Annotated in this window: 44 protein-coding genes and 1 pseudogene (2 of these 45 cut by a window edge); 9 read left to right on the top strand and 36 right to left on the bottom strand. The window is 43.5% G+C overall.

Going from position 1 to position 57,671, the window contains the following annotated elements; all coding sequences use genetic code 11:
• The 15 genes from HUW48_RS03340 to HUW48_RS03270 form a co-directional block, all read right to left on the bottom strand.
• Window positions 1-581 carry the 5' portion of an esterase gene (locus tag HUW48_RS03340; RefSeq protein ID WP_182414323.1) on the bottom strand. The gene continues 499 nt to the left of window position 1, outside the view, so only the first 581 of its 1,080 coding nucleotides appear in the window; the start codon lies at window positions 579-581; its stop codon lies beyond the left edge, outside the window.
• Between the two features lie 7 nt (window positions 582-588).
• On the bottom strand, window positions 589-1,749 hold the full coding sequence (locus tag HUW48_RS03335; RefSeq protein ID WP_182414322.1) for an esterase: 1,161 nt from the start codon (window positions 1,747-1,749) through the stop codon (window positions 589-591).
• Between the two features lie 88 nt (window positions 1,750-1,837).
• Window positions 1,838-2,923 (bottom strand): esterase, encoded by a 1,086-nt coding sequence (locus tag HUW48_RS03330; RefSeq protein WP_394368469.1) that lies wholly within the window; start codon window positions 2,921-2,923, stop codon window positions 1,838-1,840.
• Between the two features lie 253 nt (window positions 2,924-3,176).
• Complete coding sequence (locus HUW48_RS03325; protein ID WP_182414320.1) at window positions 3,177-4,163, bottom strand: ThuA domain-containing protein; 987 nt, start codon at window positions 4,161-4,163, stop codon at window positions 3,177-3,179.
• Between the two features lie 84 nt (window positions 4,164-4,247).
• Window positions 4,248-5,900, bottom strand: coding sequence for a GH39 family glycosyl hydrolase (locus HUW48_RS03320; RefSeq protein WP_182414319.1), 1,653 nt, complete (start codon window positions 5,898-5,900; stop codon window positions 4,248-4,250).
• 114 nt (window positions 5,901-6,014) lie between these two features.
• A complete protein-coding gene (locus tag HUW48_RS03315) occupies window positions 6,015-6,899 on the bottom strand; it encodes an alpha/beta hydrolase (protein ID WP_246343679.1) in 885 nt (294 codons plus the stop codon).
• 62 nt (window positions 6,900-6,961) lie between these two features.
• Complete coding sequence (locus tag HUW48_RS26920; RefSeq protein ID WP_246343678.1) at window positions 6,962-8,203, bottom strand: alpha/beta hydrolase; 1,242 nt, start codon at window positions 8,201-8,203, stop codon at window positions 6,962-6,964.
• A gap of 32 nt (window positions 8,204-8,235) precedes the next feature.
• Window positions 8,236-9,981: a glycoside hydrolase family 43 protein gene (locus HUW48_RS03305; RefSeq protein WP_182414318.1), complete on the bottom strand. Its 1,746-nt coding sequence runs from the start codon at window positions 9,979-9,981 to the stop codon at window positions 8,236-8,238.
• 139 nt (window positions 9,982-10,120) lie between these two features.
• Entirely contained in the window at window positions 10,121-12,592 is a 2,472-nt protein-coding gene (locus tag HUW48_RS03300; RefSeq protein ID WP_182414317.1) for a glycoside hydrolase family 95 protein, read from the bottom strand.
• A 644-nt stretch (window positions 12,593-13,236) separates the two neighbouring features.
• Window positions 13,237-13,683, bottom strand: a complete 447-nt coding sequence (locus HUW48_RS03295) for a hypothetical protein (protein WP_182414316.1) — start codon at window positions 13,681-13,683, stop codon at window positions 13,237-13,239.
• Between the two features lie 172 nt (window positions 13,684-13,855).
• Window positions 13,856-15,766, bottom strand: a complete 1,911-nt coding sequence (locus HUW48_RS03290) for a glycoside hydrolase family 97 protein (protein ID WP_246343676.1) — start codon at window positions 15,764-15,766, stop codon at window positions 13,856-13,858.
• Between the two features lie 116 nt (window positions 15,767-15,882).
• Entirely contained in the window at window positions 15,883-17,457 is a 1,575-nt protein-coding gene (locus tag HUW48_RS03285; protein ID WP_182414314.1) for a glycoside hydrolase family 43 protein, read from the bottom strand.
• Between the two features lie 87 nt (window positions 17,458-17,544).
• Window positions 17,545-18,066 carry a VOC family protein gene (locus HUW48_RS03280; protein ID WP_182414313.1) on the bottom strand — a complete coding sequence of 174 codons (522 nt, stop codon included), beginning with the start codon at window positions 18,064-18,066 and terminating at the stop codon, window positions 17,545-17,547.
• 108 nt (window positions 18,067-18,174) lie between these two features.
• Window positions 18,175-19,029 (bottom strand): sialate O-acetylesterase, encoded by an 855-nt coding sequence (locus tag HUW48_RS03275; RefSeq protein WP_182414312.1) that lies wholly within the window; start codon window positions 19,027-19,029, stop codon window positions 18,175-18,177.
• An 894-nt stretch (window positions 19,030-19,923) separates the two neighbouring features.
• Window positions 19,924-20,154, bottom strand: coding sequence for a hypothetical protein (locus HUW48_RS03270; protein WP_182414311.1), 231 nt, complete (start codon window positions 20,152-20,154; stop codon window positions 19,924-19,926).
• 388 nt (window positions 20,155-20,542) lie between these two features.
• Between HUW48_RS03270 and HUW48_RS03265 the strand changes: the two genes are divergently transcribed.
• Complete coding sequence (locus HUW48_RS03265; RefSeq protein ID WP_182414310.1) at window positions 20,543-21,487, top strand: M23 family metallopeptidase; 945 nt, start codon at window positions 20,543-20,545, stop codon at window positions 21,485-21,487.
• 279 nt (window positions 21,488-21,766) lie between these two features.
• Window positions 21,767-22,381 (top strand): hypothetical protein, encoded by a 615-nt coding sequence (locus HUW48_RS03260; RefSeq protein WP_182414309.1) that lies wholly within the window; start codon window positions 21,767-21,769, stop codon window positions 22,379-22,381.
• 281 nt (window positions 22,382-22,662) lie between these two features.
• Here HUW48_RS03260 and HUW48_RS03255 read toward each other — a convergent pair whose 3' ends face one another.
• A complete protein-coding gene (locus HUW48_RS03255; RefSeq protein ID WP_182414308.1) occupies window positions 22,663-23,136 on the bottom strand; it encodes a hypothetical protein in 474 nt (157 codons plus the stop codon).
• 331 nt (window positions 23,137-23,467) lie between these two features.
• On the opposite strand from HUW48_RS03255, the gene HUW48_RS03250 reads away from it, so the two are divergent.
• On the top strand, window positions 23,468-24,715 hold the full coding sequence (locus HUW48_RS03250) for a cation:proton antiporter (RefSeq protein ID WP_182414307.1): 1,248 nt from the start codon (window positions 23,468-23,470) through the stop codon (window positions 24,713-24,715).
• Between the two features lie 69 nt (window positions 24,716-24,784).
• Here HUW48_RS03250 and HUW48_RS03245 read toward each other — a convergent pair whose 3' ends face one another.
• Both HUW48_RS03245 and HUW48_RS03240 read right to left on the bottom strand, forming a co-directional pair.
• Window positions 24,785-25,312, bottom strand: a complete 528-nt coding sequence (locus HUW48_RS03245; protein WP_182414306.1) for a hypothetical protein — start codon at window positions 25,310-25,312, stop codon at window positions 24,785-24,787.
• Window positions 25,313-25,426: 114 nt separating this feature from the next.
• Window positions 25,427-27,118, bottom strand: coding sequence for a potassium channel family protein (locus HUW48_RS03240; protein WP_182414305.1), 1,692 nt, complete (start codon window positions 27,116-27,118; stop codon window positions 25,427-25,429).
• Window positions 27,119-27,604: 486 nt separating this feature from the next.
• Here HUW48_RS03240 and HUW48_RS03235 point away from each other — a divergent pair, with 486 nt between their 5' ends.
• Both HUW48_RS03235 and HUW48_RS03230 read left to right on the top strand, forming a co-directional pair.
• Entirely contained in the window at window positions 27,605-29,935 is a 2,331-nt protein-coding gene (locus tag HUW48_RS03235) for an adenylate/guanylate cyclase domain-containing protein (protein WP_182414304.1), read from the top strand.
• A gap of 457 nt (window positions 29,936-30,392) precedes the next feature.
• Window positions 30,393-31,139, top strand: a complete 747-nt coding sequence (locus tag HUW48_RS03230) for a sulfotransferase domain-containing protein (protein ID WP_182414303.1) — start codon at window positions 30,393-30,395, stop codon at window positions 31,137-31,139.
• A 137-nt stretch (window positions 31,140-31,276) separates the two neighbouring features.
• Here HUW48_RS03230 and HUW48_RS03225 read toward each other — a convergent pair whose 3' ends face one another.
• Complete coding sequence (locus tag HUW48_RS03225) at window positions 31,277-31,714, bottom strand: DUF1622 domain-containing protein (protein WP_182414302.1); 438 nt, start codon at window positions 31,712-31,714, stop codon at window positions 31,277-31,279.
• Between the two features lie 220 nt (window positions 31,715-31,934).
• A complete protein-coding gene (locus HUW48_RS03220) occupies window positions 31,935-32,987 on the bottom strand; it encodes an AI-2E family transporter (RefSeq protein WP_182414301.1) in 1,053 nt (350 codons plus the stop codon).
• A gap of 237 nt (window positions 32,988-33,224) precedes the next feature.
• On the opposite strand from HUW48_RS03220, the gene HUW48_RS03215 reads away from it, so the two are divergent.
• Window positions 33,225-34,028 (top strand): potassium channel family protein, encoded by an 804-nt coding sequence (locus HUW48_RS03215; protein ID WP_182414300.1) that lies wholly within the window; start codon window positions 33,225-33,227, stop codon window positions 34,026-34,028.
• Window positions 34,029-34,309: 281 nt separating this feature from the next.
• Window positions 34,310-35,239 carry an HAD hydrolase family protein gene (locus tag HUW48_RS03210; protein ID WP_182414299.1) on the top strand — a complete coding sequence of 310 codons (930 nt, stop codon included), beginning with the start codon at window positions 34,310-34,312 and terminating at the stop codon, window positions 35,237-35,239.
• On the opposite strand, the gene HUW48_RS03205 is transcribed toward HUW48_RS03210, so the two are convergent.
• The 5 genes and pseudogenes from HUW48_RS03205 to HUW48_RS03185 form a co-directional block, all read right to left on the bottom strand.
• On the bottom strand, window positions 35,234-36,025 hold the full coding sequence (locus tag HUW48_RS03205) for a hypothetical protein (protein ID WP_182414298.1): 792 nt from the start codon (window positions 36,023-36,025) through the stop codon (window positions 35,234-35,236). The two genes, HUW48_RS03210 and HUW48_RS03205, sit on opposite strands and share 6 nt — an antisense overlap.
• A 297-nt stretch (window positions 36,026-36,322) precedes the next feature.
• Window positions 36,323-37,196 (bottom strand): annotated as a pseudogene (locus HUW48_RS27670) (IS982 family transposase).
• Window positions 37,197-37,448: 252 nt separating this feature from the next.
• A complete protein-coding gene (locus HUW48_RS03195; protein ID WP_182414297.1) occupies window positions 37,449-39,194 on the bottom strand; it encodes a glycoside hydrolase family 28 protein in 1,746 nt (581 codons plus the stop codon).
• A 130-nt stretch (window positions 39,195-39,324) separates the two neighbouring features.
• A complete protein-coding gene (locus tag HUW48_RS03190; protein WP_182414296.1) occupies window positions 39,325-40,299 on the bottom strand; it encodes a pectinesterase family protein in 975 nt (324 codons plus the stop codon).
• Between the two features lie 24 nt (window positions 40,300-40,323).
• Window positions 40,324-41,082 (bottom strand): rhamnogalacturonan acetylesterase, encoded by a 759-nt coding sequence (locus HUW48_RS03185; protein WP_182414295.1) that lies wholly within the window; start codon window positions 41,080-41,082, stop codon window positions 40,324-40,326.
• Between the two features lie 286 nt (window positions 41,083-41,368).
• Here HUW48_RS03185 and HUW48_RS03180 point away from each other — a divergent pair, with 286 nt between their 5' ends.
• On the top strand, window positions 41,369-42,418 hold the full coding sequence (locus HUW48_RS03180; protein ID WP_182414294.1) for a LacI family DNA-binding transcriptional regulator: 1,050 nt from the start codon (window positions 41,369-41,371) through the stop codon (window positions 42,416-42,418).
• Window positions 42,419-42,531: 113 nt separating this feature from the next.
• Here the strand turns inward: HUW48_RS03180 and fbp are convergent, their stop codons facing one another.
• Entirely contained in the window at window positions 42,532-43,545 is a 1,014-nt protein-coding gene (gene fbp, locus HUW48_RS03175; protein ID WP_182414293.1) for a class 1 fructose-bisphosphatase, read from the bottom strand.
• 131 nt (window positions 43,546-43,676) lie between these two features.
• Here fbp and HUW48_RS03170 point away from each other — a divergent pair, with 131 nt between their 5' ends.
• Entirely contained in the window at window positions 43,677-43,859 is a 183-nt protein-coding gene (locus tag HUW48_RS03170) for a hypothetical protein (RefSeq protein ID WP_182414292.1), read from the top strand.
• 188 nt (window positions 43,860-44,047) lie between these two features.
• Here the strand turns inward: HUW48_RS03170 and HUW48_RS03165 are convergent, their stop codons facing one another.
• The 10 genes from HUW48_RS03165 to HUW48_RS03120 all read right to left on the bottom strand — a co-directional run.
• On the bottom strand, window positions 44,048-45,400 hold the full coding sequence (locus HUW48_RS03165) for an MFS transporter (protein ID WP_182414291.1): 1,353 nt from the start codon (window positions 45,398-45,400) through the stop codon (window positions 44,048-44,050).
• Window positions 45,401-45,705: 305 nt separating this feature from the next.
• Window positions 45,706-47,151: a glucuronate isomerase gene (gene uxaC / locus HUW48_RS03160; protein ID WP_182414290.1), complete on the bottom strand. Its 1,446-nt coding sequence runs from the start codon at window positions 47,149-47,151 to the stop codon at window positions 45,706-45,708.
• A 29-nt stretch (window positions 47,152-47,180) separates the two neighbouring features.
• Window positions 47,181-48,833 (bottom strand): UxaA family hydrolase, encoded by a 1,653-nt coding sequence (locus HUW48_RS03155; protein ID WP_182414289.1) that lies wholly within the window; start codon window positions 48,831-48,833, stop codon window positions 47,181-47,183.
• Window positions 48,834-48,839: 6 nt separating this feature from the next.
• Window positions 48,840-50,339 carry a tagaturonate reductase gene (locus HUW48_RS03150; protein ID WP_246343675.1) on the bottom strand — a complete coding sequence of 500 codons (1,500 nt, stop codon included), beginning with the start codon at window positions 50,337-50,339 and terminating at the stop codon, window positions 48,840-48,842.
• 157 nt (window positions 50,340-50,496) lie between these two features.
• The gene (locus HUW48_RS03145) at window positions 50,497-52,449 is read right to left on the bottom strand and encodes a glycoside hydrolase family 88 protein (protein WP_246343674.1); all 1,953 of its coding nucleotides are present in this window, start codon (window positions 52,447-52,449) and stop codon (window positions 50,497-50,499) included.
• Between the two features lie 109 nt (window positions 52,450-52,558).
• A complete protein-coding gene (gene kduI, locus HUW48_RS03140; RefSeq protein ID WP_182414287.1) occupies window positions 52,559-53,389 on the bottom strand; it encodes a 5-dehydro-4-deoxy-D-glucuronate isomerase in 831 nt (276 codons plus the stop codon).
• A 26-nt stretch (window positions 53,390-53,415) separates the two neighbouring features.
• Complete coding sequence (gene kduD / locus HUW48_RS03135; RefSeq protein WP_182414286.1) at window positions 53,416-54,186, bottom strand: 2-dehydro-3-deoxy-D-gluconate 5-dehydrogenase KduD; 771 nt, start codon at window positions 54,184-54,186, stop codon at window positions 53,416-53,418.
• A 291-nt stretch (window positions 54,187-54,477) separates the two neighbouring features.
• Window positions 54,478-54,879 (bottom strand): VOC family protein, encoded by a 402-nt coding sequence (locus tag HUW48_RS03130; RefSeq protein WP_182414285.1) that lies wholly within the window; start codon window positions 54,877-54,879, stop codon window positions 54,478-54,480.
• A 314-nt stretch (window positions 54,880-55,193) separates the two neighbouring features.
• Window positions 55,194-56,858 (bottom strand): RagB/SusD family nutrient uptake outer membrane protein, encoded by a 1,665-nt coding sequence (locus HUW48_RS03125; RefSeq protein WP_182414284.1) that lies wholly within the window; start codon window positions 56,856-56,858, stop codon window positions 55,194-55,196.
• Between the two features lie 11 nt (window positions 56,859-56,869).
• A protein-coding gene (locus tag HUW48_RS03120) for a SusC/RagA family TonB-linked outer membrane protein (protein ID WP_182414283.1) crosses the window boundary here: on the bottom strand, window positions 56,870-57,671 show its end. Its footprint extends 2,270 nt past the window's final position; 802 of the gene's 3,072 nt are visible here — the last part of the coding sequence; the start codon falls outside the window, past its right edge; the stop codon is at window positions 56,870-56,872.

Here is a 57,671-nt window from a genome sequence, read left to right as displayed (position 1 = left end):
ATTAAATTATCGGCAATCAGGTTGGCCCGACCTACTTTGGTCCAAGTTTCTTCGGTATCGGAACCGCCGTGAATGAGGTACAGAACCGAGTATTTCGTTTTACCATTGGGGTTAAACCCGGGCGGCGTATATACCAGTAATTGCCGGGTGGTTTTTAGGGTGCCCGATTTATAATACCGGTAACTCACTTTGCCATGGGGTACATTTTGTAACGAATGAACCAAAGACGTATTACCAGGAACCTCCACGATGCTGCGTTTAAACCGTTCGTTGGCAAATATATTCGTGTTACTCGGGTCGGCTACCGCAATGCTATCTACCACAAAATTATACGGGTAAATGTCGGGTTTAATGGGGCCTACGGTAACACTCCAAATACCGGCATTATCTTTTGTCAGGGATTGGTTCGATTTTAAAAATTCGCCACTGAGGCTTACTTTTTTAGCATTGGGGCCATAAAACCGGAAAGTTACGGTGTTATCGGCATGCACGTCCGGTGAACTAATGGCCGGTGGTCTTTGCGCCGTAGCGGTAATTACCACCGAAATAAGCAGAAATATTATGCAGAGAGATCTTTTCATGGCAGGCTTATTTAAAAAGTAATTGGGCCGTTTGGGTCAGGTAAACTTTGGTATTCATCCAGGTATGTCCGCCATCCGTCACCAAGCTTTTATAGTTCACGTTTTTAGCTTTCAGGAAATCCATAAATTCCACTGTGGATTTATATAGAAAATCGTCGGTACCCACGCTTATCCAGAATAACTTTAATTGCTGGTTCGTACGGCTGGCATTTTCGTAAATGGGTTTATAACTGCTTTCCATTTCCTTAGGGCTTAAGTAAGCGCTGTAGCAGCACACCCAGGAAAATTTATCCATGTTGCTGAAAGCGGTCCGCAAGGTTTGTCCGCCGCCCCGGGAGAAACCACCAATGGCCCGGTTATCTTTGTTGTTGATGGTGCGGTAACTTTTTTCGATGTAGGGCAGCACGTTCTGCATTAAGTCGGCTTCAAAGGTTTTGGCGCGCGTTACGGCTTCTTCACTTTCCCGGCCCGCTGGGTCGGCGGGTTTGGTACCGCCTTTTTGCGCGGCAATGCGAGCTTCTATGTTACCGTAGGGCATTACCACAATCATGGGTTTAGCTTTGCCTTCGGCAATCAGGTTATCGAGTACTACATTGGTGCGGCCTACCTTAAACCAGGTTTCTTCGGTATCGGTGGTGCCACTAATCAGGTAAAAGACGGGGTATTTTTTGCTGGCATCTTTGTCGTAATCCGGCGGGGTATACACCACTAAAGAACCGGTAGTACCCGAAACCGAAGGATAATATTCGTAATTCACGGAGCCGTGCGGCACATCGCGCATGGTATGAATCAGCGGTGTATCGCCGGGAATATCCACCAAACTGGCTTTAAATCGTTCGTTGGGAAAGAAGGCGACATTAGCCGGGTCCATTACCGATATACCATCCACCACAAAATTATACGGGTAAATATCGGGTTTTACCGGACCAACGGTTACGCTCCAAATACCGGCCGTATCTTTGGTCATAGCTACCGGAGCTTTTTCAAACTGGGCACTGAGCTTTACTTCTTTGGCTGATAAGGCCTGGTAACGAAAGGTCACTTTTTTATCCGGATGAATCTGCGGCGAAATCACCAAAGGACCCCGAGGAGGCTGACCAATGGCATAATTGGAAATACAGAGCATTACTAAAAGCAGTAATAACCAGTCTACTGTTTTCTTTTGCATGTGCGTTTTGATTTAGAAATACTTAGAAAATGCTGAAATTTTAAAATGGATAGGCTTTGGCTTGGCTACAAGTGTTTAAAAAAACCAACTATTTAAAAAGCTTTTGGGCGATGGTGGAGAGGTACAATTTGCAATTCATCCAGGTATGGCCGCCTTCCGAAATAAAAGTTTCGTGCTTTATTTTTTTGCTATCCAGTACTTGCAGGTATTCCGTAACCACCGGGTACAACATATCTTCTTTGCCTACTCCAATCCAGAATAATTTTAACTGCTGATTCGTCTGCGTTGGATTGGCAAAGGCCACGGCATTGTTGCGGTCGAATTCTTCTTTGAGCATACCCGGGGCAAAGCCACAAACCCAGCCAAACATATCCGGATTATTCAAGCCCAGGTACAAGGTTTCGCCACCGCCGCCCGAAAACCCGGCAATGGCCCGGCTGTTCTTGTCTTTCTTCACCCGGTAATTTTGCTCTACAAAAGGTAGCAAGTTACTCTGGAAATCTTTTTTAAATTCCTGCAAGTTCTCCCAGTTCCGGAGGCTCCCTGACGATTTACTGATTACCGGATAGGCCCGGCCGTAAGGCATCACAATAATCATGGGCTGCGCCTTGCTTTGGGCAATCAGGTTATCCAGAATAATGTTGGCTCTTCCTACTTTGGTCCAGGTTTCTTCGGTGTCGGTGGTGCCGTGCAAAAGGTAAAGGACCGGGTATTTTTTCGCTTGTTCTTTTTCGTAACCAGGTGGCGTATAAATCACGACCGGTCGGGTACCTAATTCCTTGGAATTATAGTAGCGGTAAGCCAGGGTACCGTGCGGCACATTTTGCAGGGTGTGCACCAATGGCGATTTACCGGTAATCTCCACGACACTATTCTGAAAACCTTCGTTGGGGAAAATGGCGGAATTTTTAGGGTCCGCTACCGTCGTACCATCTACCACAAAGCTGTACGGGTACATGTCGGGCTTCATGGGGCCGACCGTTGCGCTCCAGATTCCGGCCGCGTCTTTGGTCATGGTTACCGGTGTTTTCTCGAATTGCGTGTTTAGTTTTACTTCTTTGGCCGCCGGGGCCAGGTACCGGAACGTAACCGTATTGTCCGGATGAACTTCGGGTGATACTACAATAGGTGCGTTGGGAGCCTGACTAATGGCGTAATTGGAAAAACAGAGCATCGCCAAAAGCAGGAATAATGGGGTAAATATTTTTTGCATGCTATTTTTTGTATTGTGAAAGTTACTATCAGTTATAAATTTTAAATTTTTAATGTTTTTGCTATTCGGTAGCCGTTTATTTTAAAATAACCCAATTCATTTAAAAGCTGCCGTGCCATTGACTTTACTTCAAACTAATTTATCCATATGCCAAACTTTAATGGAAGAAGGTTTAAAGGTTAAGCAAAAGCTAAGTCCTTCCAGAATAAAACTTTTACTTTTGAGAATTTAAAAATTCACTTTCTTTATTAAGACTGAGTGATTCTTTAGCTGGGAAATTCTTGGGTACCGGGTAGCTTACCTTACCCGTAGCCAGCCATTCAGTAGCCCGGATAACCGTAGTTTGAAACCCTACACACCGATAAGCTGGTGGATAAACTTCTCCGGTCCAAAGATGTCCCATGCTGGAATTATAAACCCGTCCTTTCCCATATTTTACCACCCATTCCACCGGCCATAACTTGTGGGTAGCGCTGCTATCATAAGCATAAGACAGTACGGTAAGATTTTCGGCTGGTCCCCGCGGATAATGGTACACTTCGGTATAAGCCGTTTTCCATTGAGCAGGATAACCCTGGTTGATCGGATGACGGTTCAGAATCTGAATTAAAGCATCAAACCTGTCGCCGTGTCCGGTTCCTTTGCCTTCGCCGGGTGGCAGGCGGTTTATTTTTCGGGCTGAATCAATTTCCAGAGCGTAGCCAACTGTACTGGGGCGCCATCCTAACCCAATCATTTTGTTGTATTCCGGCCACTGCGCAAAAGCATTATTAGCCGAATGCAGAATGTACAGACCTCCCCCACCGTTCACGTATTGCTCCAGCGCCCGCTCCGCCCCCGCTGACCAGCGTAAACGTGGCGTATTAATGTTATTGGTATTTTGAATCACTACGGCGTATTTACTAAAAGCAGGTTTCCAGTTAACCAGCTGCGTGCTATCCAGGGGTACCGTGGAAACATCCACGCGAAAGCGGCCGGTTTTTTCCAGCATCCACTTAATTACCGCGGTGGTTTGTTTCCAGTCGTGGTTACTAAAGCCATCCACAATTAAAACCGGAATAGTTTTTTGTAGCGTATTTTTTAAATTTTCAGCTTTAATTGTATTTGTATTAGCCGCTTTGGAGGCATTGTATTTACTAATTTGGGAGAAACAAAAATTAACCCCAAGAAACAGCAATGCTATCGTAACTACTCTTTTCATTGGTTTTTATTTAATTTAAATTTCATTACCCAAATGCCCGAATCGGTGATATCAATTAATGCTACTTATTCATGAAGATATAACTTACCAGCTTAACTGGATAAACGATACCCCCTGCCGCGGTAAATCAAACTTTAAAACAGTTTTGCCCTCATTTACTTCCTGCCACGCCGGGGAAGTAAGCAATTGTAATTGGCCGGCTTTTTCTAATTCCTGGTATTGTTCATTCGTAACCTGTTGCGGTTTGCCCATGGATTTCCATTTTTCAAAGGAATTGCTGAATTGCTTATCGACGCGGTAATGATGGACTTGGACTTTGCTTTGGGGAACACCGATAATGGTTAACTCAACCGGGGAGGCCGCTGCGGCTACATCATCATCGTGGTAGTTCCAAACTATCACCGCAATAGAATGATCGTTTTTGCTGGCCAGCGCATTAATATCGGGTTTACCGGTTACACCAGACGCGATTATATCGGCGGCTTTCAGGGTATTGTTGGTTTGAACCGCTACCCGGTTTCCGTTCATCATGCCAAACATGCGGAACACATTTAATACCGGTTTATCTACGCCATTGGTGGCTAAATCGCGGAAGCCGGCAAACCACGCCTGGTTCTCAAACTCGAACGACCAGCTTACCGCTCCCCGTAGGTTTACCTGGTGCTGGTCCATTAATTCGTAGATGCGTGCGTAGGCGGCTGCCGTGTAACTGGGGTACATGGTACCGTTGCGGTAACCGTATTTCGGTTCTTTCTTTTCCGAACAGGCCGCACATCCTTCCGGGTCATTTTCCCCGATAATGATCGGTATGTTTTTCAGTTCCGGAAAAGAATTAACGGCGGTGAATCCGCGGGAAATGTCTTTTAACTGTACCCCCATATTCATGCGGATATGCCCGTTTACCAACTCCGGTGCCCCTTTAGCGTGAAAGGCCACAAATTGCAGCGGCGTACCGGTTTTCTTGGTAGCGTAATTTTTACCCCGCAGGCAATGCTCGATAAATTTAGTCAGGTACTGGTAACCCTTTTCGCCGCGGGGGCTGGTAGTGTGCGGGCCGCCAATGGTGCATTCAGGGCAGGCCCGCTTTAAGCCGTCGGCGGTATAATCATAAAGCTTGCAGTATTCTTCGAAGGTGCCCGACCAGTAACCAATGTCCGGTTCGTTCCACAACTCCCATAACCAGGTAGTAACTTCTTGTTTGCCATACCGCTGAATAGAATGATTTACCCATTGGTATACTAACTCCCGCCATTTATTGTAATCCTTAGGCGGATAAGTCCAGCCGGTCCAGATGTTGCCGCCCGCACTCCATTTGTGTTCGTAGGGCTCAGGTTTAGAAGATAGGGCTTTGGGCATAAACCCGATTTCCATGAGTGGCTTCATGCCCCGTTGCACGTAGGTATCCACGATGCTGTCTACGGTAACCCAGTTGTACACCGGCTTGCCATTTTTGTCTTCGGTGTAAGCATCCGTGAAGCCCCACTTCAGGTCTGGTCCGGGACTGTTGCCTTTGGAGGTGAGCAGGTTGTGCGCGCGTACATAAACCGGAACCGGGCTTATTTGCTGTAATTCGGTCAGTAATTTCTGGCCATTCTTGCGGGTGGTATAGTTCGGTTCATCGTAACCAAAGAAAGACCAGAACGGCTTCATGTCCCCGATCGATTGCGAGGCATTTACCGCAATGGATACCGCCGGCGGTTGCTGGGAAAACAACAGTCTGGCATGCAGCAGAAGCATACCGGTTAGGATGGCACGACTTACAAAATACTTTATTTTAGGTAAAGAGCAGATCATTCGTTAATTATTTTTTACCCAATTATTTTTTTTCATCCACCGAAACAAAGGTTCGGTTCAGTCTTTTTGCCCGAAGATGAAGCCATGCCCGCCTTTGGGGTAAACATGCATTTCAACCGCAACCCCTAGGTGCCGCAGTTTTTGGAAATAAGCAATGCTGTTATCTACATCTACCAGTTTATCGTCGGCGGCATGCGTGATATAAGCCGGGGGCGTATTGGCCGTAACCTGCAGTTCATTGGAAAATAAGTCGATGGCTTCCTTCGTTGGATTTTTGCCCAGTAAATTACTTCGGGAATCTCCATGCGTGAGGCCGTCCTGCATGCTGATCACCGGGTACACCACCACCTGAAAGTCGGGTCGTAAATTGGTGTTTTTAGGATTTGGAATAAGGGGCTTGGCAAAATGCGTAGCGGCCGTTGAGGCCAGATGCCCACCCGCCGAGAACCCCACAATACCTACTTTATCTGCATCAATGCCCCATTTAACGGCATTCTCGCGCACCAGTTTAATGGCTTGCTGCGCATCCTGTAAAGGACCAATTTTTTTATCAATCAGAATAGAATCATTCGGCAGCCGGTATTTGAGCACAAAAGCGGCCACGCCATTTTTAGCAAACTCCTTGGCCGTAGCTATGCCTTCACCCTGGAACACAATTACTTTATAAGAGCCTCCTGGACAAATAATAACGGCCGCCCCCGATGCATTTTCCTTAGCCGGCAAATAAACCTCTAAACTTGGTTTTACAACCCGGCGTACCAGCCCCCCGGCTTCCAGGTTACCTTTATTGGCTCCCGGCATCACCTTGGCGTTGGGAATAGCGCCGGAGTATAAATCTATTACCTCTTGAGCCTTGGCTGTATAGCCAATAAGCAATAAAATCAGGCCAGCCACTACTTTCTTTTTTAAAAAACAGAAACGGCAAGAATGCTTTACTTTCACTTTATTAATTAATAACAATTGAAAATATCGGTTTGCTGAAATAGGACTGGCCTTGAATTTAATTATTTAAAAAGTAGGGGAGCCATTTGATAAAGGCTACGGCGCCAGGTTTGAAACTCGTGGGCGGTGCCCGGCGAAACATAAGTACCCACTTTATAGCCGGCTGCTTTTAAATCAGCTTCCACTTTGGGTAGCGCATCGGCCCCGCGGGTTTCTTTGCTTCCGTAAGTTATAAACAGCAGCTTCGGTTTCATTTTACCTTGCAACTGTTCTGGTGTATAGTTACCCCCACTCATTAATCCCCAGTAACCAAAAACTTCTGGTTTCGCTAATGTTATCGTGTGTGTTTCAAACCCACCCATGGAAAGACCAGCCATAGCGCGATTATCCCGGTTAGCTACCGTGCGGAAATGGGAATCCACATAAGGTATTAATTCATCCAGTAAAACAGTCTGAAAAGCGGCAACCCCAGTAGGTTCGCCTGCCGTTATCCCATTCGGCACCACGCCAGGTGCACCCATACCAGGACGTGGAGCCGGAGCAGCACCAGCCGCTGGCGGAGTGGTACCCGCCGCCGCAGTAGCATTGGCCGCCGGACGTGGTGGTCCTGGTCTTCCGCCCGTATTCGTCATACCGTAGGTCATCACCACAATAAATGGCTTTATGCGGCCTTCGGCAATCATGTTGTCCATAATCAGATTCGTCTTGCCTTGGATCGCCCAGGAAGTTTCATTTTCGCCCCAACCATGTTGCAGGTATAAAACCGGATATTTGGTGCTACCTTTTTCGTACCCGGGCGGCGTATACACATTAGCTACCCGGGAAGTTTTCGTGCTTTTAGAAGGAAATAATACTTGCTGCACGTGGCCGTGCGGCACATTTTTTAAAGCATAAAAATCCTGATCTTTGGCCGGTATTTCAACACCGCTTTCCCAACGTTGCGAGCCATAGAAGTTTCCGGTACCGGGATCATTATAAATACCGCCATCCACGACTAAGTGGTAGTAGTGAAAGCCTTCATCCATTGGTCCGGCGGTAGTTCCGGTAAAAGCCCCATCCGCTCCTTTGGTTAATCTGGTTCCACCTCGTCCGCCCAGACCAAGAGTTACGCGCACGCTGTCGGCTTGGGGCGCTACAATCCGAAAACGGACATACCCCTGGGAGTTTACCTGGGGATAATCCTGGAAGGGCTGGTTAAAAGCAGACGGTTTAAAATCTTCTTTTACGGCCGCCTGGCCTTGCGCCAACGCCAAGCTACTGGTGAAGGCAGCGGCAACTAAGCTTGCTAAAATTTTAATTTTCATGGGTTATGATTTAAAAGTGGACGTATTATGATTTATGGCTGAATATCGTTGACAGACGTGGCGTACAACCCGATCAGCGATCCGGTAAACCCACCGGCTACGTTAGTAGAAAGAATGTCGCCAGAAACGGTACCACCGATATTTTTGAAATTTGAATTGTCGGTGCTGTATTGAAACTGATATGCATCGCCTTGCGCCACTACCTGTAATTGAACCGGTTTGCGGGTATCTACTTTTTCGCTGGCCAGCACGGTGGTATTTCCTTTTTCGGTGCGGGCTAAAACCAGGTAGCTATCGTTGCCTTTCTTGGTAAGGCCGAACACGTAATTAAATTTCTCGCTTTGGTAACATGCCAATCCGGCCAAATCTTTTTCCGATTTTGGGGCATATTTCAGGGTAACATTGGCTGTAAAGGCATTGTGTTGCTGCCGATGCCACAGCGCAGAGATAGGCGCTACTTCTTTAATGCTTTTGGCAAAAGGCATAATCTGTAAGCCGTTTTTGCTGGTACTAACAAACTCCTCCCGCGGACCGCGCATACCAATCCAGCGGTAATCCAGGGTTTTAGCGGTAAAGTTGTCGGTAAATGTAAAGTTGCCGTTCGGGAAGAAACCGCTTTGACCGGTTTGGTTTTTAACGCCGGCTGGAACCTTTAATTTAGGTTTTAAAGGCACCAGTCCGTTTTCAAATACCGGGAACTCGCCACTCCAATCTACGGGCAATATAAAGGTTTCACGACCGGCGTTTACGCGATCTTTTTCGTTGGGCCGGATACCTAAAAATACGGCGTAATATCTCCCATCAGGCCCTTCGGTTAAATCGGCGTGACCGGTCCAATCCATTTTGTTCGGCCGGTTCTTCGGGAAATACCGCTGCGTAAGAATCGGGTTGTTTTTAGCCGGTTCGTAAGGCCCCATAACATTGTCACTGGAAAAAATTACTTCGGTGTGGTTATCGCCGGTACCGCCTTGGGCACACATTAGGTAGTAGCGGTTATTTTTCTTGTAAATATGCGGCGCTTCAATCCAAATGGGTTTTTGGGTAATATCAGTACCGCCGTTCACAATAATTTTGTCGGTGCCGGGTACTACTTTATCATTTTGTACATCGTACTCCCAGATTTTAATAACCCTGTGACCTTCGTACTGTTCCGTACCTTTGGGCGGCGCATCGTTGTGTACCACGTAAGCTTTACCGTTATCTTCAAAAAATAACGAAGGGTCAATGCCGTTAAACTGCAATTTCACCGGGTCGCTCCAGCCTTTCGCCGGGTCTTTGGTCTTTACTACAATATTGCCCATGCCTCCGGAGAACTGAGTGGTAATCATGTAAAAGGTGTCGTTGTTTTTATTGTACTTAATATCGGGTGCATACACACCGGCCGAAATACCCGAAGTCTCTACTTTTAACTGGGAAGTCCGGTCCAGTACGTGGCCGATTTGTTTCCAATTTACTAAATCGTTGGAGTGAAAAATCGGCACTCCCGGAAACATGGCGAAAGAAGAATTTACCAGGTAATAATCTTTTCCCTTGCGCACAATGCTGGGGTCCGGATAACATCCCTGCAAAATAGGGGTATAAAACTCATCGGGTTGCAACGGGTTTTCTTTGTAAATCTGGTCATCGCCCTTGTAATAAAACTGCGAGAAAACCGGGGCATCTTTGGCGACCTTCTTGGTCCCTTGCGCCGATGCGGAAGAAGCTAATAAAACAGTAGCCAGTATTACGAATAAGGCTCGCTTGGGCAGCAAAGCAAAGGTAAAGCAGTATTCTTTCATTATTGATTTTTATTCTTTTTGGGGCAATGTGTATCTTAAATTATTTGGATTCAGGATTTTAGTAATTTATCTATATGCTGTACTAGAATGGCTATCCTTGCAAGCACTTGTAAAACCTGAATTTTTAAAATTTTAAATGTTATAGTGCCGTCAGCGTATAAGTTTTACCAGCTTGCGTGGGCACATCGTACACTATGGTTTCTTTCAAATTCACCGGCGTAATAGTGGCCTTACCAGATACCAAAGCAGTCGGGGTTTCCTCTACCTGGTAAAAAGAATTGGGATTGGTGCCGGTGCCCTTTTTCAAGGAGCCTCCCGCTAAAGCGACGGTATTTGGAACCCGCAATCTCAGATTACCACCTAGCTTTGATTTAATAACGGCTTTCACCACTTTGCCATTTTTCCATTGCAGACTCTCGATTTCAAAACCGCCTATAGCCCGCAAACCGCTGATGCTGCCGCTGGCTTGCCATACATCGGGTAAGGCTGGCAGTAAATGCACGGCTCCGTCGGCGCTTTGCATTAGCATTTCGGTAATACCTGAGGTGCAACCAAAATTGCCGTCGATTTGAAAGGGTGGGTGGGCATCAAACAAATTATTATAAGAACCGCCGCCTTCCCCAAATTGTCTCTGACTTATCTTTACCGGCGAAAGCTGCGCCTGAATTAATTTATAGGCATGGTTGCCGTCCAGCATGCGGGCCCACCAGTTTACTTTCCAACCCATGCTCCAGCCGGTTGAAATATCGCCGCGATGCGTTAAAGTAGTTTTGGCCGCACTGTATAATTGGGGGGTGCGGTACGGCGAAATTTGGTTGGACGGGAACAACCCGTATAAATGCGAAATATGCCGGTGGTTATCTTTCGGGTCATCAATATCATCCAACCACTCCTGCAACTGCCCGTGCTGCCCGACCTGCATCGGGGGCAAGCGTTTCCGCATTTGTTTTAAAGTATCCGCAAAAGCAACGTCTTTTTTTAAAATTTCGGCCGCTTTAATGGTCGTGCTAAATATGTCAAACACAATCTGGTTGGTCATGGTGGTACCGGCATCCAGAGATGAGTTCTGGTGGGCAGCCGGGGCATTTTCCGGCGACATATCCGGATTGATTACCAGCCATTTTTTAGTGGGGTGTTCGATTAAAAAATCAACATAAAAAGTAGACGCTTCTTTTAAAACCGGGTACACCGAAGCCAAGAAAGCTTTGTCGCCGTTATACAAGTAATGTTCCCACAAATGCTGGCTGGTCCAGCCGCCGGCTCCGTTCCAGATTCCCCAGGTTGCCCCATCTACGGCTCCGGTTGTCCGCCAAATATCCGTATTATGGTGAGCTGCCCATCCCCTCGCCCCGTACATGTCTTTGGCAGTTTGCCGGCCCGTAACGGCTAAATCTTTCACCAGTTGCAGGAAGGGTTCGTGCAGTTCCGATAAGTTGGTTTTTTCGGCGGGCCAGTAATTCATCTGGGCGTTGATGTTAATGGTGTATTTACTATCCCAGGGTGGTTTTACTTTATTATTCCAGATGCCCTGCAGGTTAGCCGCCTGCCCACCCGGCTGCGACGAAGAAATTAGTAAATACCGGCCATACTGGTAATACAAAGTTACCAACTGCGGGTCATTGCCGGTGGCAAATTGTTGTAGCCGTTCGTCGGTGGGCAAATTAGCCGAAGCAGTGCTACCTAGGTCGAGTTTAACCCGGTTAAAATATTTTTGATATGCGGCAGTATGAGCCGGTAAAATAGCAGCGTAAGATTTTGGATAGGCTTTATTTAAATAATCGGCGGCTCTTTTATCGGCATTGCCGCTTACATCGTGGTAATTATTAAAGTTGGTGGCAATGGAAATGTATATGGTGGCGGAATTGGCATTTTTGATAATCAGCGAAGTATCATTGGCCGTGAGTGCTCCGCCCTCTAATTTAATTTTAGCAATGCCTTTAAAATTTACCAAACCTTTCACCGCTTCGTGTTCCATGGTGGTACCCGAGATGGTTAATTCTTTAGCAGCGGTAGTCTGAACCGTTGTTTTGGGCAGGGGCTTGGTGAAAGAAGCATTGAACGAAATACTACCGGGTTTACTGGCCGTTAAACGCATCATTACTACCCGGTCCGTGAAAGAGGCCAAGGCTTCGCGGGTATAGGTTATCCCGTTTACGGTATAAGAAGTTTTGGTTAAGGCTTTTTCAATATCCAGCTCTCGGTAGTAATTGGTATAAGTGTCGTGGCCGCTGAAAGCTAATTGCAGATTACCCACCGGCTGAAACATTTGCCCGTGCGATTTCTTAGTGATAATGGCTTGGTTAGCTATTTTTTCGGCTTCTTTCTGTTTACCGGCAAAAATAAGCTGGCGTATCCGGGCTAAGGAATCAAGCGCCATGGGATTATCGTTCCGGTTCGGGCTACCGCTCCAAACGGTATGTTCATTGAGCTGAATAATTTCTTTCTCTACGTTGCCGTATACCATTGCTCCTAACCGGCCATTCCCAATAGGTAAGGCGTTTTCCCAGGTGGTACCGGACGGAATTTTGTACCATAGTTTTAAACCCGGTTTAATCTGGGAAAAGCTAGGTAAAGTACTTAATAACAAAAAGACCAAAAGTATTCTTCGCATAAGGATTACACGTGAAGTATTTAGGTATTAATAGAATTTAAAAAATTCGTTTACTCCGGATAATCTCCCCTACTCCGTTTGCACCACCGAAGAACTTTAAGCAGCTGGTTAAGGCTTTTGCCTCCCAGCTAGGTTTTAGGTAGTTACTAAATCATAGCCCGGATTATACAGGCAAATAGTTTATTGGGAATCCAGCATCATTTTCCTGCATTATTTCAAAACCGGAACATGCTTTTACCTATGGATTCAGCCTGTTTAAACCACTTCAGAATAAAAATTATCTTTTGCTTAAAGTGTTAAAACAACAATTATAAAAAGAGGCAAAAATTTTTTAATTCCGAAGAATTAAATTATTAACAAGTGTGAAAACTACAATTAAAATTGAAAAAACAAAAACTTTTAAGAAATTAAATTTCTTCGCCATGAGGAGCTGATAATCTGACTGTAAAACCAGACTTTGGTTCACCAGATTAATGTGTTAAATGAGCCGACCGACTTATAACTACTTACTAGGAGAGTCAAAAAACTTAAAACAACAATCAATTACTTGGAAAAAACCAGTCGATTTAACTAAGGTTGAAACAAGATAATTCAGACTTGATTATCCAGCGGCGGGGCCGAATAGGTGTAGTTGGCAAAAATATTTATCTTTTAATATAGGATTGCTCAATCAAATAGTTTTCAAAGGCGGCCTTAAAAGCAATATAATCAAAGTCCTTCAGCTTATACAAGCGCGTTAAACTAGCACATTCAGCTAAAATTGCTTCACAGACTCTCTCGACCAATTTTCCCTTATCAAGTTTGGATATTTCTGCATGTTCAATTTTAACATCAATTTCAGCACAATTATTTGATTTTATGATTATTCCATCAACAATCGAAGTTTTTTCTCCGAGACGATATCTAGGTCTTCGTTTTTTAAAAAACTGGTCAAACTCAGGCTTAACGGTAATTAGCCCAATATAAAGCTCACTCAAGTCTGAGCCGTAAGTTCTACTCTTAAAAAAAAAATCTATATCATCGGATAAATTAGCAATCCAATGAGTCTGTCCCTTTGACAAACCTGTATATTGAGCTATTGCAAAAATCAATTTTCTATTAATATATTATTGCCATCTAAATACTTAAAATAGTTGATCCTGTAAAACCAAAATCTTAGTTTTTAATAAAGCTTATATGCATAAATTTCAGAATATATCAGCTAAAATTGTCTAAATAAGCATTTGATTTTTTTTTAACAGCGAGATCTATCCTAGGATAAGCTTAATTTTTTAAAATTACTCCGCCGTTTGGTTGTATCTCAACCTCCACTATGCCATTTTTCTTAATATTAATATCTTTGTTGTAAGGCACTTTACTGCTGTTGTCGTTATGAAAATTAACTTTCTTACCAGCCAGCATCGGTAAATTCAACTTTAGTTTCAGCGGATCTTTGGTGGCATTTACGCCGGCCACGTACCATTGCTCGCCATGCCGACGCGCAATGACGCAGTACTTGCCGGGGTAACCATCTAGGTAAACCGTTTCGTCCCAGGTGGTGGGTATCTGCTTCATGAACTCTATTTCAAAAGCCGGCACATCGGTTAAATTATTGGGCGTGAGGCCAAATATTTGCATAGGATTCTGAAATAAAACCGCCGTGGCTAACTGAAAAATATCTGTAGTAAGTCGTTTATTCCGGCCTTCGTTACTTTTTACGAGATATTTATTTAGTAATACCCCGCCAAATTCCATACTGCCTACTGCATTGCGGATAAAAGGGTGTAAGGTAGCGTTAAAAGCTTCGGCTTCGCGAATATTCTGGGAAAAGATCAGCATTTCTGAAGCCAGTACCGCTTCGCTGCCCACAAAGTTCGGGTACATCCGTTCCCAACCGCGGGGCAAAGTAGTACCATGAAATATAATCATCAGGCCGTAATCATTGGCATCCGAAAGAATGTCTTCGTACAAGCGCATGGTCTCCTGCTTGTCGCCGCCGAAAAAATCCACTTTTAAACCTTTTACCCCTACTTCCCGGAGCCATTTCATTTCTTTTTTGCGCTCCACCGCGGTATTCATTTTATTTCGGGGACCTTGCGGGGCATCATTAAACGGACCGTTAGAATTATACCACAAGAATACATCTACTTTTTTCGTTTTGGCATAATTAATTAAATCTTTCATTTTGTCTTTGCCCACTTTGGTATCCCATAAGGCATCCATTAAAATATACTCGTATTGAAGTGCGGCGGCCAGATCAATGTATTTTACCTGATCTTCGTAGTTCATGCTGTTATCCTGCCACACAATCCAACTCCAGGTAGAACGCCCGAATTTATACGCCTGAGAAGGTTCATATAACGGCTCTACTACGTCAAACGGAATGGTAGTTTCTACAATCGGTTTCAGGTTTTCTCCTACCGTAATCGTGCGCCAAGGGGTAACACCCGGTAGGGAAATAGCCGCTCCGGAACTGCCGAAGCCATTATTTTGCTTTGGGTTAGGATAGGCTATTGTATATATGCCATCTTTCGAAGCCTCACTCAAATGCGAAGCACAGTACAAACTGCTTACCCCTGTTTCCGAAACTAACACCCACCCGTTGGTGCCAACCCGGAAAAGTCCCGGAAATATGTATCCTTCCGGATGTGGAGTTGATTTCACCAGGGGAGCATCGGCTTCATAACTAGATTCGTAACTGGGAGCGGTGCGGGCAAAACCAGTCATGGGGTTCATCATACCCGAGAGAAAGGTTGTTGTAATATTTGGAAACTTAAACCCAGTAGCTTCTTTTTCTACGATGCAGGAAAACCGCTCGCCCCACGTAGGCAGTTCGTACCGGAAAGCAACGTTGTTGTTACTCACCTGAAACACCACGCTAATCTTTTTTTGCTGGGCGTTCTCGAAAGTACAGGTAAGTTTGTTGGCCACGTAATGGACCTGCGATTTCTTTATTTTGGTTTCTGTATAATTCTTGTCTACCGCACTTTCTTCTTTGTTCAGGTACTTCATGCCGGCGGTAAAATCACCTTCGTTGGTAGTAAGCCCCAGTGGTGAATTCTCCAACAGGATTTTGCCTTTAAAACTTACCGTATATATCGGCCTCCCGTCTTGTACCAGAATGCTCACTTTTAAATGCTTATCCGGACTAGTTACGGTAAGATCTTGTGTAACACCTTTCAGAGAGATAAACATACACCATATACTTAAACAGGAAACCAGTAAAAATTTCATAAAATTTAAAAACTTAGATTAAAGCGAATGTTATAGACTAATGAAGAACATTAGCAGAACCTGACACTGAAAAGAAGTTAATCTTTGCTGGAAATTTTTTCCGCGATATGAAAGAAATCGAAATCGGCGTAGCCACCCACGTTTTTGGTAGCATAAGTAAATAACCCGAACCGGTACCCCATAAAATGCGGGATGGTGTAAGCCATTTTTAATCGAGTACCAATGGGCTTCCATGATTTACCGTCGAGGCTATAAAAGAAATGAGCAACATCCTTTTTATCGGTGAAATTGCATTCAGCTTTAAAATAAACTGTTTTCTGGGATAGCGGAATACTATGGGCCTCCACTGGTTTGCCCGTACTGGCATTTATCATGACAATAGCTTTGCTGTTACCATTTACTTTAACGCCAACCAAACCATAATTTTTCTGCAGTAGCCCGAGACCGGCAAAGTCCCCATCTTTTAAATGCGACACATCCAGGGCGGTACTGCCCGATGATACCGGACCAATAGTACGTTGGGTTAAGGTATTCCGGGCTAGAACAAATGACGTATCTATTCTTCCGGTTTTCAGACGCAGGAACCCAGGCCTTTCTTTAATGGACCAAAGTTTATTATCCGGATTATGATTCCACTGCCAAACCAAAGGCAAGGCTGGCTCGCCTGCTTTCCGGGTAAATTCATCGGAGGCCACAATGCCGGGCATTAATCCTTTGCTGGGTGGTAAGTTCAGCGTTTCCGGCACTTTGCCGTTAACGCCTAAAACCGGCCACCCGTCTTCCCATTTTACCGGCACCAGGTACGGAATACGCCCCATTGCCCCATAATCGCGGAACAAATAAGCATACCAGTTGCCTTTTGGATCATCAATTAAGCCCCCTTGCGCAACTCCCAAATCCTGCAAACCAACTCGGCCTTCGTAGGGACCGGTAATTTTATCGGCCCTATGTATGACTACCGTCCGCATGCCGCCTTTGGGCCAAGTAATGTTAAACAGATAATACTTGCCATTTATTTTGAATAACTGCGAACCTTCGGCGGGCAGTCCGCCACTGCCGGAAGGCGCACTGGCATTCTCTATAATTACTTGTTCGGTAGTACCCGGTTTTACCCCGGAAGCATCGGCAATTAGCTCTACCATTTTAAGTTGCCCACCACCATAGATCATATAAACCCGGCCATCGTCGTCGAAGAACAAAGAATTATCGTGATAGGCAGGCGCAAAAGAAACAGCCTTCCAAGGTCCTTTTTCAATATTTTTGGTGGAATAAACATGCGTTTTGCCCGTAGTTTGGGCAAAAGTAGAAACGTAGTAGGTGCCGTTGTGGAAACGCAGACTGCTGGCCCAGGAACCCCGGCCGTAGGTACTTTTTCCGTTTTCCAGATTTAGTTCATCCTTACTCGCCAAGGTATCATACGCATAATTTACCAGTTTCCAGTTTACCAGATCATTCGATTTCATAATGGGAACTCCCGGACTCAGGTGCATGGTGGTACTACTCATGTAATAAGTTTTCCCCACCCGGACAATGGAGATATCGGGTACATCCGCAAAAATAATCGGGTTCCTGGCACTTTGGCCTTGCGAAGGCAATACCAGGCACAGGCTAATTAGAATTAGAAATCCGAACGGAAGAATCTTTTTAATCATTCGTTTTTTGGGTATCGCCAAAATAAAAAAAATTAAAAAATGTATTTTATTACTGACTGATTAGGGTATACTTATTAAAACTATTGCTTACTCCATGGGTCCGATCAGTTCTATAAAAGTTCCATCGGGGTCTTGCACTAGCACAAAGTGCGATTTCTCATTTAAAGAAACCGGCGAATTCCCCAGAAATTTTACATTGTTTGCTTTTAACCTTTCTATAACCGGCTTCAGGGATTTTACATTAATGGTAATGTACTGCACCCCGGTATCGTCTTGAATATATTTGGATTGGGTTCGGCTGGTTTTTTTTCCGAAACTCATCAGCTTCCACTCATTCGCTTCCGGACTGTTTTCTAATTTTAAAACCGTTACTTCCGTAGGCACCCCGTTCGATAAACCGGATTTCTTGCCAAAATCAGCGTTAATGGTAAAATTATAGGCTTTTACCATGCCGATGGTATTTACATAAAAGTCTAAAGACTTGTCTAAGTCCGATACCACCACCCCCATGCCGATTAACTTACTACTGAAATTTGATTGTGCTAAAGTAGAAAAACCTATCAACCAAGCTGCTACCAGGAAAGAAACATTTACTAAATTTTTTTTCATATAATTTTGAGAGTATTTTGGTTCAGAAACCGATTTTAAAAAAATTTAAAATTGTAGCACAAGTAGGAATCAATCTTTAGTAGATAAATTGATTCCCTTTAATTTTAATCACTTACTTGGTTTGTCCTTTTTGTAACCCAACAAGGCTAGCATTTTCTCCCCATATCGTGTTCCTAGTTTTCGGTAACCTTCGGCGGTAAAATGCAAATGATCTGGTACAGCGGTGCAACCTTCCGAAGAAATAACGTGGGCGGTGGGAATGGTTTGGGGCAGGGTAGCAATAATTTCGTTCATGCTGGCGCAAGCTCCTCCTTCTTCTTTACTTACGAGTTCGCCGGCTAACAACGGCACTGATTTAGCTTTTAGTCCCAAGTCTTTAACCAGGTTGTCGTAAACTCCTTTCACTTTTCTAGGCCATTCTTTATCACCGGTGTTCGACTCCCCTTGGTGTAGCAGTATTCCTTTAATTACACCTTTTTTCTGCGCCAGCTTCGCCATTTCTACCAAGCGCTCATAAGGATTTCCATCGTAGGCTTTTATAAAATCAAGCATCCAGGCAGGCGCTGTCGAAACATACGATTGGTAATTATTTTTATCAAACAATTCTATCTTGCAACCACCCACGGATACATTAATAACGGCAACTTTAATTTTCTCGGGCAGATTGGCGGTTAAGGTGCGGCCAAAATAATCGGCTGGAGTTAAACCGGTATTACACCGAGCTAAGGGTGGGACAGCCGGATACATCTCCCCTTTTTTCCGACCCAACTCGGGGCAATCCACCGCTTCTAAAACTTTAAACCGATTATCCGCAGTAGTGTCTTGCGGCTCAAACTTTGCATGGCCTTCCATGTTCGACTGGCCAAAACACAGGAATATATACAGGTTCTTGTCCTGCGAAAAAGCGGTTACGCTTAGTAGAAGCAATAAACTAAATAATAGAAAGCTTTTTTTAAATTCCATATTATTATTAAAGATTACATTCGACAAATACATTATGATGTACCTATTAAACCGCCACTACTTAATTGTTCTTGCTAGTTGAAAGCCAGATAAATGGATGAGAGCTTTCTTGTAATTTAAAAAACCAACGGATTAAAAAATTGAGGGTTGCTAATAGTTGTCGATTTGACATTTTTAAGCAAATATAAATTATCTACCAGCAATTTTGGATAGTACCAGGAAAAATTTAATAAAAAAGCTGATCGGCATTGATGAACCTACAAGTTTGACGAAACGAAGGAGTAATGAGAAGTTGACCAATACCCAGCCCAAGAGTACGAGTTTATCAGCACTCGTACGGCTCGGCGCACCTTCATTACTTTATCTTTAGAATAGGGTATGCGCCCGGAGGTGGTAATGCGGATTTTAAGCCATAGCAATTACTCTACCTTTAAAAAGTACATTAAGATAGGTGAGAAAGTAGCAGAAGTGGAAATGAATACTATCTGGCAAATGCCGGTAGCCCTGAAGGTTGGATCTTTAAAAAACAATAGGAATTTAGAGATGTTTAGCATATATCAATGTTGTTTGGGTCTTAATTATTTTGTTTTCGGCATATGGAATACTTTATCAATTTATTTAATTACTCCGGTTTTAAATGCCAGAAGACAAGCTTAGGTGGATTTTTGAAACCTTACTTGTTACAATCAAACAGAAAATTAAGAGAATAACACAACAACGCCTTGAAGTAGATAGATTATTTCGCAATTTCTTGGTGGATTTTCGTACAAGTTTATTTGTAGAAGAGGAAAATTACACCCAGCAAATATCAAATACAGTTTTCTCGAACAATAAAGCAGCAAATAAATAGCCTCCTGAGATTTATGATGGCACCTTGCTCAAATAAATAATAAGCTAAATGCAAGTAGTAGATCCCAAACCTACCGACCTGATGCCGTGTATCTGGGGTTTTGCTTCCATTACATACAGGCTCTCTGTGCCGCACTGTTTAAGTAACTGCTTAAAACCAGCTGGGTTGTTTTCTTTTTTTACGTGTCGTACCTTTTCCTCTGCCAGGTAGCAAATTACCAAGGAAACTTTACTTACATCAATACCTACAACTTTTAGTTTTGCGGGTGGGATCATAGCTGGAAGCGTTTAATAAATAAGAAACTAAACAAGTAAGAAGAGTAGATGATGGCAGCTTTCTCTATCTTGAGGCAAGCTCTAAGGCCTTATGAAACTGTTCAAAGTAACCATAGGAAAAGGAAGGGGATTCTCATGTTAAACGGGTTCTTCAAGACCTAATAACACCAGGAATCTTTATCCTTCCTTTCTTCTCTTTTGATCCTAATATAAGCATCAAGGCAAACATAGGATAAAAGTAGTTATTGAGATATTATATAGCATTACAACTAAGATTTAAGTTGTTTTTCAGCAAATAATTGCTAAATACCACTAAATCACTGGTAACAATTTGCCTGGTGATTGGATGTATAATCAAAAGATAAAGTCCCAAGTTTATCGTACATCCATGAAATCTCTGACCTTTATTGCTTGCTGTTTTTTCTTTTACCACTTCCATTGCTCTGCCCAAAAGCTGGTGGAGGTAAAATATGAAGCCGATGCGAAAGGCAATTATAAATTTACCAGTGATAACCGGGGATACTGCAACTACATACTGGAAGTAAACTTTTCGAATCTACAGAATTTAAGAGCTAATTTTCGCTTACCTTTTGTGCAGGACGTGCAACCAGGAGCTAAATCCCTTTTTACCTTAACCAAAATGGACCCCGCTTCTCCCGCTACCTTTCGCTACACCTACCGGTACGTGAAGGGATGCGTAAACCCCAAAGTAAATATGGATTATACTTATCTATTACCCGTAGCTCCGGGCAAGGAAGTGCAATCCCAGGAGATGGACTATTTTCTGAAAAGGTACATGAACGAACCGGCACCCCAAGATTGGTACGCTATTTCCATCAAGATGCAAGCGGGAGACACGGTCTATGCGGCCAGAAGTGGTACCGTGGTGGAAGTAAAAGATGATGCCAACCTAGAAAAAACGGGTTATACCTTGGCCACTGCCGATAATTACATAGAAATTTACCACCAAGACTGCAGCTTTGCCCGCTATCAAGTGTTAAAGGACCAAAACATCTTTGTTAAAGCAGGGCAGTTCATTGAAGCCGGTCAACCCATTGGCATCGTTGGGGGAGAGAAGTATGTCTCGGGTCCGCACCTGCGGTTTTGTGTCTATTATACTTTAGAAAAAGAAGCTTTCACGGATTACGACAAAGCTGATCGTAAAAGTCGCCTGGCCTATGTACCGGTACAGTTCTGGACGAAGGATACGGGAAAGTTAAAACTAACCAGTAATAGTAAATACTTCAGTGAACATCCCATTGCCCTGGTTACCCAAGGAATGAATAGGCGACAAATTAAACGATGGAGCGAAAAGATCAAGGTTAAACCTTGAAGAGTCGCTTCTGGAATGGAAGTAAGTAGTCTTGCTGACCACCATTGTACAATGGTTGTTTCTAAAGTCCTCTAAAAATTGAATAATTACAAAATAACAATACCCTGTTATAAATCTTAATTCATTAATTATGAGCAACACTTCTACCAAGATTTCAGAAGATTATTTAATAAAAATCCGCCATTATAATTGATCAGAATCATTTATCTTGTTATTGTTAGGCATACACTTTCCCTTTCAAATAGATCAAAGTAGTTATATGCAACCTTCAAAACAATCATGGAACAATCTGACATCCTGCCCCCGGAAAACAGCATTTACCCAGCAAGAGCCATTGGGCTTGGAACATTGCTCGGAGGACTTTTAGTAGCAGGTTATTTAATTGCGGCTAATTACAAAGCATTTAATGAACCTGGCAAAGCTAAAACAACCTGGATCTATTCTATCCTCGTTAGTATGCTAATTTTTGGCGCATTGTATCTGATCCCTACTCTGGACAAGATTCCTAGATTTGTTATTCCGTTAAGTTACACCCTCACAGCTTTATATCTGGTACAACATTATCAAAGCCAGCTTATAAATTCCCATATCTATACTGGTGGCCCAGTTTATAAGATAGGAAGAACCTTCGTTATCAGCTTGGTGGGAACCGGAATAACTATACTGGCTTTATTCTTATTGGATACGGTAATGAATATAGGAGTCGAAACTAAAACTTATGGACTCCGACAACATGAGATTACTTATAAGCGGTACAATATTTCAGAAGCGGAAGTAGATCAACTTGCCGATGCCCTAACTAGTACCTTCTTCTTTGACGAGACTGCCAAAAAAATGCTCAGGTCAAGAAAGTACAGAATGATTATGAAATTTCTTTCATATGTGACTGTGTAAAAAGTAATGCTGATTTATCTTCCTTAATTGAATTAAGAACCGATATACAAAAGTCTTTCCCGAATCATAGGATTGCCTTAAATCTCTGCGCTGATGATTATGATCATGTCGTCAAGCGACTTGAATAAGGAGCAGAAAGCTTACCTGTCACGGCAAGCTTCAAGGGCTATTTTCCTGAATTGTTTTACGGAAAAAGCCTGTACGGGCCAAGCAGCCTATTATTCTGATGGTATTTCTTTAATCCCTTCTTCTTGAATAGGCTGCCAAGGAGCTTCCAAGGTCTAGTCAAAGCGGCGTACCTGCTGTCGAATGTCCCCAACTAGATTCCAGTATGCCAGTGCATCTAGCTGGGTCCAGCGAATTGTTCTAAGATGATGCAACCCTTTTACCTGGGCAAGGGATTGTAATAAGATATTTTCAATGAGTGGATGAATAATGGTAGCTAGCGGCTCCTCCCCTATTCCTGGCAAAATGATGGCGTTTTTTAAGTAAATAGCCACTATTTTGGCCGCTCTCCTATAACTAGTAGGAACACCTAGATTGCCCAAGGCTTGCATGATCTGGTGACACCACTGCTCTTGTTGTTTATCAAATTCTTCTTGGTTGAGCGAAACACAAGCTCTCCAGAATTGCGGCAGGGAGTTAGTCTCTAAGGCACGACTTATGTTAAAAGTAGTAACAAAAGAACGTTGAACCGCTCGGGCTGCCGTACACACAGCATACCGGTGTTTATGTTCATGGAAGCCATAAGGCATAGGTACTATTCTCGTTAAATGATCCCTTTAGGCTATTGTAGCTTTAAGGTAAGCAATTGAATTCTCATTTAATCCGTCTCATCTTTTAAAAAGAAAGTAGTTTCGTGAGATGATCAAAAGAGACCGTTTTTAAAACCTTAACACCAATTTATAGTAATTTTTTTCAATCTCTCGATTAGGGCGTTTAGCGAGACTAATTCCGTCAACTTATATCAGGTGACTAGACCTTAAATATTAGATATCAAAAATTGCAATACAACTCATTTCCCTAATCGGAGTATTGGTAAATTCTCGTTAACTAATAGTTTAAGTTGTAATTCGGTAGTAAGTCATGGATCCCTATATACTTATTATTACCATTATTGGTTTGGCTGCCTTAACCATGGCTTGGTTACCTAATTGGTTGGAAAAGCTTCCTGTTTCCTACAGCATCCTTTTCGTAGCCCTGGGCTTTATTTTATACCAGTTCTCTTTACCACTTCCCAATCCCAATCCTCTGGAAAACGAAATTCTAACCGTTCGTTTGACCGAAATAGGTGTAATTATTACGCTGATGGGTACTGGTATTAAAATAAACCGATCCTTTAGCTGGAAAAACTGGAAAATTCCTTTTTTGCTGGTTTTCGTTACTATGCTTTTTTGTATAAGTGCCTTGGCTTTGTTGGGGTGGTGGGTTTTAGGCTTGGCTCCGGCCTCGGCTCTGTTGCTAGGGGCGGTGATGGCCCCTACTGATCCGGTTCTGGCTTCGGAAGTGCAGGTGGGACCTCCCAGTACCGAAAAAGAAGATCACGTCCGCTTTTCTCTGACCGCCGAGGCCGGCATGAATGATGGGATGGCTTTTCCTTTTACCTGGCTGGCCATTGCCCTGGCATTAGCCGCCCAAACCGGGGAAGATTGGTTTTGGTCCTGGCTAGGAAGAGATTTGCTATATAAAATTGTAGTGGGTACCGGAATTGGCTACCTGATGGGCCGCTTTCTGGCTCATTTGGCCTTTGTACTGCCCGAAAAGCTTAACTTTCCGGAAACGAAAGATGGCTTTGTCGCCGTATCAGCTACTTTGCTGGTATACGGATTAACCGAAATCGTGCATGGGTACGGCTTTATTGCAGTGTTTGTGACAGGATTAACTCTAAGCCGCCAGGAGCGAACGCACAAATTACATCGGGAACTACATGATTTTACCGACCAGATGGAGCGTTTATTCTTAGTGGTGGTGCTACTTTTATTGGGTGGCAGCATTGCCACCGGGTTATTGGATGCTTTAACTTTACCTGGGATTGTGATAGGGTTGCTGTTTGTATTTGTAATCCGGCCCTTGTTTAGTTACTTAACCCTAGTAACGCAAAAGATTACCTTTCGGGAGAAGGTAGCTATTAGCTTTTTTGGTATCCGCGGGATTGGTTCCTTCTATTATTTATCTTTTGCTTTAACGCAGGCAGTTTTCCCAGCCAAACAAGAGCTTTGGAGTATCGCTGGTTTTATTGTACTTATCTCCGTACTGGTTCATGGTATTCTGGCCTCGCCGGTAATGCAATACCTGGACCTGAGACGAACCAAATCCGACTTAGTAATAAAGTAAGGAGGTATATCTTCTATCGATTTAATAGACGCATGAAGCAGCAGATCGGTAAGCCTCATTGCTTTTAAGTCAGGAGACATTTTCGGCTTGGTAATAAAATCGATAGTAAAAATATAATCCTATCAGACAAAGCAGAAAAGCTCCCAGACTGGAGATAGTAACAGCTAGGCCTACTAATAACAACACAACGCTGATTAAAACGGTTTTTTGGGCATAAACATAAACTTCCAGCGTTATTTTTTGTTTATCCGGTAGTTTCTGAAATAGAAAAGAGGTGTGCAGCATGGAGGAAAGTAGCCAGAAGATAGCCACCCGCAAAATAAAACCTCCCACATTATTAATCAAGGGTTTATCCAGTGAATCCAAAGGGATTAACAAAATATAAAATTCAGGTAAAAAGGCATATAAACCGACAATAAGAGCCGCCAGCCCTAGCAGTATCTGGAAAGATTGATTGATTCGGGTGAGTGGAGGTGAATAGGTTTTCTTACCCTTTAAGAGCCGCTGCTGAAAAGAAAGGTTCCAAATTAGGAATACCACTAGAAAGAAAAGCATCAATAAAGGCAGGAAGACTTCTAACTTGGATCGGGTCATCATCTAAAAGTTTAGTTAGCACTCTCACTTAGTTAAATATACTATCTTTTTTTATTAATAATTACTTTTTTCGGAGAGGTAGTTTAATAAGTTTTTGCTTTTCTCTGCTGGAATACTCTACACTACTCCGTATAGGTTAAAAAATTTATTTTCCGCTTCCACCGTGCCAATCAGAATAATCTCCGCGCCAGTGGGAAGTACCCGATTTGGCTCCGGATTAATCTGCAACTCCTCCCCTTGCCGAATGGCAATCAAGGTACAGCCGGTTTGCTGCCGGATGGCCGATTCTGCCAACGTTTTACCTTCTAAGGGCTCCGGCACCTTTACCTGCAAAAGATTCAATCCTTCGGCCACCATTAAGATATCACTGCGGTTAAGCAGATTAAAAATAGTATTCGCCCCCATGGAAGAGTAAGACATGACAAAATCCGCTCCGGCCCGATGAATCGTGGCTAAATTACGTTCCAGAGTAGAGCGGGTAATAATTTGAATATCAGGCCGCAGCAACCGGCAATAGATAGTCAGATACACATTCGTATCATCATCGTGCGTGGTGATTATCACACAGGGGGCTACTTCGATGCCGGCTTGCTGGAGAATTTCCAGTTCGGCCGCATCACCCAGAACGTACCGGGCATCCTCCTTTATTCTTTCTGGCGCTTTCTCTACTAAACGCCAATCCAACTTACGGGCTTCTAAAGCCCGCCCGGTAGCTCGCCCGACCCGACCACCCCCAATGATAATCACTGGCTGGTTCATTGGCTTGTCAATTCCATAAAGGTGGTTGTACTTTTTTAGTTGCTCCTCCGAGCCAGCCAGCACCAGGACGGTGCTAGGATTCAAACGCGTGTCGGGTTGGGCTGCTTTAAAAGTACCCCGTTCCCAAATGCCTACGACGCTAACTCCTACCTGCTGCCGCAGCTTCGTCTCTTGTAAGGTGCGGCCCACTAAAGGCGTACCCGCTACAGCTGCTTCGGCAATCTGCAGTTTGCCAAATTCGCCAATAACGTGCGAGCAGGCATCGCCACCACTGGCTCGCCGCGCCAGGAACAGACCCATCATCTCCCCTAAACGTAGAACATGGTTGCTGCCGGCTAAATTTAAGATATCTTCTGAGGCTTCTAAACTGCTAGTGGCAATAAGAGGCACTTGTCCGCTTATTCCTCGCACGGTAAAAACCACATTGGTATTGATGACATCGGTGGCCGTCGTGGCTACTAAAGCAGCTTTTTTCACCTGTACCTTTTGATAGGTTTCCGGATCATCCAAGTCACCTAACATAACCTTTACTCCTAATTCATGTAGGCGCAGGCCTTCTAACAAATCTGGCACTAACACCACATAAGGGTATTTAAACTGATTTAATTTTTTAATCAGCGCTTCGGTTACCGGGCCATAACGAGTCAGCACCACATGACCGCTGGTTTGGGCGGAAAGTTGGCGGGGAACTCGGGCGTGTTCCTGTGCCTTCATCCAGGGCGAATAGAAGAAATTGATGAAGGTAAACGGAAACAGAATTAGCAGGAACACCATCCCCGATAAAAGCACGACTATGGAAAAGAAACGTCCCGCGTCGCTATGAAAAGTGATATCGCCAAAGCCTAAGGTAGACATCACCGTCAGGGTCCAGTAGAATCCGGTAATCCAGGAGTAAGTCTTTCCTTCTCGCAGCATGAGTAGGTGAAAAAGGAGGGTGAAAACTAACACCAATCCCAATAACATTCCCAGAAATTTACCTAAAAGCCTTAAGTTGCGTCGGTCCGGCTTACTTTGCAGAAAAAGGAAAAGTTGAGTAGAGAGCAATTTCATAAGCAATAATCTTGTCTGAAGGAATGGGGCGGAAAGAAGAATTTTCACCCATCTTCAAACCCAGTCTGAATAAAGTATTACGGTATAAATCAAAGTTACAGAACCCGGGTTAAAAATTGTTATAAAATGGGCAAACTAGAGGCATTCCTTTCACCAGGTTGCCTCCAAGGCCGAATTCTGATAGTAATGTAATGATCCGAAATAGTTCAAAGGAAGTTCGCAAGAAAATATAGCTGGCTTATAAGTAAGAATATGTAAAACAACTAACTATAATTTCAGAAAATCGATAGTTTTACAAGACACTTGGACCAGCCATTTCGAGACGAAGATAAATATACCCGTGCCCTGCTGGGCACACACAATAGAGATAGGTCATAGCCGCGCAAAACCACTGCTCCAGCCAAGCTACACACAATACCTCAAAGACTATCGGATAATTTTTTGTACCTTCCTACACTAGTACGGACTTTCCAATATCGGCGGTTTATGAAAAAGATGTTTTTACTCTTGACAGTCTTTGTCTTTGCATCACTGACTTCGCTTTGTCAGGATCCCGTCGTTCAGTTGCTGAAAACAGCCTTGCAAAAAGCAAAGGAGGATACCACCCGTTTGCGGTTGCACCTGGCTCTAGCCCGTGCGGGTAAGGAGCAAGAAAAACTTTTCCATTCGGAAACGGCTATCCAACTTACCAATAAGCTCCTGAAAAGAACGACCGACAAAAACAAAAGAAGGCCCATCGTACTACAAGAAATTCAAGCTTACCAGCGATTAGATTCTCTTCTCACGGAAAATGGTAAAATGAACCCGGACCTCACATTGAATCATACCCAGCGTTTGCTAGAATTGCATACCGAAATAGCTGACAAGAAAGGCATGGCCGAACAACAGTGGAGACTAGCCTATTATAAGCTTTACAAAAACGACACTACCAGCTTTCTTTCTTATATGCAATTGAGCCTCGTCAATGACCGGCAGGCAAAAGATACTGCTGGCATCGTGAGTACGTATCGTGATCTCGCCTCTTTTTATCTGTCTATCGGCAATTTTCCCAAGGCATTAGGGGCACTTCAAACCGGTCTTGCCACTGCCAAAAAGATGAACTATAAAAAAGGTATGGCCTGGTGCCATTTGCAATTGGCGGATATTTACCGGGACAACAAGGAAGCCACCCAGGCGCTGCAAAACTATCAAACAGCTTTACCCATTTTATATGCGTTGAAAGACACCGCTAGTTTGTATAATGGCCTAGCGGCGCTGGGCGGCTTTTATTACAAACAAAACAACATTCCCAAAACCATCGAGACTTACCACAAGGTCATTGCCTTGGGCGAAGCTAAAAAAGATTTAAAGCAGAGAGTCCCGGGCGTTTATAAATGGATGGGACAGGTTTACAAGGATGCCAAGGATTATACCCAATCGGTCCATTATTATGAAAAGAGCTTAGAAGGATATAAAAAACAAAAGAATCTCCCGAATACCCGGCTTTCTATCGCTTACGTGCTGGGTGGGTTGGGTGAGGTTTACCAGGCGAAGCGAGACTTTGCCAAAGCTACTGACTATTACTTACAGGCCGCAAAAATTGTAGCAGAACTAAAGGATGAATATGGCCTGGCATCAGCGTATTGGGGGGTGGCACGGGCTCGTCTCCAGCAGAAAAATCATGCTTCGGCCAAGCAGTACAGTCACCAGGCGCTGCAGCTGCTACGTAAGCAATACGCCCTGGAGCCCATTAGCCAAGCAGAACGCTTGGCTTCTCAGGTTGACTCGGCTAGCGGCAATGGCCTGGAAGCGCTCCAACATTACCAAGAATATGTTCGTTTAACCAACCAATTACGAGGTGATGAAATCCGCAAAGCGGCCCAAGTGGAAAAGTTTGATGCTGAATTTGCCCAACAAAAAGCATTAGCCAAGGCTGAGCAGGAAAAAAGGGAGGCGGTAACCAAAGCCCAACTCCAGGAAGAACAAACCAAACGTTATGCCCTGTATGGTGGCTTGGGTTTATTGACCATTTTTGCGGGTTTTATGTTCAACCGCTTCCGGGTTACCCAGCGACAAAAGCGAATCATTGAAAAACAAAAGGCCATCGTGGAAACCGAAAAGCGGCGCAGCGATGACTTGTTGCTCAATATCCTGCCAGCAGAAGTAGCCGAAGAACTCAAAGAAAAAGGACATACGGAGGCAAAGTTGTTCGAACAGGTAACCGTCATGTTCACCGACTTCAAAGGCTTCACGCAAACGGCAGAAAAGCTGTCGCCAAAAGAACTGGTGGCTGAAATTGACACCTGCTTTAGCGCTTTTGACCACATCATTTCTCAGTACAACATAGAAAAAATAAAAACGATTGGCGACAGTTATATGTGCGTGGGTGGCCTGCCGGTTGCTAATAGAACTAATGCAATGGATGTGTTGAAAGCTGCCCTCGAAATTCAATACTATATGCAGCAGCAATTCGAAGAGCGGACCAAAGAAGGGAAAGAAGCCTTTGAAATACGTATCGGCATTCATACCGGACCTGTAGTGGCCGGCATTGTGGGCGTCAAAAAATTTGCCTATGACGTCTGGGGTGATACGGTTAACATTGCTTCCCGCATGGAAAGCAGCGGGGAAGCTGGCCATGTGAACATCAGTGGGGAAACCTACGAAGTTGTAAAGGATGCTTTTGTCTGCCTTTATCGAGGCAAAATCCTGGCAAAGAACAAAGGCGAAGTTGATATGTATTTTGTCGAAGGGATTTCATTAGATAAAACAACTCATCTGATAGCCGATGGCTTGACAAAAGTGGGGTTGACAGGCATGAACGGAACCAAACAAGTGTAGCAAAAAGTATAACAGAATTCGGCCAGAAGGAACTTGAATGCCCACCCTTAGCTTCCTTTCATTACTAAATTTCACTAACAGGAGTGGTTCGCCTCTACTCGCCTAAGGTAAGGGAGCTCCAACGGACAGGGCTAACCCTTGTTTCTTCTCAATAGGAAAAAAGCTAGAAAACACCCCCTATTTAACATGTTACTCGTTATCAGTAAAACTGGTTTTCTCGCCTTCTGGATGAGGTTATTTATAACTTAATTTCTGGTACTTTTACCGGTTACTTTCATACTTGCTTATAGTAGCGCGTCCACCTAAAAGCTTCGCCATGGTACCTTCAGAATTACTCATCGCTCTGAGCCAAATAAACCTGAATAATAACCAGCTTTCCGATCAAGAACTAATTGATCTGGTGGATCCGCTTGAAAAGGCGCACGCCACGATTCACCATCTGCTCATCACCGCTCGGATGCAAAAACTAAGACAGGATTTTGGGGAGAGAGATACTGATATTTACGTAGTTACTTATCCCAAATCAGGCACCACTTTAATGCAGATGCTGCTCTATCAAATGACCACTGATGGGAACATGGATTTTGAGCATTTATATAAGGTATCGCCCTGGTGCCGTTTCTCCGCTTATTTCAACCAACCCATGCCCAGTGTGGGCCAACGAAGAATCATTAAAACCCATGACCCTTACCAAATGCTTGGTGGTATTCAAAAAGGAAAATTCATCTTTGTTTTGCGGGATGGGTTAGATGTCATCGCCTCCTTGCATCAGCACCTCCTAGATTACAATAATCCTCAATCCGATTTTTCTGATTTAGCTAATCGCAAGATGCGTGATTGGTTTGAATACAACAAAAACTGGCTGGAGAATAAAGCTAAATTAAACATCCTTTATCTGCATTATGAAGATGTAATCACCAACAAAGAGCAAGTTATTCAAACGATTGCTACGTTTTTGGAAATAGAAATGAGTGAACCATTAATGGAACGCGTACTGCAAAAAACGTCTTTCGATTTTATGAAAAAGCATGAAACCAAATTCGGCGAGCAACCCGAACCTAACAAGGTTTATAACAATTTTATTCGGAATGGGAAGTCGGGTGAGGGGAAGCAGAAGTTTACCGAGGATCAAATTATTCAATACAAAAGCCTATCGCAAGAGTACCAGACTGAGAGCACGTTGCTGGAGAGATACTTTGAGTAAAAACACTAAAACCTTTGTAATTAAGTGTATTTGCTAGTGATGGAGATCTCCCCTCCTACTTTACTAACTTAGTCTTATAAGTTCAATTATAATAAGCAGAATGGACTGCCTGTTGCTCTCAATAGAACATCGTATAACTAACCCGCTTGATCTGCTTTTTTTTTCTCCAGGTCAGAGATCAGGGCTTGGCCCTTATTTATTCCTGTCGTCTCTCTTTGTTCTTCTTTCATCTCCAAAGATAAAAAGTAGTTTAAGGCCGTGCGAATCACGGCAATGGCGCCCAATTTACCTATCTGGTCCCAGGAAGGAGCAATAGCCGTGGACAGAATATCCGCACCTAACTGAAATTCTAAGGCTAGTGCCAGATACCGAGCCAGCACCAGCCGGATTTTATTAAAATTGTCTACTTTCGGCGGCAGTAAAGCCCGTATAAAATAATACAGAGCGATTAAAACTCCCATCCCAATGATGATTGCTCCTACTGTTTCCACCAATAATTTTAATCCTTGAACGGCATTAATGATGTGTTCTTCCAGGGAGCTGGCCTCCGGTTTAAACCCAGCGGGTGCAGTCATATCTTGTAGAAAATAAGATAGAATCATCTTTTTACCTTCTTAAATTAAAATATAAAAAGCCTAACGGGTAATCGGTTAGGCTTTTTTCTTGCTATTAAACTTTGAAAGAGACATCTTTATTCTACGGGGTAACAGGGAAGAGCGTTCTCAATCCAAGAATTATTTAGATAAAAACAATTATGGAATGGTGCCCCTACCCTGAGCAAGATCCTTTCCTATTTTATGCCTCTCCAGGGCCTGCTCGCTTTTCCAGATAATCTTTAATGTAGAGTTCTTTGATGAGTACCAGCAGCACCGCAATGATCGGAGAAGCCAATAATATACCGGTAATTCCTACCAGAATGCCTAATAATACTTGGCCGAATAAGAGCAAAGCGGGAGGCATCGATACCAGTTTTTTGTCCAGCATGGGCGTCAGCACGTATCCTTCTATCGTTTGAATGCACATATATAATAGAAATACATATAGGGCTTGATCCGAACCTTGTAAATAAGCTAAGGGCAAGGCCGGGATCAAAGCCAGATAAGGTCCTAGGTTGGGAATAAAATTCAGAAAAGCAGCGATAATGGCCAGCACAATCGGCAGGGGAATACCTAAAAGAGCCAGGCCAACCCCGGTAGCTACTCCTACTACCACCATGGAAATAAATCGGCTTAATAACCAATTACTTAACGTATCATAACATTGATCTAAGACCTGGCTCAAGCGATGGCGGTACCTAGGGGTAAATAGTTGCACAAACCCTTTTTTGTAGCTCCCCGGATTAGCCGCCAGGTAAATGCCCGTAATGAGGACGATAACGACATTCGCCAAAACACTCAAAGTAGAAGAGAAAATACCGGTTAACTGCCCGAGAATGTCTTTATGAGAGGACAGGAATTTACCTGGTTTCTGCGGCATTCCTGCCAGTAGTTGCTTGCCCCAACTGGTTTGGGAAAGGCTTTCTTTCAAGTTCTGAAAGGCTTGGGGTAAAGATTTCGATAATTCTTCTGCCTGCTCGCTCACTGTAGGCGCTAATAACCAAAAAGTACCACCTAGTATACCGACTAACAACACCAGCACTAATAGCAGAGAAATAGTATACCGGATCTTCGTTTTGTGGCTCAGAAAATAAGCTAAAGAGCTAACTAAAACACTGAAGAGAATACCTCCAAAAACCAACAAAAAGAAATTAGCCGTGTGCCAGATAAGCATAAATAAGGCAATAAGAAGCAGAGACACGAAGCTAAAAATGGCCGCTTTAGAGGCTGGAGAATTTCTGAAACTTTCCATTCTTTTAGAGATTAATCGTTGATTTTCAATGGTTTTATTTCTACGGGATCTCACCGCCACTAGTATAGGTAAGGAAACCGGCCCACGAGGCAACATCTTTTTAAGTCGAGCAGTACCCGAATTAAGGTATACCTTATCTTGGAAGCAGCAGTTTAAGAGAATTAGGAATAAATGCTACCGAACACATTGAGTTGTTCCTATGCACTTATTCGTGGTAAAATTAATTAAAGATTTATAATGAAGCATTTATCCCGTAAAGAACGATTAAATAAAGAACGCACCGAGTTGCTGCGCCACTTACAAGATTTGCTGGAGGGTCCTATGGTTGTACTGGGATTTCTCTGGCTGGTTTTACTCATCATGGACCTGGTGAAAGGCCTAACTCCCTTATTGGAGTTGCTGAGTAGTTTTATATGGGTTATTTTTATCCTGGATTTTGGCTTAAAATTACTATTAGCCCCTTCCAAGACGACCTTCCTCAAAACCAATTGGCTCACAGTTATTTCTTTGCTCATTCCGGCTCTGCGTATTTTACGGTTGGTCCGTGCTTTTCGGCTTTTAAGCAGTTTAAGAGCCATTCGGGGGCTACGACTCGTCAAGGTGATTGGTTCGCTGAACCGCGGGCTCAAAAGCTTAGGGACGAGCATGCGTCGGCGGGGGTTTGGGTATGTATTAGCTTCCACCCTGCTGGTAACTTTATTAGGCTCCGGAGGGATGTACGCTTTTGAAAAGGAAGTGGCATCGGGCTTTAAAGGTTATGGGGAAGCTTTGTGGTGGACCCTGATGCTTTTATCTTCCTTAGGTAGTGAATACTGGCCGCAAACACCCGAGGGGCGCATCTTATGTTTTCTGCTCGCCCTGTTTGGCTTGGCGGTATTCGGCTACTTTACGGCTACCTTGGCCACCTACTTTATAGGCCGGGACGCCGAAGATGAAGCCGCCGAAATAGCGGGAACAAAACAAATAGAGAATTTACAACAAGAAGTAGCCGCTTTACGAAGAGAGATTCAAATCTTAGTAGAGAAACAAACGGGTAAATAATTTAACCCCATCTACTCTTATCCGCCCCATTCGTAAGTGTTTAAAACCGCAAATCAGCGGTACCTGGTAATTTTCACCATTCTGAGACTTGATGAAATCCTTGTAAATAGGAATATGTTAAATGGCTTGGTACCATCTTCAAGAAATAGGGTCTTTTTAGGAGATTAAAACCGGGGCCTATATGTTTTCTCTGGGTCCAAACTATTTATGTGCTTATCGTATACTAAATGCCCTAAAACTGCGGGAAGGTAGCGAGGCAAAGGCAATTTCAGATTAAGCATATGGCGCTCACGGAAGAACAGAAAAAATTAATTCAGAATTTTATTAGCCAACCCACTTTCAGGCAACACGGCGGGCTCCTGACGGATTTAGATGGCACGATTGTCCTGCAACGAAACGGAAAATTTATTATCCCCCTAGAAGTACAAACCGGGTTAAACAAATTATACCAGCGTAATTGTCCCATTATCCTCAACACCATCCGCTTTCCCCTATCCATCATCAAAACTTTTGCGGCTGTATTGTATCCTCTTGCCCAAAAGCCGATTCCGGTCATTTCGTTAAACGGTAGTCAATGGGGCTATATCTCCTTAGGAGAAAACCAAGAATATCGTTTCACCGAGGCCGGAGCCCAACCCTTAAAACAGGCCGATATTCAGAGTTGTTTAGCCAATATCCAATTATTAGTGCAACAGCAGGTACCCGATATAGCTGTTTTTTACTACCCCCGGGATTGGACCAAAGGCGAAATTATCTGGACCTCAGTAGAAACCCAGGTAGGGGAGATAGCGCAATCCTATCCAAGCGCCTCCCATGTGTACAGTAGCAGCCTCGCTATTTTGGAAAACCATCTAAAAGCCGAAGATATTAGTATGATTTTTTTATTAGTAAAGAAAGATCATCTTGCCGGCACATTCCTCCAACGTAACTTCCAAGATTTTTACACATCCACTGGGGTAAACAAGCTCACCGGGGCGCATGCATTTGTCAACCAGTTGGGGCGTACCTTGAAGCAATTTATAGGGGCGGGCGACACCCCGATGGATGTATTTCTACAAGAAACCGGTGCAGTCATTAAGGTTGGAAACTTGCCTTTAGATTTCGAATGTTCAGGGCCTCTTTTGCCCATTGAAACAGTACCCGAGATGGGGGAAGTCTTTACCCAGATAGCGGAGGCTTGTACTGTTACAAACCCCAGCTACCAGTTATAAAATAGTACCCATTAAGGAGGGGTGCGTTTTTATTACGGCAATCGCTTGGTTCAGATTTTGAATAATTCTGTTTCTAAAGTCGCCCAAGGGCAAGCCAGGTACCCGGTTTAATAAATCCAGAACCAGCTCCATCACGGCTGACCGGCTAAGGCAGATATCCCGGCCAAACTCCCGGGGCATATCTTCGCTAAACCAATTATCAATTAAGCTGACATAATCGGCACTCATGGCGTATTCGAAATCAACATGATGACACTGGCAATCATGAGTGAATGGATTAGTAACAATCATGTTTTTAGGTTTGCGGTCGTTATCCCCATAACTTATTGTGATCTTAGTAGCGTCCCAGGCCGCCTGGTGTGCCAGCTCTTTCCGAAGACAGGCCGGTATTGTTTCGTCCGGCAAAATATCAGCTAGGCGCGTACCCGGTACCTCTTGCGTAGCCAGTACCATATGGGCAATATGTAATTCAGCATCCTGGTAAAAACTTAAGGCCTTTATTTCGGGCAGGTTCAGGCCCAGAATAGAGGCGTACAAATAACAATTATATTCTAGCTCCGCCTGGGCTTGCACCAGCGGATAGTGCTCATCTAGGAGAGAGTCCTGCTGATGAATATAATACATTTGCTTCGTTTCGTAATGAAAAATCTGGCGGCGCATGCGCTCAGGTTTTTGTCCGGTATCGCGATAAAGCGGTTTTAGTATTTCGTTATCCCGGTTAGTTCTAAATTCCTGCCAGGTAGTAGTGCTATTATGTGGTTCTGTAAAGGGTGAATTTAGGAGCATTAATTAGGTTATAGAGAAGGAACAAGAATGGCAACAGAAATAATCAAAATACGCTCAGAATAAAAAAATAAATTTTAGCTAACTAGGTTGGGGATGAAGATAACAAAAAAAAGCAATATTTTAATATTTTACTGATTCTAAGCAGGATTTAATTTCTTGATTCCGATAACTAGAATATCAGTATCCTAGAAGCAACCGTTCCCAATTACTGCTTACCTTTGTACTCTGACTCAGAGTTATACTTAGTTCTTTTCCGAACACTACTTAACATTACGTGAGTTCGATGTAATTAAGAGATTATAGAGTTAACGAGGTTTCTACATTAAGATTAAACTTAAGAATTGGCTTTTTAGGCAGGAAAGAATAAGCTACAAGGCCGGAAAGGAGATTAACCAGCCAGTTTTGTTTGCTTCGATGGCGCGTATGCTGGATCTGACAAGTATTTTTTAAGAAGTCATTGACCGATTCAATCAAAGCTCATTTGCGCAACCTCAACTGCTCCCAGAATGGAAGGGCCTGTGGTTTTATATTGCTTCTAAGCTTAGTAATGAGTTCTACCCTTTTTGTTTGAGTTTCTCTTGTAAGCTTTGACGGATATAGCCTTTGTCGCCAAAAAGCTTGCCCCACCTGCCACGGGTGAGTTGTTCTACTGGTTTTCTGTCATCGGTATTACCAGTTGTGAAACAGAAAGAGATGATTTCACCCTGATGATTGATGACCAGGTGCAGCTTAAAACCAAAGAACCACCTGGTGGAGGTCTTACCTCTTTGCGCAAAACCAGCAAAAACCTGGTGTTGAACAATACGCGGACTCTCATAAATCGGTAAAGCAGTAGAATCTATAAAAGCCATGCCTGTAGTTTGGGCTAATCGTCGCCTTTTCATAAACAAAGCTAAAGGCACCGTGCCGCCCTGCATCAACTCGACAAAGCGGTTATAAGAAACCAGGTGGGGAAGTAGTGCCGATATCTTTTCAGAACCTGCTGCTGCTAATAATCCTTAAAGGTGCGGTAGCGGGAGAAATGAAACAAAATAACAATCGTCATGACCTCACTCATACATAAACTACTTACCCGCTTACGCTTTCTTGTAGAAAGCAAAACTTTCTCCCACTCTTCTTGAAATTCTTTCCAGAAATCGTGTACTTGACAAAAAATCGCAATGATTTTCATGGCTTTGCTCGTTTAAGGTTGGCTTCCACCTCCTCTTACTTGCAAAGCCTTGTTTTTTGTTCCCCCTTACCTCGAACTCACGTTAATAACTAAGGAATTAATTGAATAATGATTACTTTGTCTAACCCCACCTATACGGCAACTCCTCTCCGCATAGAACAGTATGTGAATTTTCTCAACTACCTGGAACCAGAAATTGTCTTTTGATTCAAAATAACTGGAATTGGGATTGGTAAACTATCCAGAATCTTCTTACCTTAATACTAATGCTTTGCTGTTCAAATCTTTTCCTTTGGCTACCTGGGTGTTTGGGTTTTGAAAATCTTCTTTTTCCAGGTTTATATTCTGGGTTTTAGGGCCTAGTACTTGCACTACCGGTGCTTTTATATCCGAATAGGTTAAGCCTTTAATCTCTACATTCTTGCTGTTATAAATGGTAATGGCCGGACCTTGTTCTGTGATTATTTTTACATTTTTCAAGGTTATGCCATCGGCATCTACTGCAGAAATACCTTGTTTGGCTTTTAGGGTAGCGTTTTCCAGGCTTACGTTTTGCAAGTTCATTTCGGGGAGGCCTTGTAGTACCAATGCTTTATCGGCACCGGCTACGGTAATATTTTTCAGAACAATATTTCGAAAGGAGGGCGTTTCTTCGGTTACCGGCACTAATTTTTCGTCGCGGGCTTCGATACTGGCATTCTGGTCGGCTTCCAGTACGGGGGAGTTGCCGCCATAGAACAAATTAAAGCTTATGGCTTCAGTAGGTATGTTAATCATGTCAATGTTAGAAATCCAGATATTTTCCACTACCCCACCCCGACCACGGGTACTTTTAAACCGCAAACCAATATCAGTTCCCATAAACAAACAATTGGATACGTGCACGTTTTTTACCCCGCCCGACATTTCACTGCCTACTACAAAACCACCGTGACCGTGATAAACCACATTATTTTTTACAATTACATTCTCGGTAGGCATGCCGCGCTCGCGGCCGTCTTTGTCTTTACCAGATTTAAAACAGATGGCATCATCCCCCACGTCAAAAATGTTATCGTGTACTACCACATTTTTGCAGGATTCCAGGTCCAGGCCATCGCCGTTTTGAGAAAACCAGGGATTACGCACGTTCAGGTTACGGAGGGTGACATCTTCACACATGAGGGGGTGAAGGTTCCAGGCGGGTGAGTTCTGGAAAGTTGGGCCATCCAGCAACACCTTTTTGCAGCTAATCAGGCTTATCATTACTGGCCGCATAAAATCTTTTACTGCTTCGAACTGTTCTTTACGGGTAAAATTGGGCACGTTAAAGTTATCTTTGGTGTCGCTGTTTTTAGAATTTTCTGTTGGGTACCAAGTATTTCCTTCGTCGCTTAACACTCCTCCAGAACCTACCAATGTTTTCCATTGAGCAGCCGTTAATTTGCTCTTTTTTACCGGACGCCAGGCTTCGCCGGAACCATCAAAAGTACCTTTGCCAGTAATAGCTACGTTTTCCAGGTTACGGCCCGATATTGGTGACTGGCAGCGGTAAGTATTTAAACCTTCGAAACTGGTTTCTACCAAGGGGTAATCGTTAAAATCTTTACTGAAGATTACCATGGCGCCAGCTTCGGCGTGCAGGTTAATATTGCTGCTCAAAACAATAGGTCCAGTCAGCCACAAACCTCTCGGAATCACTACTTTGCCACCACCCTTGACGACGGCAGCAGCAATGGCTTTCTCAAAGGCATGGGTGTTTTTGGTAAGACCATCGCCTACTGCGCCAAAATCAGTAATACGGACGGTATTTTCCGGAATTTGTGGTTCTTTTACCCGGGGCATGGCAAATTCAACCCCTGCGTATAAATCAGCGGTGGTATTGGTTTGGCTTACTCCTGGTGTAATGGGAGTAGTGGCAGTCGAATGAATGGGTTGGGGCTGGCAGGCCGTTGAAAATAAAGCAATAAGGCCAATAAAAAAGCTTAACCGGTTAAAAAATTTATTATCAGAATCCATACGCGTGCTATTGAAAAGGTAAAATTTTAAATTTTTATTGTGCTCCGGGGGCTCTGTGTCCAGAAACTCTACTTAAAACTCATTCGTAATCGCAAAACCTCCGCAACTCTTTTCGGTTATCGCCTTTATACTACCGTGGTGGAGCCGTATATAGCGTACCTGGGGTCCAGTCGCCTAATACTTTTTCGCGGGTATATTCCTTGGCTTCTTCGTCGGTTAGCTGCTTAGACCATTTTACCCGGGTCTCGGGATTAGCTCCAGGACCGGTGTTTTGATATTCAGCGTAAAAAGCTAATTTTTCGGCTTTGGGTTTGTCCCAGTTGTGCCATCCTTCGGGGTTTATTTGCTTTCCTAATTGGCATTGAATAAATACTGTTTGAGCGTGTGGGCGCCAGGGCCGGCCCAAGTAAAAAGAATTTTCAATGGCACTGCCGGTAATGGTACAGTTTTTAAAAACGTAACCGAATTTGGCTCCTTCCATCGTAGCAGCCGCTGTTACAAAACCGGTCTGTTTACAGAAAATTTGGCAATCTTCGAAAAAGGCGGTAGACCAGCCAAAGATAAAATCAACGGTGCCTTCTATATAACAGTTTTTATAATACTGGCGACTGTTCTCGCCGTAAGTATAAAGCGTATCCTGGTTACCTAAGAACCGACAATTTTGAAAAAATACCCGGTCCCCATCAATCCTGACGGCCACCGCCTGCCCCACCGGACCGGCACTATTTGCAAAGGTGATATTTTCGGCGGTGAAATCATTCGCAAAAATATAGAAGCTGGCAGAACCGGTGGTGCCTAATTCCTCACCAAATTGGTTCTTTTTTTGAGCAGAATCATCAAACGTCAGAATGGTCTTTTTTACATCTTCTCCAATAAAGGTAACCAGCGTTTTGGAAGTAGGCAGCGTTAATTTTTCTCTGTAAGTACCGTTTTTAATAAAGATGGTCGTAATTTTTTTCCGGAAATCCGGCACCGCGTTGATAGCTTCCTGTACGGTTTTAAAATTACCACTGCCGTTTTGAGCAACCACAAAATCGTACTTTTGCTTGGCCACCGAAGTTATTGCCATTAGTAAATTTAGCCCCAGCAAGAGTAAATATTTCATGTCTCTTTTCTGATTATATCTTATTTACTTGGTTTCAGGTTTTACAAACCGGTTGGCTAATTCCAGGTTCAAATTCTTTATTTCGGCGTACACCAGTTGCGCCATTTTACGGGCACCTAATTCGCTGAAATGGGTATTATCGTCTTTACCGGCGGGATAATTGGGATGTTCCCCGGGTGCCAATTGTAAAAACAATAACTTGGAAGTCTCGGGCCCAAATTGTTGCAATAAAGCTTGGCTTTTCTGGTCCAAGTCAATTAAAGGTACTTTCTGGTCCTGGGCGACTTGGCGCACCAGTTGGGAATAAACCTCGTGGGTCGCTTCAATTTTTCCGCTTTCATCAAATTTACGGCGGGCAACCGGAGTGAGCAGAATTGGAATGGCTTTTTTGCGGCGGGTTTCAGTTACATACCGCTTAAGGTTATTCTGAAATTCTTCTTCGGTGGTATAGCTTTTTTTGGTCTTAACCTCATCGTTATGGCCAAACTGGATGAGCACATAATCACCTTCTTGCAGGTTATCCGCTACCGGTTGCCAGAGACCCTCGGCGATGAAAGTTTTGGTACTGCGACCGTTCTTTGCGCGGTTATCTACTTCTAACGAATTATCGAAAAAGTAAATAAAGGGCATGCCCCACCCGGTTTCCGGATAAGCTTTTGGTTCTTTAATCGCCATAGTTGAATCGCCAATTAAATAAACCTTTATCTTTTTTTGCTGCGGAAAGGTGAATGCCATTAAAAGCAACAGACTCAACCCCCACGATTTATTTTGTATGGCTTTCATCAATAACAGATTTACTTTTTTAAGGATTTTCCCATGGTTTTGATAAATATTTATAACTCACCGAGTACGAGTAGAAAAGTGCTTTTTTAACTGCCTTTATTCAATTTTACAGAACATCTGTTGATAATTTGAGGGAACAAAAATATTTATTTATGCAATCGATACCGGCATCGATTGCATTTTTAACCACCCGAAGCTTAGGCTGGCCAATAATCTGGAAAGGGATTTAAAGGCTTATTGGCAAAAATTGAGTATATTTAGTTAATAAATTTAAAAAATCGGCTGGATGTACAAACCTACCACCATTAAAGATATTGCCAAAGCATTAGGATTATCTACTTCTACAGTTTCGCGAGCCCTCCGCGACAGCTACGAAATTAGCGAAGACACCAAGCGCCTGGTAATGGATTATGCCGAAAAAATAAATTACAAACCCAACCCGATTGCCCTAAGCTTAAAAGAAAGAAGAAGTTACTCAATTGGGGTAATTGTATGCGAAGTGGCCAATAGTTTCTTCTCGCAGGCCATAAATGGCATTGAGTCTATAGCCTATAAAAAAGGATACCACGTCATTATTTCGCAAAGCCATGATTCTTACGAGAGAGAAGCCATTAATGTACAGCACCTGGCAAATCGCTCGGTAGATGGCTTATTGGTTTCCATGTCGGCCGAAACAACGGATATATCCCACCTACAGCGGCTACACGAACAAGGGCTGCCGATGGTATTTTTTGACCGAATTGTGGAAGAAATACAAACCCATAAAGTAATAGTTAATAATAAAAAAGGCGCGTTTGAAGCTACTGAATACCTTATTAAGGAAGGCCAAACTAAAATTGCTCACCTGGCCAATGCACCCCATCTTTCCATTACTCCCGAACGACTGGAAGGCTATAAAATGGCCCTGCAGGCCTATGGCCTACCATTTAATGAAGATTATGTGCAATACTGCCACCACGGCGGCTTGATTTACGAAGAAGTAGAAGATGCCGTAAAAAAAATTCTGCAGATGCCGGATAAACCAGACGCTATTTTTGTGGCCAGCGACCGGCTCAGCACTGGCTGCCTGACGGCTCTCAGAAAGTTTAACCCCGGCAATATCCATAACCTCAGCATTGCTGGCTTTTCAAATTCGGCGGTAATTAACCTTTTACAACCTTCTATCAGTTATGTGCATCAGCCGGCTTTTGAAATGGGCCAGATTGCCATTGAAATGCTTATTCAGTTAATAGAGAGCAATAAACCGGTAAAAGAATTTATTACCAGGGTATTGGATACTAAGTTTTTCCCGAATAAGGACTTAACTGAAATAAAGGTAGATACCATAGGAAGTTAGGTTGCCTTTTTGGCCATTTACTAATGGTCGATTTTATAAATTTCTAATTTTAAAAAACAACCTTTTAACAGACCTTTGACTTACTAACTGGTCTGAGTATAGTACTAATAATATTACGCCGGCACAGGCCAATCTTTTTCTTCTTGCATAATATGTAGCGCCGTTTCTACCATTTTGCGCGAGCCTATAATGAAAGGAGTGCGTTCGTGTAACTCTTGCGGTTTAATTTTTACTATTCGGTTTTTTCCATCGGAAGCAAAACCACCAGCCTGCTCCACAACAAAAGCTAAGGCATTGCATTCGTAAAGTAAACGTAATTTACCTTTTGGGGTCTTATCGGTAGCAGGATATAAATAAATTCCGCCTTTTAATAAGTTCCGGTGAAAGTCGCCCACCAAGGAACCAGTATAACGGGCGGTAAAACCTGCTTTGCGGCAATAATCTAAATACGCCCGTACGCCTTCGTTAAATTGCCAGTAATTCCCATCGTTACAGGAATAAATAGTACCTTCTTCAGGAATCCTAATTTCCTGGTGCGATAAAAAAAATTCGCCTAAAGATGGTTCGTAAGTAAAACCATTTACACCATTACCAGTGGTATACACCAGCATAGTAGAGGAACCATAAATTATGTATCCGGCTGCTACTTGTTCGGTGCCCGCCTGCAAACAATCCAGCAAATCACCATCCTTATCAAACGCCGATTTGCGCCGGTAAACCGAGAAAATAGTGCCAATGGAAACGTTTACATCTATATTGGAAGACCCATCCAGAGGGTCCATAGCGACCACGTATTTGCCATGGCAGTTTCCCGTTTGAATCATGTCGTCCTCTTCTTCCGAAATAATGGTGCAAACTTCGCCGCCGTTACGCAAGGCCCGGATAAAACGCACATTCGCCACTACGTCTAATTTCTGTTGTTCTTCTCCCTGCACATTCTGACTTCCGTAGGCTCCCCCAATGTTTATCAAGCCGGCATGGTTTACCTCCCGGTTTACAATTTTAGCCGCTAAGGCGATATCGCGTAATAATTGAGATAACTCGCCGGAGGCAAAAGGAAAATCTTCCTGTTTGCGCATAATAAATCGGTCGAGGGTAGTACCCACGGGTAAAGCTAAGGCATCCATAATATATTATTTATTTTAGATCTTTAACAGAATGAAATATTAAAGTCGTGCTATTGGCTGTTTATCTTTTGAGCTTTTTCAAGTCTCCAGGCTACAGTGCTATCTTACTTGTACCGTAACCAGTTTGCCTTGTGGCCGGCGGTCCTCGGTTGGCTCTTTCGGGCTGGTCTAAGCTTCTTTTCCACCTTCGTCGGAATGCCTCGTTACTCGGCACCGGAACCTTAGAAGGCTCTCCACAGCCAAACTGGTGTATGCTTCTCTTAATTGCTGCCTATCAGCCTAATCTAATAGTATTTTACCCAATACGTCTCTAGCAACGCATTTCTACATTCCTCCGAAACAGCACGAAAATTAAATCTACAGGAAAATCAATTACAATTTGTTACTTACTTTCTCTTATACTCAGATGTTTTTTATTAATTCTGTGCTTCCTGAGTATCTCTGTAGTATTTGGTTTTCCCAAAAGGCTTACCGAAGTTATTTAATGATTAAATTTAAATCCTTACACTTCTATTTGCTTTAATCGGGGTGCTAACAAGTGCATAATTAACCATGCCACTAGATACGCTCCGCCACAAATCAGGAACATGATAAAATAGGCGGTTTCGAGTTGATTAATGCTTTCGTAATACACAAACATGCGTTTCTGAACCAGTGCAGATAACAGAATTCCGCCCAGACCACCGGCCATACCACCCATACCCGTAATAGAAGCCACTGCTTTTTTAGGAAACATATCGGATGCCGTGGTAAATATATTCGCACTCCAGGCTTGGTGGGCAGCGGCGGCAATACCAATTATAGAAACCGCCAGCCACATATTAATTTGCCCGAGTTGCTGCGCGAAAACAATTGGTAAAACCAGAAAGGCGTAAATCAGCATGGATGTTTTGCGGGCCTTAAAAACCGGCCAGCCATTTCGGATAAAATTTAACAGAAGCCAGCCTCCGCCAACAGAACCCACACTGGAAATAGTATACACCAAGGCTACCGGCCACATAATTTCCAAACCCTTAATGCCATATTGTTTATCAAGAAAATCGGGCAACCAGAACAAGTAAAACCACCAAACCGGATCCGTTAAAAATTTACCCAATACAAAAGCCCAAGTTTGCCGGAACTTTAGTAGCTGAAACCAAGAAACTTTCGGCTCATTCTGAACGGCATTTGCGGCTAAATCCTCTACGTCGCTGTGAATGTAATCAAACTCCGCTTTGGTTAAGCGGGCGTGCCGGGCGGGAACCTCATAAAACATGAACCAGAAAATCAACCAGATAAACCCAATTGCACCAGTAATGATAAAAGCCCACTTCCAACCTAATGTTTCGGCAATTAACGGTACCGTTAGCGGCGCTACAATGGCGCCCACGTTAGAACCCGAATTAAATATACCCGTTGCCAAAGCGCGTTCTTTTTTCGGAAACCACTCGGCTGTAGCCTTAATTGCCGCCGGAAAGTTACCAGCCTCAGTAATGCCTAAAAAAGCTCTTGCCACGCCAAAACCAAAGGTACTGTTCACAAAAGCGTGCCCAACCGCCGCTACACTCCACAGAAAAGTAGATAATGCATAACCTATTTTAGTACCGAGTCTGTCAATCAACCGGCCTACGCCCAACATACCCAAAGCATAAGCAAACTTAAAAGCAATTTCTATATCGGCGTAGTCGCCGGAAGTCCAGTTAAACTCAATGGTCAGGTAAGGCTTCAGCAAAGAAATAACAGCCCGGTCCAGGTAGTTGATAGTGGTGGCAAAAAATACCAGCGAACAAATGGTCCAACGATAACTGCCAATTTTACTTTGAGCCGAGTTTAAGGGCTGTCTGGAGGTAGAAGGAGTTGATTCTACTGGTTGCATAATTTTACCATACTAAGAAGTTATAAAAAATTTAAGAGCCTTGGGAGTGAGTTTTTATCAAACTCTAAATTGAAATTACACCCCATTCTCACAACACAAACATCGGCATTACACTAGACACAGATGGCTAATTTAACTTCCCTCCACCAGCCCCATAAACAGCTTAATAAATAATAACTTCTGGTTAGCTAAAAAAAACCTTATCTAGAAATTTTAGGCAGGAATAACTTTGTTTAATCATCCTACTTTTGCCATCCGAAATTTTTAAGAAGCAGATCATAAGCAAAAAACTTTGGTCATTCCAGTTAAAAGTTGAAATAACTTTTAGCATTGTGGTAGCAAATGTCCTGAATAACCTTACCTGTCCAGTCCAGGTCGTTGGGCAGTTCTCCATTTTCAATGTCTTCGCCAAACAGGTTACATAAAATCCGGCGGAAATACTCGTGGCGCGGAAATGATAAAAAGCTGCGGGAGTCGGTGAGCATGCCTACAAAACGGCTGAGTAATCCCATATTCGAAAGAGCATTCATTTGTTTTACCATGCCGTCTTTCTGGTCTAAAAACCACCAACCCGAGCCAAACTGAATTTTACCCGGCACAGAACCATCGTTATAGTTTCCGACCATCGTAGCCATTAATTCATTGTCGGCGGGGTTTAAGTTGTACAAAATAGTTTTAGCTAAGCGATCTTCGCTATCTAACCGGGCCAGGAACTTAGATAAGGCCCGAGCCTGCCGGAAATCACCTATAGAATCCCAACCAGTATCGGGGCCGAGCTGGCGCAACATCCGGGGATTATTATTGCGCAAAGCGCCCAAATGGTATTGCTGTACCCAGCCTTTTTCGTGGTCCCAGAGCGCAAACTCGAACAGCATCGCCGACTTAAACTGCCTTACTTCTGCTAGCGCAAGTGGCTTTTGAATACGGATTTTAGAGAAGATTTCTTTAATTTCTGCTTCGGTATAATCGTCGGCGTACATTTCTTCCAGTCCATGGTCCGAAACCGAGCAGCCGTTAGCCGCAAAATAATCGTGGCGTTGCTTTAAAGCCGTTAAGTAATCGTTGTAGCTCGTAATAGTGGTATTAGTTACGGCTTCCAATTTCTGGATAAAGGCATTCACGGCGGCCGGTTCGTCGGCGTTCATGGCTTTATCAGGACGAAAAGCCGGTAATACTTTTATTTCGAAACCATCCTGTTTTATTTTCTGATGATGTTCTAACGAATCGAGCGGATCGTCGGTGGTGCAAACCGTTTCCACGTTCATGCGGCGCAGCAGGTTGCGCACGGAATATTCCGGAGTTTGCAGTTTGGCGTTACAGGCCTCAAACACCTCGCGGGCATTAGCCCCGGATAAAATTTCGTGGATATCGAAATACCGCTGTAGTTCCAGGTGAGACCAATGGTAAAGCGGGTTACGCAGCGTATAAGGTACGGTAGCCGCCCATTTTTCAAATTTTTCGTAATCGCTTTTATCTCCGGTGCAGTATGCTTCGTTCACCCCGTTGGTGCGCATGGCCCGCCACTTGTAATGGTCGCCGTAAAGCCATACTTGTGTGATGTTTTCGAATTGCTTATCCTGCGCAATTTCCACGGGCGGTAGGTGGTTGTGATAATCAATGATGGGCATGCTTTTGGCAAACTCATGATATAATTGCTGCGCTGTTTTAGATTGCAACAAAAAATTATCGTCCAGAAAAGCTTTGTGGCTACTGGTCTTCTTCTGTAGCGAAGGACTTAATACATCACTCATCTTCTTTTTTATTTAGTTTTTAATAGCACTTAAAGCGAGACACCTCTTTTCCAGGGGATAAAATCATCCTGACCATGACGGACGGCACTCACTTCTACATCGCCGCTGGCTACCTGAATTACATAATCCAGAATACGGGCACCGGCTTGTTCAATGGTTTCTTCACCTTCAATGATGGTACCGGTATTTATATCCATAATATCGCTCATACGCTGGAACAATGTGGTATTAGAGGCAATTTTTACTACGGGCGCTATAGGATTACCGGTTGGGGTACCTAAACCCGTCGTAAATAAAACTAGGTTAGCACCGGAAGCTACTTCAGCCGTGGTAGATTCCACATCGTTGCCAGGAGTACAGAGTAAATTAAGGCCCGGTTGGGTTACTTTTTCGGGGTAATCCAGCACGGCTACTACCGGCGAAGTACCGCCTTTTTTGGCCGCTCCGGCACTTTTTATGGCATCGGTAATTAAACCATCTTTGATATTGCCCGGCGACGGATTCATATCAAACCCCGAACCTACTGCTTGAGCCCGGTCGTTATAAGTGCGCATCAAAGAAGAAAAGCGTTCGGCCTGGTCGGTGCTGACACACCGGTCACTTAGATTTTGTTCGACGCCGCACAGCTCTGGAAACTCCGCCAGAATAACCGAACCGCCCAAAGCCACTAATAAATCGGAAGTATAACCAATAGCTGGGTTGGCCGAAATACCGGAAAAACCATCGGAGCCGCCGCACTCCAAACCAATGCATAATTTACTTAAAGGAGCCGGTTGCCGTTCGTTTTGGTTGGCTTCCACCAATCCGGCAAAAGTTTGTTTAATCGCCAAGGATAAGAGGTTAGCTTCCGTTCCGGTTTGTTGTTGGTCCAGAATATAAAGCGGCTTACTAAACAGCGGACTTCGTTTTTGGATTTCGGCTTGCAGCATCGATACCTGGGCATTCTGACAACCTAAACTTAACACGGTAGCGCCCGCCACATTGGGATGCGTAATGTACCCCGCCAGCAAACTGCACAAAGCCTGAGCATCTTGCCGCGTACCGCCGCAACCGCCTTCGTGGGTAATAAATTTAATACCATCCACATTCGGGAACAGGGGTTTGTTCTTCTCTTCTATATCTTCTACGTAAATATCCGCCTGTAGCAGGGCATCTACACTTATTCCGGCCTTATATAAATTAATAAGTTTTAGCGCTTGGTTTTGGTATACTTTTCGGCGGCCGTAGCCTAAGGGAGCTACTAAAGCCTCCTGTAGTACTTCCAGGTTGCGGTTTTCGCAGAAAACCATGGGTACTACCAGCCAGTAATTCGCGGTGCCTACGCTGCCGTCGGCCCGGTGGAAACCATTAAAGGTTTTATCCTGCCATTTTGAAACATCAGGTTTATGCCAAGCTGTTTTTCGCTCCCCAATAGAAAAGTCGTTGGTAGCATGTTTTATATTGCCAGTGGTAAGTACTGCCCCTTTGGGCAAATCCATTTCCGCTTTTCCAACTAACACCCCATACATAATTACGTCGCCGTTTTTCGGGATAAAGGTCGCAGCGAATTTATGTTTCGCCTTTACATTATCCAGTATGAAAAACTCTTCATTGTTATAATATACTGCTTCGCCTTTCTGTAAATTTCGTAGGGCTACCAGCACATTATCCTGAGGATGAACTTTTAATACACTTTGCTTCATATTATTTTAAACCGATACTTTTTCGGATTCTAAGGATTTAATCAGGGGCAATATTCCATCCGTCATAATTAAACGCAGGTAACTTTGAATGGCAGCGGTAAAACTTGGTAAAGCGGCAAGGTTAGTGCCCCATAAATCTGAATTTTCCAGGGCTTTTTCTACTACTTGTTCAGGAGTATCTTGCTGCCACAAATCATAAAAATACCCAGCCGCGTCATCGTTAATTAAATATCTTTCTCCGTTATAAGAACCATAATATTTACCCGCTTCGGTCTCAGTTGCAATCATAAAAACCAAATAGGCGGCAAAACCCAAGGCAATATTTTGAGGCACCTGGTTAAATATTTTAAAATAATTCTCTATTACCGGTACCACCCGCAATTTTAACTTAGCGGTATAATTCAAAGAGATGCTTAACCACTGGTGGTCGAGGTGCGGATTGCGAAAACGGTCCAGAACCTGGCGGGAGAAAACGGCCGATTCGGTTGAAGAAACTTCATCAGGAATAGCCGGAGCAATATCTTCCTTCATGAGCCGGGAAATAAAATCCGAAACTGCTTTCTGCCCCATGGCCTCTTTTACCGTAATCTGACCGGCCAGGAAAGCCAAAGCACAACTTAAGGTATGGGTTCCATTCAGCAATCTCAATTTTAGTTCCCGGTACTTGGTAATATCCGGGGCAATCACAACTCCCTCATCAACCTGGGAGAAAGAAAGCACCTCTTTTACGTGTTCATCTCCCTCTATGGCCCATAACCGGTACAATTCCGATAAGATTAGCAAATCGTCCTGATACCCTAATTTTTGTTCCAAGTCCGTCAGTACCTTTGCCTCCGGTTTACCGGGCACAATGCGGTCGACGAGGGTATTGCAGAAGGTATTACTTTGAGCTAACCATTGCAGAAATCCGGTATCCAGATTACTTTGTCGGGCCAGTTCTGTAACAATATTTTTTAACTTGGTGCCATTATCGGTTATTAATTCAGTGGGTACAATTACCAGCCCTTTACCTGGGTCCCCGGCAAAAGCCTCATAGCGCGCCTTTAAAACCGCCAATAATTTACCTGGAAAAGAAACCGGTGGCTGCGCCTGAACTGAATCATCTACTAATAGAATGCCTACTTCGGTGGTATTGGAAATGATAATTTGTAAATCCGGGCTAATAGCTACGTGAAGAATAGCCGACCAATCAGAGTTAGCGGAAAGCACCCGGCTGATAGCTGAACAAATTATATTTTCTTCTATTTTTTGCCCATCTGCAATGCCCCGCACACAAAGAGTATATAAGCCATCTTGGTCGTCAAATTCGGAAGTGCTGCCTTTATCTGTGGATTTAACTACCACTATCCGGCCGTTAAACACGCCTTGCTGGTTGGCTTTATCTATAAAGTAATCGGGCAAACCCCGTAACAATACGCCGGTTCCGAATTGTAATACTTTTTCGGGTAAAGTCCATACTTCGGATGCTGGCAAAACAACGTTCCCCGATGCGGATATTTTTTTCAAATTTTCCCGATTCAGAATCATGTTTATATATATTCTTAAATTTTAAAAACAACGGAGTACTTCTACATCTTCTACTTTTTCCAAAGAAAGAAGCCAAATAAATCAAGTAATCTTATAAGCCTTATAAATAAGATGAAGATTTACCTTTTACACCATATTATAACTTTAATGCACCCTGCTTACCGGTAACGGGCCCTTGCGTGAGCAACCAGTTTAGTAAATCATTACCGGTTGCAAAATTCTGGAACTCGGCGGGTAATTTACGACCATCGGTGTATTCGTTGTACAACCAAGGGTCACCGACGGCAAACACGGTTCCTTTGCCTACTTTGGCTACGGCCATTACCACGTCGCCTTTATGGACTAAAACCGATTTAGCAGGAGCTTTCAGGTTTAAGGTGCTTATTTCTTTCAGGTAAAGCTGGCCGCTGGTTTTAAAAATGGGATGGTTGGTGGGTACCATAATTTTTCCCATGTCAAACTGTCGACCGGTTACCGGGTTTATGGTCTCTTTTTTAAACTCAATGCCAAATGCTGTAGCTAAAGTATTGAAATGGTCCAGTTCGGCATTTGGTAAATCATTGGCCATTAATACCAGAACGCCCCCGTTTTTTACCCATTCTGAAACAGCGCTTACATGTGCCGGTTCCACGTAATTAGGTTTGTCCGTTTCCTTTTCGGTGTCCGGGTCCACTATAATGTAAACACTGGCATTTTTTAAATTATCGGTGGTGGGAGCTTGTTTCAGTTCTTCTGTTTTAGCTCCCCGGTAGCGGGCGTGTTCGCCCAATAAATAAAAACCGTTATTATCTTGTTCCTGCCATTTGTAATGAAACGGAATGGTTTGGCCGCTGGCATCTTTCATAAACTCGTTATTAAAGTATCCATCGAGCAAAATGGTTTTTCCTTTTCCTACGGCGGGGATAGCACGTAGCTCCATTTCATTTGCCGCCTGCAAATAAGCGCCTACTCCTTTCGGGTCATTTACAACTACTTTTTCACTTAGGTAGTACTCATAACTACCATCGCGGTACGGATTACCGCCTAAACCAGCCACGCTTACCGTACCATGCAGATTTACTTGCCCACTTTCATCGGTTTTAATAAATTCTTTTAATATTCCTTGATAGCCTTTTTGCGCCACGGCTTCGAATTTTTGAGGCAAATAACCTAAACGCACTCCTTTGGCTAGGGCATAAACAAACATGTTAGAGGCCGATGCTTCCAGGTAATTGCCTTTGCCCGTTGGTTTATCTAGGATTTGGTACCAAACGCCGGATTTTGAGTCTTGTACTTTTTCTACGGCGGTGGCAAAGCGTTCCAAAATTTGTAGCAATTCTTTCCGCCGGGGGTGTTTTCCCGGGAAATACTCCAGCACATCTACCAAACCCATGCCGTACCAGCCCATGGCCCGGCCCCAGAAATGCGGCGATAAACCGGTGTTTTTATTTGCCCATTTTTGCTCTTTCGATTCGTCCCAGCCGTGATATAACAAACCGGTATTTTTGTCCCGGGCATGGTTCTCCATATATACAAACTGTTTAGCAATATCATCAAATGCTTCAGGCTGGTTAAATGTTGCAGCGTATTCGGCATAAAAGGGCTGCCCCATGTACAAGCCATCGAGCCACATTTGGTGGGGGTAAATTTTCTTGTGCCAAAAGCCTCCTTCTTTGGTGCGCGGATGCGTGTTCAATTGGCTGCGTAGCAAAGTAGCTGCTTTGTAATATTTTTCCTGGCCAGTAACTTTATAAAGCATTAGCAGAATGCGGCCGTTTTTAATGTGGTCAATATTATATTCTTCCGACTTATACTTCCGGATGCTGCCATCCTCCTGCACAAAATGGTCCATGCTTTTCTGGATGAACTTAAAGTATTCTCCTTTAGCGGTCCGCCGCCAGATATTGGTAAAACCTTCCAGCACCACGCCTTCGTCGTAGGCCCACTTAACGGGTTTACCGGGCTGCATTACCAGCGAATCTTTCCAGATATGCATAACAGTAGCCGCCATTTTCTCGGACCAGGCTCCCCTTTTAGTCTGGCCATAAGAAAATTTTACCGGAAGGCTACTGCATGCTATTACTACCAGGAAGAATAAATACTTTTTCACGATGTACTACATTAATTAGAAAAAAGAAAGATTTCAAAAGCCATTTAAAAAGCAGCCTGGTTCAACATATTATTAAAACCAAAAGTGGAATTAACTTGGAACCAATAGCTTACCGAAGTTCGGTTATTTTCACCGGGTCCATGTCGCTGTAGTCTTTGTTTTCGCCGGCCATTCCCCATATAAAAGCATAATTACTGGTACCACAACCCGCATGAATAGACCAAGGCGGCGAAAGAATGGCCTGGTGATTATGCACCATTAAATGACGGGTTTCCTGCGGTTCGCCCATAAGATGCACCACCACCTGATTCTCCGGCACATCAAAATAAAAATAAGCTTCCATTCGGCGGTCGTGGGTGTGGGCCGGCATGGTATTCCAGACACTACCGGTAGCCAGCACCGTTAAGCCCATTACCAATTGGCAACTTTGTAATCCATCCTTATGAATGTATTTGTAAATCGTTCTTTCGTTGGAAGTTTCCAATGCCCCCATTTTCGTAGGCATGGCTTCTTCCTTCTTCATTAAAGCTGCCGGAAATTCATGATGAGCTGGTGCGGACAACAGGTAAAACAAAGCCGGTTTATCCTGATTCACAGACCTGAAAGAGACGAAATGGGCACCTTTACCGACGTACAAACAATCCTGTTTCTCCAGAGAAAAAGTTTTCCCATCAACCTCTATCTCGCCCGCACCGCCTACATTAATAATTCCTAATTCCCTGCGTTCCAGAAAAAAGTTGGCTCGTAGTTCCGGGTAATTGGGCAGTTCGATATTTTTACTTACCGGTACTACCCCGCCAATTATTACCCGGTCGTAGTGGCTGTAGGTAACCACTATCTCGTCGGGCTGCATTAACGATGGAATTAAAAAGTTTTCCCGCAGATGGTCCGTGGTCATTTGTTTTACTTCCCGCGGACTATTATGATATCTTTGTTTCATTGTTTTATTTTGGCAATTAAATTTTACTAACGGCCCATCCAGCCACCATCTACAGTTAAGATGGTACCATGTACATAATCGGCAGCGCGGGAGGCTAGAAATACTGTGGCTCCTGCAAAATCTTCGGGTGTACCCCATCGGCCTGCCGGTATTCGGCTTAAAATAGCCTGGCTCCTATCTGGGTCGTTGCGCAAAGCTTCGGTATTATCGGTAGCAATGTAACCGGGAGCAATAGCATTTACATTTACGCCTTTACCGGCCCACTCATTAGCAAGTGCTTTCACTAAACTGCCAATGGCACCTTTGCTGGCGGCGTAGCCCGGCACATTTATACCGCCCTGAAAGGTTAGTAAAGAAGCCGTAAAAATTATTTTACCGGAGCCCCTTTCCAGCATGTGGCGGCCAATTTCCCGAGCCAGGACAAAGGGCGCATCCAGGTTCACGGACAGTACTTTATCCCAATATTCATCTGAATGTTCGGCGGCTGGTTGACGTAAAATCATACCGGCATTATTCACCAGAATATCTATATTCGCATTTTCTTCCAGTACTTGTTTTGTAAAAGCAGAAAGAGCTTCCCGGTTACTTAAATCGCATTGGTAGGCTTTAAAATTTTTACCTAAAGCTTTTACCTCATTTTCTATTTCACTCCCTTCTAAAGCCAGGGAAGCGGAAACACCAATAATATCGCAGCCGGCACTCGCTAAAGCCAAAGCCATCCCTTTGCCAATGCCTTTGTTGCAACCGGTAACGAGGGCTGTTTTACCACTCAAATCAAATAAACCTGGTATATTCATATTTTCTAAATCAATCCAGAAGTAGTAATTTTTATAAAATTTATAAGTTTAATAGTTGCCCTAAAAACAGGATTCTCCTCCCATGTTTAACAAGTCTAACCAGAATAAAAGTGGTTTAAAATGTTTTAAGAAGATATCTTTATGCAATCGATACCGGTAACGTTATAGGAAGTAAATCGAAACCAGTTTTTTGTGCCTTACCATAACTGTATCACCATTCTAACAAAACACAATTCACAAATCTTGTATCTTCAACTTTACCTTAAAGGAGATTATAGGTATCTCTTTTTGTTAATTTTGCTCTTTTGCCGCTAACATCGGTTGTCCTCTTTTACATAGTTGAACTGCCAACCCCCAGGGATCACGTAACATGACCAGGTGTGATCCATCTTCCAAGTGCTGATCTGTTTCCAGACTACCGCCGGCTGCGAGTAATCTAGTCTTATCTTCTTCGGGGTTTGTGGATACAAATGCCAAATGGACAAGCAGCGGATTCATTTTCTGGTAAGAAGGCACTTCATCAGCAGGATTATTGTAGATTTCAATCATAATACGACCACTATCATCGGCTAAGAAAGTAGTAAACGGAGCCTCATTCATTTGCCTAACTATTCGAAGACCCAGATGAGCTACGTACCAAGCCGACATCCGAATAGGATCTTCTACATTAAGGGCAAAATGTTCTAATTTCATAATTCAAAGATTCGAATTACCATTGGATCTTATTCAGCTAAATTTCACCAGGATCCATGGTATCAAACGGAGTGGATTAAAAATTTGCAGTACTAGAAAATGTAATTACCTGGCTCTATCTTTTTTCCGATTTTATTTCCTATATCAGTTAATTTACTTTTCCCTTATCTGTTCTTTTTAAAAATTTATTCAGCAACCTAATCGCCTCTACCATATGCCTTAGTCAGGTGCTACACTGCACTTGACTAAGGAGTTAACTTTTGTCTGCTTTAGTTTGCAAGGTTTTACTTTCCCAGTTTTTGTCAAATGAGCAATTATTTATAACCTGGATTTTGTTCAAATTCTCCTTCGTTCAGAATAAGGGCTCGGGAAGGAATGGGTCTTAGTACTTTAAAAGCACCATCTGAACCTTGGAATGGGTCAATGCCTTGGTTAAACCAATTACGGATATCCCGGTTATACAATTTAGTTCTATCCACAAGGGTACCCGTGCGTTTTAAATCAAACCAGCGCAGATACTCACCGGCCAGTTCCCGGGCTCTCTCATCCAGAATAAAATCAATGGTTATATCGCCTGGATTAATTAACATGGCCATCTCGGCACCCGGTTTGGCAGCTCTTCTTCTCACCTCGTTAATACGCTGGGCAGCAGTAGTATTATCACCTAATTTTAAATAAGCTTCGGCGGCAATCAAGTAGGTTTCTCCTAAACGAGCTAAGTAGATATCGCGGGTACTGGAAGAACTACCAAAGGCCGCTTTGGGGTCATCAAACTTTTTAATGGCAGGAGTAGCATTATCAAAAGTAGTGCTGTTAGTAGCTTCCCAGGCTGGTGAGTACGGTATTACCTGGGCTGCACTCCGGTGAGTAGGGTCGGCCGCCTTCCAAGCCTCTATTGCCTCTGGGCTATTGGCCCATTTGGGCGCATAATAATACCGTACATTCAGGCTGGCTCGTTCAGTCTTTTTATCATAATAGTCGTAGTACCGCTGGTAATATTCAATCATAAAAGTAGCATCGAACCGGGCATCGTTTTGGGTATAAACATCGAACAAATACATGGTAGGTACCAACCGGTAGGCCCGTTGCGGATATCCCTGTACGGCTCCCTGACCGCCCATATAAGGCCCAAACCAATAATTTTGATTATTGCCGCCCGTTTGGGGGTTAGCAATAGAACCTGGGTCATATTGAATAGAGAAAAGAACTTCCGCATTTCTTTCGTTGCCGGGATAAAACAAATCTTCGAACGGTATAGCGAGGGGCTGCTGCGCAATGGCGGCATCGGCTAAAGAGGCGGCTTCTGTAAAATCGGTACTACTGCCAAAGGTTTCGTATCCCCGGGTCAGGTAAACCTTGGCCAGAAAGTGCCGGATGGCTCTTTGGGAAATGCGGCCAAACTCCAATTGGCTTTCTGGCACCAGGGCCAGCGCCGCTTTCATCTCATTAATAATAAAAGTATAAACTTCTTCCGCCGAATTGCGCGCAAACTGCGCTTGGGGCTCCTTAAAATAATCGGTTACCAGCGCTACTCCCCCGAAATGCTGCACCAGCAAAAAATAATAATAAGCTCTTAAAAATTGTACTTCGCCTTTGCGGGAAGCTACGTTGGGAGTAGAAGCTGTTTTATCGTTAAAATACAAAGCGGTATTACACACCTGAATGGCATTATAGGTATTGCGGTAGAAAACTTCTACGGCTGCTTCTTCGGGCGTTAAATCGCGGTACTCGCTAATGCCTTTCGGCTGAACATCGCGGCCTTCCACGAACAAATCGGTGCCGGCCATATATAACCAGGGTTCGTTGTAAGCAGTACGTAAGGTGGCATACGAAGCATTAACTAATTTTTCGTAGCCTTCGGCAGTGGCATAATATTGTTCCGAAACAATATTGGACCTGTTTTCTTCTTCCAGATAATCCTGGCAACCCGTAGTGAATAAACAAACAAGTAAAAAATTTAAAAAATATATTTTCTTCATGACGTTTCGGCTTAGAATTTAAGATTTACTCCTACTTGATAAGTAATGGTACTAATTCCTGTATTATTCAGGGAACCGGTAGTACTGTTGGTAATTTGCGTACCAGCACTGGGGTCGATACCACTGGCACTTTCGGGGTCAAAACCATCAAAATCGGTAAATACAAATGGATTTAAAACATTGGCATACACCCGCAGCGTTTTCAATTTAATCCGTTTTAACAATTCGGTGGGCAGATTATAACCCAAGGATATATTTTGTACTTTCACGAACGAAACATCCTTGTAATAACCTACCAAAGGCCAGTAATCGCCGGGACGTCCGGGCATGGGATATTCATTGGAAACCCTTGTTGGCGTAATATTATTTTCCGGCATGTAATAATTTACATCTAACTTGGTACCACCCCGGTCGCCGAAATTAACAAACTGAGCGTGGAATGGGCTATAAACCTGGTGACCCTGGCGGGCGAACAAAGAAGCCGATAAATCAAAGGCTTTGTAATTTAACTGGGTAGAGAAACCGCCGCTCCATTTTGGATCTCGCTGCCCAATGATGGCCCGGTCGGCATTATTCAGAACGCCATTGTTGTCTAGGTCTTTAACTTTAGCCTGACCGGGAAGTTGTTTATATTTCAGGGCTTCATCCCGTTCACTTTCCTGCCAAACTCCATCATAAACAAAGTTATAATTTACATTTATCGGTTTACCAATAAACCAGGCGTTACCCGGTAAATCTATTTTTTCATCCAGGAGCTCGACAATGGCATTTTTATTCCGGGCAAAGTTAAAAGTAGTAGACCAAGTGAAATCG

The organism is Adhaeribacter radiodurans, assembly GCF_014075995.1.
Lineage (GTDB): Bacteria > Bacteroidota > Bacteroidia > Cytophagales > Hymenobacteraceae > Adhaeribacter > Adhaeribacter radiodurans.
This window is presented reverse-complemented; position numbering and strand designations above follow the sequence as displayed.

Excerpts from the sequence above, each read along its gene's own strand:
- HUW48_RS03250 (WP_182414307.1), top strand. The coding sequence starts at position 23,468 with ATGGATCCCTATATACTTATTATTACCATTATTGGTTTGGCTGCCTTA.
- HUW48_RS03125 (WP_182414284.1), bottom strand. The coding sequence starts at position 56,858 with ATGAAGAAAATATATTTTTTAAATTTTTTACTTGTTTGTTTATTCACT.
- HUW48_RS03190 (WP_182414296.1), bottom strand. The coding sequence starts at position 40,299 with ATGAAATATTTACTCTTGCTGGGGCTAAATTTACTAATGGCAATAACT.
- HUW48_RS03220 (WP_182414301.1), bottom strand. The coding sequence starts at position 32,987 with ATGGAAAGTTTCAGAAATTCTCCAGCCTCTAAAGCGGCCATTTTTAGC.
- HUW48_RS03235 (WP_182414304.1), top strand. The coding sequence starts at position 27,605 with ATGAAAAAGATGTTTTTACTCTTGACAGTCTTTGTCTTTGCATCACTG.
- HUW48_RS03280 (WP_182414313.1), bottom strand. The coding sequence starts at position 18,066 with ATGAAAAAAAATTTAGTAAATGTTTCTTTCCTGGTAGCAGCTTGGTTG.
- HUW48_RS03300 (WP_182414317.1), bottom strand. The coding sequence starts at position 12,592 with ATGCGAAGAATACTTTTGGTCTTTTTGTTATTAAGTACTTTACCTAGC.
- HUW48_RS03165 (WP_182414291.1), bottom strand. The coding sequence starts at position 45,400 with ATGCAACCAGTAGAATCAACTCCTTCTACCTCCAGACAGCCCTTAAAC.
- HUW48_RS03275 (WP_182414312.1), bottom strand. The coding sequence starts at position 19,029 with ATGGAATTTAAAAAAAGCTTTCTATTATTTAGTTTATTGCTTCTACTA.
- HUW48_RS03205 (WP_182414298.1), bottom strand. The coding sequence starts at position 36,025 with ATGCTCCTAAATTCACCCTTTACAGAACCACATAATAGCACTACTACC.
- HUW48_RS26920 (WP_246343678.1), bottom strand. The coding sequence starts at position 8,203 with ATGAAAATTAAAATTTTAGCAAGCTTAGTTGCCGCTGCCTTCACCAGT.
- HUW48_RS03210 (WP_182414299.1), top strand. The coding sequence starts at position 34,310 with ATGGCGCTCACGGAAGAACAGAAAAAATTAATTCAGAATTTTATTAGC.
- HUW48_RS03260 (WP_182414309.1), top strand. The coding sequence starts at position 21,767 with ATGGAACAATCTGACATCCTGCCCCCGGAAAACAGCATTTACCCAGCA.
- kduD (WP_182414286.1), bottom strand. The coding sequence starts at position 54,186 with ATGAATATACCAGGTTTATTTGATTTGAGTGGTAAAACAGCCCTCGTT.
- HUW48_RS03320 (WP_182414319.1), bottom strand. The coding sequence starts at position 5,900 with ATGCTTCTGCTGCATGCCAGACTGTTGTTTTCCCAGCAACCGCCGGCG.
- HUW48_RS03215 (WP_182414300.1), top strand. The coding sequence starts at position 33,225 with ATGAAGCATTTATCCCGTAAAGAACGATTAAATAAAGAACGCACCGAG.
- HUW48_RS03195 (WP_182414297.1), bottom strand. The coding sequence starts at position 39,194 with ATGGATTCTGATAATAAATTTTTTAACCGGTTAAGCTTTTTTATTGGC.
- HUW48_RS03335 (WP_182414322.1), bottom strand. The coding sequence starts at position 1,749 with ATGCAAAAGAAAACAGTAGACTGGTTATTACTGCTTTTAGTAATGCTC.
- HUW48_RS03245 (WP_182414306.1), bottom strand. The coding sequence starts at position 25,312 with ATGATGACCCGATCCAAGTTAGAAGTCTTCCTGCCTTTATTGATGCTT.
- HUW48_RS03255 (WP_182414308.1), bottom strand. The coding sequence starts at position 23,136 with ATGCCTTATGGCTTCCATGAACATAAACACCGGTATGCTGTGTGTACG.
- HUW48_RS03290 (WP_246343676.1), bottom strand. The coding sequence starts at position 15,766 with ATGTTTATCTCTCTGAAAGGTGTTACACAAGATCTTACCGTAACTAGT.
- HUW48_RS03270 (WP_182414311.1), bottom strand. The coding sequence starts at position 20,154 with ATGATCCCACCCGCAAAACTAAAAGTTGTAGGTATTGATGTAAGTAAA.
- HUW48_RS03265 (WP_182414310.1), top strand. The coding sequence starts at position 20,543 with ATGAAATCTCTGACCTTTATTGCTTGCTGTTTTTTCTTTTACCACTTC.
- fbp (WP_182414293.1), bottom strand. The coding sequence starts at position 43,545 with ATGGATGCCTTAGCTTTACCCGTGGGTACTACCCTCGACCGATTTATT.
- uxaC (WP_182414290.1), bottom strand. The coding sequence starts at position 47,151 with ATGAGTGATGTATTAAGTCCTTCGCTACAGAAGAAGACCAGTAGCCAC.
- HUW48_RS03230 (WP_182414303.1), top strand. The coding sequence starts at position 30,393 with ATGCAAAAACTAAGACAGGATTTTGGGGAGAGAGATACTGATATTTAC.
- HUW48_RS03285 (WP_182414314.1), bottom strand. The coding sequence starts at position 17,457 with ATGATTAAAAAGATTCTTCCGTTCGGATTTCTAATTCTAATTAGCCTG.
- HUW48_RS03325 (WP_182414320.1), bottom strand. The coding sequence starts at position 4,163 with ATGAAAAGAGTAGTTACGATAGCATTGCTGTTTCTTGGGGTTAATTTT.
- kduI (WP_182414287.1), bottom strand. The coding sequence starts at position 53,389 with ATGAAACAAAGATATCATAATAGTCCGCGGGAAGTAAAACAAATGACC.
- HUW48_RS03130 (WP_182414285.1), bottom strand. The coding sequence starts at position 54,879 with ATGAAATTAGAACATTTTGCCCTTAATGTAGAAGATCCTATTCGGATG.
- HUW48_RS03225 (WP_182414302.1), bottom strand. The coding sequence starts at position 31,714 with ATGACTGCACCCGCTGGGTTTAAACCGGAGGCCAGCTCCCTGGAAGAA.
- HUW48_RS03155 (WP_182414289.1), bottom strand. The coding sequence starts at position 48,833 with ATGAAGCAAAGTGTATTAAAAGTTCATCCTCAGGATAATGTGCTGGTA.
- HUW48_RS03185 (WP_182414295.1), bottom strand. The coding sequence starts at position 41,082 with ATGAAAGCCATACAAAATAAATCGTGGGGGTTGAGTCTGTTGCTTTTA.
- HUW48_RS03305 (WP_182414318.1), bottom strand. The coding sequence starts at position 9,981 with ATGAAAGAATACTGCTTTACCTTTGCTTTGCTGCCCAAGCGAGCCTTA.
- HUW48_RS03180 (WP_182414294.1), top strand. The coding sequence starts at position 41,369 with ATGTACAAACCTACCACCATTAAAGATATTGCCAAAGCATTAGGATTA.
- HUW48_RS03240 (WP_182414305.1), bottom strand. The coding sequence starts at position 27,118 with ATGAAATTGCTCTCTACTCAACTTTTCCTTTTTCTGCAAAGTAAGCCG.
- HUW48_RS03330 (WP_394368469.1), bottom strand. The coding sequence starts at position 2,923 with ATGCTCTGTTTTTCCAATTACGCCATTAGTCAGGCTCCCAACGCACCT.